The sequence below is a fragment of the Terriglobia bacterium genome, from assembly GCA_020073085.1.
Lineage (GTDB): Bacteria > Acidobacteriota > Terriglobia > JAIQFV01 > JAIQFV01 > JAIQFV01.
Map to the genome: position 1 here is coordinate 403,701 of JAIQFV010000001.1, position 57,671 is coordinate 461,371.

Genomic DNA, 57,671 nt, shown 5'->3' on the forward strand with positions numbered 1-57,671 from the left:
TTCCGCAGGGGCCGATGGCTTCCTTCCTTGAAGATCGAGTTTCAACAGGTCCACAAACCTTCTCCTTGTCCGAGCGAAGCTCCATGAGGAGATGCACGCCGAAGAGGTCGACTCCGCAGCGAGCGAAGCCCTCTTTGCGGGCGGGGCACACCGCCTTCCCTGGACACTGTTTCTCCGAAGAATTCAGCCTACTCCAAGCGAAGACAGACTTCAACCAAAAGTCCGGAGGAAGGCGAAGACACGCGTGCAACCTAACCTGGAGTCAGAGCGGTCGACGACAATTCGCTCTTCCATGTTTCGGAGGCCTCAACCGGGAGATTCAAGCTGCCTTGACTTTTTCCTACCAGCGTTTATAGTTCTTTTGGACCATTCATCCGGCACCGGTTCCTCGCCTGGCCCGTCCACTGATTTCGTGCCGTGCGGTTGGAAGGGGGGGTTGCTTCCAAGGAACTGGCACGAACTGAATTCCAGTTTCGCTTCCTGTAGATCGATAAGCATGATCGGAAAAACCATTTCTCATTACCGGATTGTGGAAAGACTGGGTGGCGGCGGCATGGGCGTTGTGTATAAAGCGGAGGACCGCCGCCTCGGCCGGTTCGTTGCACTCAAGTTTCTTCCTGAAGAATTCTCACAGGACCCCCAAGCCCTGGATCGTTTCCAGCGAGAGGCCCGTGCGGCCTCCGCGCTGAGCCATCCGAACATCTGCACCATTTATGATATTGGGGAAGACTCGGCCGGGGACGGGATTCAGCGTTTCATTGCTATGGAGTACCTTGATGGGAGCAGTCTCAATCATCTTATCGAGGGAAAACCGCTTCCGTTGGACCGCCTGCTGGAACTGGCCATCCAAACCGCGGATGCCCTGGACGCAGCACACGGGCAGGGCCTTGTCCATCGCGATATCAAGCCCGCCAACATCTTTGTCACCTCTCGCGGGCAGGCCAAGATCCTGGATTTCGGCCTGGTCAAAATGACCAATCCGCCCCACGCGAGAATTTCCAGCAGCCCGCAAGAGCCCACTGTCGTGGTCCCACCGACGGAGGCCCATCTTACCAGTCCAGGCAGCACCGTGGGGACCATCGCTTATATGTCTCCCGAACAGGCCCGAGGCCAGGAGTTGGATGCCCGCACCGATCTGTTTTCATTCGGGGCCGTCCTTTACGAAATGGCGACCGGGCTGCAGCCGTTTCGCGGGGAGACCTCCGCTGTCATCTTTGATGCGATTCTCAATCGCGCGCCCGTGACTCCCGTCCGGTTGAATCCTGGCCTTCCATTGCCGCTCGAGGAGATTATTAACAAAGCGCTTGAGAAGGACCGGGAACTTCGTTATCAAAACGCATCCGATCTGCGCGCGGATCTCAAACGGTTAAAGCGCGATACGGACTCGGGCCGCTCCGCTGTGGTCGGCGCGTTCGTTGCGTCCGAACCGGAGATGCCTTCCTATGGCCGCACCGTCGAGCCTGCCCTTCCGGCCGCGGGTTCCGGGAAACCCGCGGCCTCGTCCGGAAGCGTCGCCAAGGTCGAGGCGGGGAGCGAGACCCGCAAGGGCAGACGGCTCTGGCAATATGGCGCTCTCGCAGCCGCCGCCGTGATCGTGGTGGTGGCAGTCGCTTCCTTCTATGGTCATCGCGCCCGAGCGCTGACGGAAAAGGATTTCATTTTACTCACTGATTTCATCAACACTACAGGGGACTCGATGTTCGACGGAACCCTGAAGAAGGCCCTGGCGGTGGATTTGGAGCAGTCCCCGTTCCTGAATGTTTTTCCCGAGGAGAAGATCCGGCAGACGCTGAAGTTCATGGGGCGCTCGCCCGAGGATCGGGTGACCACCGAGGTCGGTCGGGAAATCTGCCAGCGCAACGGAATTAGAGTCATCCTGACCGGTTCGATTTCGAATCTCGGCTCGCAGTACATCGTCGGCCTGGAAGCAACTGACGCCAGCACCGGCGACTCCCTGGCCAAGGAGGAGTCGCGGGCCGCCTCCAAGGAAAAGGTGCTCGGTGCCCTCGATAAGGCCAGCGCCGGGGTCCGTGAGAAGTTGGGGGAGTCGTTGAGTTCTATTCAGCGATTTGATAAGCCTTTGCAGGAGGCGACGACATCTTCACTCGAGGCCCTCAAGGCGTTCACCCTCGGAGACGCGAAACGGAACCAGTTCGAAGAGCTGGCGGCAATCCCCTTCTACCAGCATGCCATCGAACTGGATCCGAATTTTGCCCTGGCCTATGCGCGGCTCGGCACGGCCTACCACAACATCGGCCTCAGCGAGTTGTCCGAGGAATACCAGCAGAAGGCCTTTGATCGCAAGGACCGCGCCAGTGAGCGTGAACGACTCTATATCACCGCACATTATTACGCCGATCGGCATCAGATCGAAAAAGGGATCGCGGCCTATGAAGTCTTCAAGCAGACCTACCCGCGGGACTCTGTCCCATACAATAACTTGGCCCTTCAATACGTCGCTCTGGGACAATTTGAAAAGGGGCTGGAAAACGCCCAAGAAGCTATCCGCCTTGCCCCGGACTCGGTTTTCGGATACGGCGTGGTTGCCGAGGCGTTCTGCGCCCTTAACCGTCTGGATGAGGCCAAGGCGGTGGTGGAAAGCGGGCTGCAACGCGGAGTCGGCGGCAACCAGCTCCATGGAAACCTCGCGATGATCGCTCTTGCACAAGGGGATAGGGCCGCCATGGAACGGGAATTCGCGAGCTTGAAGGGCACCCCCCAGGGGGAGCTCACGATTCTCTTTACCGAGATGGGCTTGGCCGCATCGCACGGACAGATGCGCCGCACTCGTGAAGTTGCGAGGCGAATCACGGATACTGTGCATCGTTTGGGCCTGAAGGAGGGTGAGGCGGGCGTGTATGCCCAGGAGGCCGTTCTGGAAGCGGCGTTTCTGAATCATTCACAAGCGGCTGAGGGCGCCGCAAAAGCCCTGGCGATCTCGCCAAGTCCCGATGTGACGATGACAGCGGCTTTAGCCCTGGCCCTGGCGGGCGCCGACAACAAGGCCCGGGAATTGGCTGCAGACTTGGCTAAGCGCCGCCCTGAAGATACCATCGTCCAGTACGTGTTAGTCCCAGCCATTCAGGCGATCCTGGAGATGAACCACGCCAACTATGCAAGGGCTCTTGAGTTGCTAAATACCGCCTTGCCTTACGATCGCGCCAATTCCGGGTCCCGTTATACACGGGCCGAGGCACTTCGATTGTCCGGCCGCCCCAAAGAGGCTGTCCTGGAGTACGAGCAGATTCTAAGCCTTCGCAATTTCAATCCCAGCGATTCCATCTTATCCCTGGCGCATCTCGGTCTGGCCCGCGCTTATGCCGCACAGGGGGACAAACCCAAAAGCCGGATCGCCTATCAGGATTTTCTTGCCCTATGGAAGGACGCAGACCCGGATCTTCCACTCTTAAGAGAAGCCCAAGCCGAATACGCCAAACTCCAATAGAAAGCCGCTCCGCTCGCCTTGACTTTTTTCGAATGCCGTTTATAGTTCCTGTGAAACCCTGAATTACACAGAACTCGATAGAGCCTCTCTTGACCCGGTTCTTGTCGGAGGCAATCTGAATGACCTTTCATCGCAAGGGAGAGAAGCATGAAACTTGTTGGAATGATTTTACTAGTCCTCGCCCTTCCGGGCGGAGTGATGTTGGCCCAGCTCGCTGCAAACTCGAAGGCCCAGCCTATGGCGGCCAAGAACATGGAAACCAGGGCGGCAGGCTCATCGCTTGCCTACCCGACAGCCCAGCGCGATAACGTGGTGGACAATCTTTTTGGTGTCAAGGTACCGGCACCGTATCGATGGATGGAAGACTTGAACAGTCCGGCCGTAAAAAGCTGGGTCGACGACGAAAACAAGCTGACCTTCTCCTATCTGAACGGGATTCCGGCGAGAAGCTGGATCCGCGAGCACCTGACCAAGCTGTGGAACTATGAAAAGGTGGGGGTGCCGCGCCGGGAAGGGGGCAAGCTGTTTTTAAGCAAGAACACCGGGCTTCAAAACCAGTCCGTGGTGTATGTGCAAGATTCACTGGGCGCCCAGCCTCGTCTCCTCATCGATCCCAACAACCTCTCCCCCGACGGCTCGGTGGCCCTGGCCGACTACTCGCCCTCGCCTGACGCGCGCTACCTCGCGTACGGCCTCTCGCAGGGAGGCTCCGACTGGATTGTCTTCCACATCAAGGAAATACCCTCGGGCAAGGATTTGTCCGACCAGGTCCAGTGGGTCAAATTTTCTGGAGTCTCTTGGACCAAAGATGGGAAGGGTTTTTTCTACTCGCGTTACCCGGCGCCTCCTGCCGGCCAGGCAATCAGTGACCAGGTTAAGAACCAGGCCCTCTACTATCACCAGGTGGGGACGGACCAGGCGAAGGACCGACTCATCTACGCGCGGCCGGATCTGCCCAGTTGGATCATTGAGGGCTCTGTGTCTGAAGACGGTCATTACCTGGCGATCGCACTGGTCAACGGGACGGCCCCGACCAACGAATTGTTCCTTGTCGATCTCGGTGATCCCGCCCATCCGAATGTGGCCGCTCCCGTGAAGCCGCTTTACACCCGGAATGATGCCGAATACGCCCCCATCGGAAATATAGGGGATACCCTCTTTCTTCAAACCACCCTCGCCGCACCCAAAAGGAAGATTGTCGCGGTCAAGCTGACCGACCCCGCCCCTGAACACTGGCGTACCGTCATCCCGGAAGGCGAGAGCGTCATTCAAAGCTCCCTGATGGCCGGCGGCCAGGTGGTCGTCCAGTATCTTGTGGACGCAAAGAGCGAGGTTAAGATTTTCTCGACCAACGGCGCTCCAGGCGGGACACTTCCCTTGCCAGGCATCGGTTCGGTAGAGGGATTAAGCGCCCGCAATGACACCCCGGAAATATTTTACGGCTTCACCTCTTACCTCTATCCGACCACAATTTATTTCTTCGACATGCATGCGGGCCGGAGCGCCGTGTTTGCCAAACCCCAGGTCGCCTTCGATCCCTCTCCGTATGAGACCCGGCAAGTCTTTTACCAGTCCAAGGACGGGACTCGGATTCCCATGTTCATTACTGCCCGGAAGGACTTGAAGCAGGATGGACAAAACCCGACCGTCCTTTACAGTTACGGCGGGTTCGACATCAGTATCACCCCGGGCTTCTCGCCCATGCTGCCGATCTGGCTCGAATTAGGGGGGGTGTACGCGGTGGCAAATCTGCGGGGCGGGGGTGAATATGGGGAAGTATGGCATGAGGCGGGAATGCTCAGTCACAAACAGAATGTGTTTGATGATTTCATTTCCGCGGCTGAATACTTAATTCACGAAAAATACACATCGCCTTCCCGGCTGGCGATTGAGGGCTATTCCAACGGCGGCTTGTTGGTGGGTGCCACCATCACGCAGCGACCCGACCTGTTTGGGGCAGCTTATGCCGGGGCGGGAGTGCTGGACATGTTGCGCTATCACAAGTTTTCAGGAGGCGACTTATGGGCGCCGGAGTATGGCTCGCCCGAAGATCCCCAGGCCTTCCAATGGCTGCGGGCTTATTCGCCGCTCCAGAATTTGAAACAGGGCGCCTGCTATCCGCCCACCATCATCACGACGGCCGATCACGATGACCGCGTTGTGCCCAGCCACTCCTATAAATTCACCGCCGCGCTGCAGCGCGACCAAGGATGCGGAAAACCGGTGATCATCCGTGTCGAAACTCAGACGAGCCATGGTTACATGCCCACCGACAAGCGGATCGCCCAGACCGCCGATGTGTGGGCCTTCCTGGCACACAACCTCGGTGTAAAAGAGCCATCTGTCGATAAGGGGTCTGGCGGGCCGAAGCCATGAGCGACCGCATTACCAGCCGGTCTTAGATAAATCCACCTGTCGTGGTTTTGGAGGCGGACCCGAGGGGCTGGGGGCTCACACTCCTGGTAGTTTTTGTCCGACCGGCAGTTCCGATATAAAGCAGGACAAGCGCGACATTCGCCATGATGCGCGCGACCTCAAGCACGACCGCCATGATGTCTACAACGACAAGAAAGATATCCGGTCAGACCGCAAGGACCTCAAGCAGGCAGACAGCAAGGCGGATATCAAAGCCGACCGAAAGGACCTCTATCGCGATCGCAAAGACCTGCGTCAGGACACCAAGGATGTTCACCGGGATGCACGCGACCTGCACCGTGATCGCAAAGATCTCCGTCAAGATCAGCACGGACACTGATTCAACGCCTTCGGATACCCACTCCGGGTCGATCTGCCCTTGCGGGTCGACCCTTTTTCATTCCAAACCACCTCCTCGCCCCGCCCCGAGCCCCGCTCTTCGGATGGAGCAATTTTCGTACCTAATCCTCCTCCCCCGGCTTGAAATCTCCTCCCGGTCAGGCGAAAGATTTCCCATTCAGCCCGCAGATTTTTTATTCGCATGATGGCTTGAATTTTTTCGGGTCTTGGCATATAAAGATTGCGAAATCCAGCTATTTCCAATCGGAAAGTCCCAAGACTCATGGAGGCAGCTTCTTCCGCTTGCAGCACGAATTTGTGAGGGGATGTGACAGGCAGCCATATGTCTGAGTAGCACGGGCACGCGTCTGGACAATATACCCTTTTCAGAGAGCCCAGGACGATGGAGGCAGATCGGATTCAGACCTTCTCTTGGCTCTGCGCGGGAGACTTTTGACCCAACGAGCTGGGCACTTGGCGATGCACAAGTTCGAGAAACAAGAAAATGGAAGATCAAACTAGGGGAGGAAACCATGCGCACCAATTTGTCACATGCCATGCCTGCATGGCTTAGGGGCAGCATCTGTTGTCTACTGATCACTCTGGGCGTTACATCTGGCCTGTACGCCCAATCGTCCATCATTACGGGGACCATTCAGGGAACGGTGACGGACCCGTCAGGGGCCGTTGTGCCGGGAACGAGCGTTGAAGTCAAAAACCTGGACACCAACCTGACCCGCACGATTGTGACCGACAGTGATGGCCGCTTTGTCTTCCTTCAGTTGCCGTCAGGTCGATATTCTCTGACAGTTTCGAAACAGGGATTTGCCACCCTCGTGCAGGAAAGTGTCAGTCTGACGGTAGGTCAGACAATCACGCTCGACCTGGCCATGAAGGTTTCCCAACGGCAGGAGCGCATCACCGTCACGGCAACGCCCACGATTGAAACCACGGAGACGGTTTCTGCCAGCACCTTGAATGAGCTCTCGGTGGAGAAGACCCCGGTTCTCGGGAGAAAGTTTGAAGATCTTCTGACTTTGACGCCGGGGGTCAGCATCGTTCAGGGCCCGGATGGCGATGAGATCAACTTCAACGGTCAACGCGGGATCTTCAATAATATCAGCCTTGATGGAACCGACTACAACAATGGTTTTTTCGGAGAACAGTTGGGAGGCCAGCGTGCCGCGATTGATATCACTCTCGAGGCCGTCAAGGAATTTCAGGTGGTCGCAGCGGGCGCCAACGCGGAGTTTGGAAGGACTGCGGGTGGAGTCGTCAATGTCATCACCAAGTCCGGGGGCAACCAGTTCCATGGAAGCCTGTTCCACTTTCAACGTCTCGAAGCCTTGACCGCTGACACCTCCGATGGCAAAGGGCTGGACGGTTTCAAGCGCGAACAATTCGGGGGCACCATCGGCGGGCCCATCAAGAAGGACAAGGTGTTTTTCTTTGGGGCTTTCGAACAAATTTTCGAAGACTTCACACGAGCGAATCTGAGCCAACCGATCGGCTCCACGCCGTGCCCAGTGGCCGCACCGATCGTCGGGACCAATGATTCCCAGATCAACAGCAACCCCGACTGCCAGCGGCTCGCCCTTATCAATTTTTTCCAGACCCGATTCAACCAGGCCGAAGGGAATCCCATCCCGCATCCCACTCGCAACTCCTCTGCTCTGGGAAAGCTTGACTGGAACATTAACCCATCGAACCAGTTCTCCGCCTCGTACACCTTTGATTATTCGAAGAATACGAACCAGACCTTCGACGTTCCCACGTATGGAAACTCCGCCAACGGCATCGAAGGACCTTCCAAGATACAAACCGTCAACGCGAGCCTGTTTACGACGCTTTCTCAGACCAAGCTGAATGAATTCCATTTCGGCTATTCACGCGAAAATCGCCCGCGGAGTGCAGTGCCCTCCGCCGTACCGGACACGGCCATGGGGTTCGCGACAACCTTCCGATTTGGACAGCCGTTCTTCCTGGAGCCGAACGTTGATGAGCTGTTTTATCGGACCGACCTGAGGGATAACCTGTCCATCGTCTCCGGGAAGCACAATATCAAGTTTGGCGGCGAGTGGCTTCACAGCCGGAATGTCCAGGTCTTCCGTGGATTCTTTACCGGTCGCTACATTTTTGACAGCGTGACCGGCTTCCTCCATTACGCTTCGCCGGCATCGCTGGGACCGGGTTTCGGACCGACGGCCGTGGAATGTTCCAACGGCGCATTTGTGGGACCCACCGGAACCTGCCCGGCCGGCTCCACCCCCACAGGTGGACCACTCCTTCTCTACTTGCAAAACGCCTCCCCGAGCGGACCCACCACGGATGCGGCGGGAAAGGCCGATCAGACCAACCAGAATTATGCCCTGTTCATCCAGGACAAATGGCAGATCCGGCCCGGCTTTACCTTCAATTACGGCCTGCGCTGGGAAGCGCAAATTCTCGCCCAGCCAGTCATCCCCGGGTCACAGACCGCTTATGGAGTCAATCTGAGCAATCCGAGTTTCCCCGGGGACGGCACTCTGCCCAACCAAAAGAAGATGTTCCAACCGCGCGTCGGGATCGCATGGGATCTCTTCAACAACAGTAAATCCGTGCTGAGGGCTAGCTGGGGGATTTACAACGGAAATCAGAATATGTTGACCCAGGTGGGACCGATCACCACCAACGGTGTTCAGCTTCAGGGAATTACCGCCGGGACTGGATTTAATACGGCGGGTGGGAATCCCCCCACTTATCCAGGCGTCGTGGTCGCCCCGGTGATCCCCCCTGGAACCTTCCCCTCTACGCCCGGCGTGACCGTCTTCAGCAAGGACTACGCAAACCCTAGGATTTACACCGCCAACTTCGCGTTTGAGCAGGAGTTGATGGGAGGCATGGCAGCGTATGTTGATTTTACGTGGTCAAAGGGTGTTCACCTCACCCGCTTCACCAATCCCAACGTCGGGCCAGTCTCGATCATCCCTCAAAATGCTGACACGGTGACATACTCGGGTCCAACACCCTTCCCGAATCTGGGTGCCATCACCGACACGGTCAGCTCGGCAAAATCGCTCTACCGAGGCATCACATTTGGTCTCCGCAAGCGATTCAGTCAGCACTACCAGATGGATGCGAACTACACTTATTCGAGAGACTACGACGACGATTCCAACGAACGCGACCCATTCACCTTCCGTTATGCCGATCTGCACAACCTGGCGGCGGAGTATGGCCCTTCGGACCGCGAAGAACGCAACAAGTTTAATTTTTACATTTACGGCGAATTACCCAAAGGTTTTCAAGGAAGCATTCGGATGCAGGCCCATTCCGCACAACCGATCACAGACAACCCAGCGGGGACTGGGACTGGGCCGGCTTGCAGTCTCAACAATTCGGTCACCCGGTTCGTTAACGGGGTCGACTGCGGCCGCAATCACTTGCGCAAGGACAACGCGTTCTTCACTCTCGACTGGCGGATGGAGCGCCCTTTCAAGTTTAAGGAACGGTATGCGGTGACACCGATCATTGAGATGTTTAACACCTTCAACAACGTCAACAATGTCAACCCGCTCATTACACCCGGTCTGTTCAACTTCGACGGGTTCTTGCGACAGGGCGTGGGAGATCCGCTGCAAGTTCAGCTTGCAGTCAAGTTCACGTTCTGATCTCAGCAGCTGAGCGACTTCCGGGGTCCCGAAGTTCTCGGAAGTCGCACCTCAATGATCAACTTCAGGGGCCGATCCGGCTGAGGATCGGCTTTTTTTTGCCAATTCTTTCAGGCAGTAAGCACGCCCCAAGAGGGATGGGGCATGCAAGTGGCTCGGGCTGGATTCGATTGATCTCAAAAGATTTCTTTTGGTCATTCGAAAATGGAACCGGTTCCAAGCAGAATCTCACCTCGGACCTCCACGAAGCCCTCGTGCCGAAGTCGACCGCCAGGTCAAGCTCACCTCTCCCTGTACCTTCAGTTCAGATGTCGCCCCTGCCGGTTTCCCCAAATCACAAGCAGCATATTGACAGCCGATTTGAATTGGCAGTAGCATTCAAGCGGGACAAACACCCATTCTTCATAATAACTACTTCCTCCAGGCAGGAGCAGCTCACTGACGTGGTTCTGGCGAAATCCGGCGGGGGCAGGATTTCACGCGCAAAGAAACAAATACGTCGCTCTCAATCTCTACCAACCCGAGCCCGGGTGATTCGATATGGCTGAGAAGAAAAGTGCGCTCATCATCGCCAACTTTCAATACGAAGACCAAGTCTTGCAGCAGCTGATCGCGCCGGCCCAGGACGCTGAAGCCCTGGCTGCCGTGCTGGGAAACCCTGACATCGGCGGATTTGAGGTTCAGACCCTATTAAACGAACCTTCCCACGTGGTCAGCGAACGGATCGAGGCCTTTTATGCAGATCGGAAGCGGGATGACCTGCTGCTGCTCTATTTTTCCGGTCACGGGGTCAAGGACGAAGATGGGCAGCTCTACTTTGCCACCCGCAACACCCAGCACAAGCTGCTTCGTTCCACGGCAGTGTGGGCGAATTTTGTGAATGACGTCATGTTCCGAAGCCGCTCCCGACGGCAAGTCCTGTTGCTGGACTGTTGCTACAGTGGGGCCTTCGCTCGCGGGATGGTAGCCAAGGGGAGCAAGGACGTCGGGACGAGAGACCACTTCGAGGGGCGCGGCCGGGTTGTTCTAACCGCCTCGGACGCAATGCAATATTCCTTTGAAGGCGGTGAGGTCAAGGGAGAAGGCGTCCGTTCCATATTTACTCAGTCCCTGGTGCGAGGCCTGGAGACCGGTGAGGCCGATCTGGACGGCGACGGCTTGGTCACGCTCGATGATCTATACGATTACATCCACGATCGCGTTACCGACGAAATGCCCCAGCAGAGTCCGGGAAAGTGGGCGTTCGACGTCCAGGGTGAAATCATCATCGCCCGGAACCCCCGCCCTCCCATCGTGAAGGTGGGCAACCTGCCGCCGGAGCTGAGAGAAGCGATCGAGAGTCCACTAGTTGGAGTGCGAGTCGGTGCGGTCCAGGAATTGGAACGCCTGCTCCGGGGCAAGAACAAAGCCCTGGTCATGGCGGCGAAAGAAGCTTTGGTGTCGCTGAAAGAGGACGACAGCCGCCAGGTTTCAACCGCCGCCGAAAAGTGCCTGGCGGCCTATTTCAAAGTCGAACAACCCGAACCGGCGACTGTAGAACATTCCCGTCCTCCGGAACCTGCCGAGGTCCACAAGACGGATCGGGCGGTCCTTCCCTCCACTGAAACGGCCGCTCAACAACGGTTGCTGGAGGCGGCGCTGCCAAACAAGATTTCCGTTGGAAGATCCACTCAACTCCTTGCCCTCATCCGACGCACGGATTCAGAGGGTCTCCGTGCAGTGCTCGCCCAAGAGAATATTCAGTCATTGACCGCCGAGGACGTGACTTCGCGGACGTTTCAACTGGAATTTCCGACGGATCAAAATGGAGGGATACAGTCCGCCGAAATCTTTCTCAGGGTTGACGCTCCGGATTTTGAGCCGAAGTCACAAACCAAGAAACTTCTTGTTCCTCCCCGGGGCGACTCTGCAACCTGCACTTTTCTACTCACTCCCCAAAAACCCGGTGATCTCCTGGTAAATTTAGAGGTGTTCAAAGGAGATCTTCATGTCGCCTCGCGCGTCATCACCACGTTGGCAGAATTTTCAACCCGCGACCTGATCGGCGTCACTACGACTTTAGTTTCGCTCCCCCTTGTAGTTGTGGTCCAGCCCATTCAAGCGGAAGGCGCTCGAATCGACCCCAGAGAAGTGTCGGGAACCCTTCCTCTGTCGGGGGGACCGGCCAAGCCCGCAGCCATCCCGCGGGCGCCGGCAGAGCCAGTGCCACAAACAACACGGATGACGCCAGTCCCCCAAGTGAAGGAGAAGAAACCCTCTCAATCTATTCCGCCGCCGAATCCTGCGCCGGTGATAAGACAACCCGTTCTTGTTGAACCGCCGAGCAGGCCGCGGGTTGAGCCCGTGGCGGCACCCGGAAGAACTTCTGTTTCCACGCCCGTGGCGCGGGAGGTTCCGCGCGGTCCCAGCCTCAAAATCTGGGCGTCCGCAGCAACGGTCGTTATCGCCCTGGGCATCGGTGTCGGATACTTGAACCACCGATCGCCGCCCATCCGCGAGAGCCCCGCACCCATCGTTACTCCTGCGCCCACTGATTCAAAGGGGCACGCCGGTGAAGCGGGTCCGCTTCAACCTTCAAAACCTCCGGTGGCCACAACGACACTGCCGGAGGTGTCCTCTGCACGCTCCCAAGGAGACGCGTTATATGAACGGGGTATGTACGGGAAGGCCATCCATGAGTACCAAAAAGGCTTAAGCGTGGATCCAGGGAATGTCGAACTCCGAAACAAGGTCGAGCAGGCTCGGCTGGCCCAAGCCAAACTGGAAGAAGAGGTGTCCTCTGCCGGTTCCCAGGGAGACGCCTTGTATGAAAGAGGGGCATACGAGAGGGCCATCAAAGAATACCAAAGAGCCCTGAGCGTGGACCCGTCGAACGAAGTGCTCCAAAAGAAGATCGATCGAGCCCGGCGCGCACAAGCCGCCGAAAAGAAATTCGGACGGTGATTTCCTCTCGCGTCCCGGATTGAGGTTTCTATTATGGGAAAAGTGGTCGGCGTCCACGGCCGGATGGGCAACGCATATCGAGCTCCTATGGCATTGGCACTCCTTACCGCCACAATATTCCTTGGGGCTGTGCTCCCCCTGATGGCCGCCGCGAAGGGCGCTTCACAGAATTCATTCAGTAAAGCCGACATCCTTGGATTGCTGCAAGGCGAGGTCTCACCCAAACGGATCGCGGCATTGGTGCGCGAACGGGGCATTTCGTTTCAACTCACCCAGGAAGCAGAGAACGAGTTGCGCCAGGCGGGTGCTGACTCTGACCTTTTGGAAACTCTCCGGGAATTGGCTGCCCGGCTCCCAAAACCAAAACCCTTACCCCCCAAGCCGCCCCCACAATCACCGGAGACCTTAATGCGGCAGCACACGGCGCAGGGCGCGGCTTTTGTTGACGCGAAAAAATGGGACGAAGCGATCAGCGAATTTCGTGAAGTGATCAAACTCGGTCCGGCAGATTTCGGTGGGCATTACAACCTCGGCTATGCACTCCTCCAAAAAGGGGACCTGGACGGAGCGGTCACGGAACTTCGCGAGGCGATTCGGCTGAAACCGGTTGACGCCTCCGCGCATTTCAACCTCGGCCTGGCGCTGGAATTCAAGCACGACTTGGATGGAGCGATCGCGGAATATCGCGAGGCGGTTCGACTCCAACCGGAGGATTTTGGCTGGCACACCCTGCTTGGCTACCGGCTGCTTGGTCGAAAGGACTGGGGCGGGGCCATTACCGAATTTCGTGAAGCCGTCCGGCGGAGTCCGGGATACGCCCTGGCCCATTACGGGCTGGGCCAGGCACTCGATGGTCAACAGAATCCGGACCAGGCGATTGCCGAATACCGCAAGGCGGCCATCCTGAAACCTGAAGACGCCGCAATTCATTACAGTCTGGGGAATGCCCTCTACAACAAATTCGACTGGGATGGAGCCCTTACCGAATTCCAGGAGGTCGTTCGTCTGAATCCTGCCGACCCCGTCGCCCTCACCAAGCTGGGAAACACCCTGTTTGAGAAGCGGGACTGGGATGGCGCTATTCTCGTATATCGCAAGGCGTTGGGATTGAAACCCGACAACGCCACCGCGCGCAACAACCTTGGCGTCGCCCTTTACAACAAACACGACCTGGAGGGTGCCATCACTGAATTGCGAGAGGCGATCCGAATCCGGTCAACGGATGCCACTGCCCACAACAGCCTTTGCCACGCCCTCCTCGAGAAAAAGGATAGACCGGCCGCCCTGCAGGAATGTCGCATCGCCTGTGACCTACAACCCAATAGTAACCTCTGCACCGAATACCAGAAGCTGACCAGCAGGAAAACCCTCAAGCCTTAGGAGCGTTTCGTTCGGTAACGGCTTGCCAAGCCACATGCGTGCTATCGTGAGGGCGCCCCCATGTCAAAGCAGTGGACAAGAGAAGAGGTTTTGGAGCTGGCGAGGAGTTTCCAGCCAGCTTGTGTGCTCGCTGCGGCTGCGGACCTGGATATATTCAGCCGGCTCACCACGAGGCCGTTGACTGCGGAAGAAACCGCAAAGGCCGTAGCCGGTGATATCCGGGCGACCACCATTCTGCTCGACGCCCTGGCCGCACTGAAGCTTCTGGACAAGCAGGGAGCTCGTTATTCCGTCCCTCCGGGTCTCGTATCTATTTTGACTGAGCAGGGCACGAGTAGTGTCCTGGCGATGGCACAACACCAGTCCAACTGTCTTCGCCGTTGGGCACAGCTGGCGTGGGTTGTCAAAAACGGCAGGCCGGCAGAACGCTCGCCCAGCATCCGGGGAGAGGAAGCAGATGCGGCGTCTTTCATTGGAGGGATGAGAAACCTTTCCACACCCCTGGCCGGGAAGGTCATACGAGAAATACGGCCCCTGGTCTTCCGACACCTCCTGGATGTCGGCGGTGCTTCGGGCACGTGGACCCTCGCCTTCCTCGATGCTTGTCCGGAAGGAAAGGCCACCCTCTTCGATCTGCCTCATGTCCTCCCCATGGCAAAGCAGTTTCTCACCGAGGAAGGCGTGATTGACCGTGTCAGACTGGTTGGCGGGGATTACCAGGTCGACCGGTTGCCTCGAGGAACTGACCTCGCTTGGGTCAGCGCCATCGTGCACCAGAACTCCCGGGCACAAAATCAAGCGCTCTTTGCTCAAGTCTTCCAGTCTCTGGAACCGGACGGCAGACTTGCGATCCGGGATATTTTAATGGAGCCATCTCGAATTCTCCCTGTCGCAGGGGCGCTTTTTGCGGTCAATATGCTGGTCGGAACAGAATCGGGAGGGACCTTCACCTTTGAAGAGCTGAAGGCAGATTTAGAGGGCATGGGATTTCAGGAGGTCGCTGTCGCCCGGCGGGATGAGGGGATGAATTCAATTGTCACTGCAAAAAAGCCATCCCATTCATAACCCCTTGGCACGGGACCGAACATGAGCATATCCATCCGCAATTGTGCCTCCCAAACCGATTGAGTCAACTCGACCTCCCATGTCTATCAAACCTCACTCGAGAGAACGCGGCGCAAATCCGAGCAACAAACCGATCGCGCCAGTAAATTTCGACCTCAGGGCTGCCGCTACGACAATTTGCAGTCTAGGCTCCTTTCACGAATTTCAGAGAGGCAGAATTCATGCAATATCGAAGGCCGGTGGGCTTTGGACCGTCGTCGAACACGTGACCTAAATGAGCGTCGCACCGGCTGCACAGCACCTCCACTCGCTGCATGAAGAGGCTGTCATCGGTCCTGGTCTCGATGTTCTCCTTGGCGATGGGCGTCCAGAAGCTGGGCCACCCGGTTCCGGACTCGAATTTGGTGGCTGAACTGAATAAATCATTGTCACAACAGACGCACTGATAAATCCCTTTCTCATGATTGTCCCAATATTCTCCAGTGAACGCCCTTTCAGTCCCCTGTTTTCGGGCCACCTCAAACTGTTCCGGGGTTAAAAGTTTCTTCCATTCGGCTTCCGACTTGACCACCTTTTCAGTCATAATCAATCTCCCCTGCTTTACTGAATACACCTTCAGGATCGTTGCCCTTCCGGCCGGTCTTCCCTTTGCAGTATTTTGGTCCTCCACACTTGCCGCGGCTTCACCCACGGCATTTGATCTGGAACAGGCTGTTGAAGCTGCTGCCACTACAACCCAGAGCATCAGTTGACGACGGCCCAGCAGGGGGTGCGAACGAATTGAGGACAGCATGTCGATAATCATAACTCTTGTACAATCTCCTTTGCGTTCCAGTTCCAACGAAGCCTTGGGTCAGTTCCAATGTTATATCCCCTTCGCCCCCAAAAATATTCCCTCACAAACGATCTCGGCGTCCCCGGTCAGGAATACAGGTTCCCCTTCACCCTTCCATTCCACCTGGAGCACCCCGCCCTCAGTGATGACCCGGACGGGACTGGTCGCGCGGCCGTTGAGGAGGGCCCCCAGTGCGGAAGCAATCGAGCCGGTCCCGGAGGATTCGGTGTGTCCTGCCCCCCTCTCCCAAATCCGGATCTCGACTGTGTGTTCATCGATGACGCGCACAAACTCCACGTTGGTCTTCTTAGGAAACCTCGGATGGGATTCGAGGGCACGGCCATACCGTTTCCAATCGAACGATTCAAACTCCTCGACCAACGTAATACACTGGGGATTCCCGACCGACATCACGGTAATCTCGAAGGTTCGATCCTCCACATCTAATGGAACGCCGACAAGGCGGGGATTCCCTGGAGAGGGACGAACCTTCCTCCCCATCCCCTCCACCGCAAATGGAATGTCCTCGGGATTAAATCCTGGGACTCCCATTTCAGCGACATAGGTAAATTTTGCACCCTGGCGATCAATTAGACGCAGGACACGGCGGCCGACGACCGATCCCAGCACTACCTCTCTCGAAGCCTCTGGATTTTTCCAATGATGGACCGCCGCGGCGCACCGTATGCCGTTGCCGCTCATCTCCGCTTCGCTACCGTCACTGTTGAACAGACGGATGGAAAAATCATATTGGGGATAGTCCATACCTGGAAAGATGTAGACCACCCCGTCCGCCCCGATACCGCGGTGTCGATCGCATCCCTGCTGCGCCAGCAGGGCCAGAGACTCCTCGGAGGCGTCCGGCAAAGCCTCCCGGTCAACGATCAGGAAATCATTCCCCAGCCCATGCGCTTTGTAGAAAGGGATCATCCGGAGCTGCCCGCCTCAATTCATTTTTCACTGAAGATGGACGATTTAATATCATTCAACTCCCTGACCTGCAAGAGGCGGCGCATCAATTCCGTATGGAGATCGGGGGACAGGGAGGTGCTGAAGCGAAGGAAATGGCCTTCACCCTCGCGGGACCAGCTGACCTCTTCGGACTGGATCTTCAATTCATCAAGCAACGCTTTTACTTTCGTCGAAGCCTCCGCCATTTCATCCGTGGACATTGAAAACTGGTAATGGACGAACTTAGTCCCGAGTTTTCGCTCGACATAGCGGAGGAGAAAGAGGGCTGCCAGGATCATGCCGGTGGCGATGCTCGAGGAGCCAAAATAGCCATAGCCAATGCCCATCCCGATGGCCGCCACCACGAACATGGTGGCAGCGGTCGTCAGGCCGACCACGCTCAACCCCTCCCGCAAAATAGCTCCCGCCCCGATGAACCCGATGCCCGGAATAATCTGGGCCGCGATGCGCTCAGGGTCGCTGTGGAATTTCTCGGCCACTTCAAGTGAGAGCATCGTAAACATCGTCGACCCGAGACAAATGAACATATTGGTGCGCAGACCGGCAGGCTTGTGGTGCAGCTCGCGCTCCAGACCGACCAGGCCCCCCAGCGCCGCGGAAGCACCCATTTTGAGGATTGTCTCGATTTCGATGTGCATGAACGGTCTCCTTCGTCTCCCCTCTACCCGGGGGGCTCTCCAACCGGCGCATGATGTGCGTACACGTGGATTACATGGCCCCGGATTCCGCGCACCGTCTTCTCTTCACGATAGTAACGCCGATAGGCCGGGACCGTGGTGACCATTTTCCAAACATCATCCCCTTCTTCAGCCAGGACCCACTGGACACGAGGAAAGGGGAATCGCAAGGCCAATTGCCAAGCGTCCAGATTATCTTCGAACAGGATTTTTCGAAAGGGAATTTCGTCGAGTTGTGCAATCCGCCCCAGGTACCCCGAATTCATCAGGATCATTTCCCCGTGCCAGCGAGGTTTCAGGTAGTCGGCCAGGTCCCTAAGAATGCGGCGGTCGTCGCCATTGTTGAAGTACGGCTCTTCGTGTGCCGGCAGTGAATGGAGATGGGTCTTGACGGCAATTCCAAGGGGCACGAGCAAAACTCCGAGAAAAACAGTGACGAGCACTCGCCGCAACCAGCGGGTACGAATCCATCCCGAGACGAAGCCAAAAAGCACAGTGCCCAGGGTAACGACCGCCGGGATGGGGGTATGGCCGTATCGGACTCCAAAGTTCGTGTAGGGATAATATTCCGCAACGTATGTGGGTGCACGCCCTTTGGCCAGGGAAAGGACATAGAAGACGAACGGCACCAGAAACAAAATTGGGGTGTAGGACCATGACCCCTCAGGGTCCCTCGGTTGTGGCGTTCCCACTCGGCGCTTTGAAATCACCCATAGGATCACCACCAGCAGCCCGATCACTGCCAACCAGAAGGGCACTTCCCCGGCACAGTGGCGGACCGACTTCGTAAAGTAGAGGAGAGAGAGCCACCAGTGTCCTTCAGTCGGATAGCGAAAGTGGTAAGTGGCGATTTGCTTCCAGTAAAGAGCCCTTGCCGAGTAGGGACCCCGAATGAACTCCCACACGTCTCCGTATTCAAACCAGTTATGTGCAAACCAGTAAACCGGGGCGAGCGACGCGATGAGTCCGTAGATCATGGCGTCTCCACAACGGGATAGCCAAGCTCGGTCTTGCTTTCTCCCCACGGCGGCGAATAATACCCAGAGTGTGCTCCAGGGGATGAAGAACCACGCTTCGTATCGATTCAGCGCCGCCAGAAGATTCATGGCCGCCGCAAGCAACAGGTACCGTCTTGTTCCCCGCTGCTGCCACAACACCAGAAACAAAACATTGAGCACGAGGAGCGCCATGGAGAGCGGTTCCTGCATCGGCGTGGTCTGATAGTACAGCCAGCTCGGGTTGAGGACGAATAGGCCCACCCCCAACCACACGACGGCACGTTCTTCAATCATCAGCCGCAAGATCAGGAAGAGCCCAAGGCCCGCTCCCACAAAGCTGGCCATCGAGACCACACTGCCGGCCAATCCCGTCCGCCACAGAAAATTATTCATCGCCAGGGGGGCCGCCAGCAGGTGAAACAGCGGCAGCCACACCGTGCCTATCTGGGGATACCCCGGATTCACGGAATCGGTAAGCACGCGGGCCCGCTTGATGTGCGACCACCCGTCTCCATCCAGATCGGTGGAGCCCTGGGCGTAAACATAGGCCAAGCTCAGTATGCTGAAAACGAGGAGAACCACGAGTGCGAGGGCACATTGACGATCCAGGAGGCGAGAGGGATGGGGGGATGGCTCGGATCGCATCACATGGGTGAGAGATGACAAAGAATGAGCCCTTTCAAGGCGGTGATCCAGCCCCGCGCGGGCTGGGCACTCACTTCTTGATTTCCTGCTGAACAACTCCCGCGGCCTCGCCGGGTGTTCATTCTCCTTGCGGACTGCGCCTTGTCGGAAACAAGGGCGGCGATGCATGTGCCCCTGGTCTGGACACCGACTGCACTCAATGCCTCCTGCCGCGGGCCGCCTCAAAGCGCATCAGTCTTTGAAATGCCCTGAAGCGGGTTTCGATCTCCGACCGGCGCAGGCGCGTCAACCGCCTCAGGCTGAAATCCTCCACATTAAATGAGGCGACCACTGAACCGTAAACCACGGCGCGACGAATGTTTGCTTCGCTCAATGACGGACACGAGGCGAGGTAACCCATGAATCCTCCCGCAAAGCTGTCGCCGGCCCCTGTAGGATCAAACACCCTTTTCAAAGGAAAGGCGGGGGCTGCGAAGATGGATCCCCGCCGAAACATCGCGACGCCATATTCTCCCCGCTTCACCACAAGCGTTTTGGGCCCCATGGAAAGAATCTTTTCTGCACCTCTCACCAGGTTGTGCTCTCCCGTAATCATCCGGGTTTCGTTGTCGTTGATAATCAGCATGTCCACCAGCTTCAGGGTTTGGCGCAACTCTTCGGGCGTGTTATTGATCCAGTAGTTCATGGTGTCCATGGCAATCAACCGTGGTCGCCGCACTTGTTTGAGCACTTCGCGCTGGAGGCGCGGATGGATATTGCCGAGAAATACAAATTCGCTGGATTGATACTCGCGGGGAATCCGAGGGGAAAAATCGGCGAATACATTCAATTGCGTGTCCACGGTACGGCATTCGTTCATGTTGTCGTTGTACTCTCCCCACCAGAAAAACGATTTGCCCGGTTTCCGCTGGAGGCCCCGCAGATCGACTTGGTGCTTCCTGAAGATCCTCTCATCCTGTCTCGAGAAGTCCTCTCCCACCACGGCGACGAGATTCACGGCCGAAAAAAAACTGGCGGCCACCGAGAAATAGGTCGCCGAGCCGCCCAACACATTGTCCGCCTTGCCAAACGGGGTTTTCACGTTGTCAAAGGCCACAGAACCCACCACGAGGGTCGCCATGAAGTAATGGTTATTCCTTTCAGGTCAATGAATGTTTCTGCTTGAATTAAGTGAGGGGGCTGACCGGCTTAGTAATTGCCGGTGCCTCCAGCACTCATGATTGGGGAAAAGCTAAGCGATCGCCCCGGCGCTACTCTTTCACAAACTTCGAGGTGACCAGAAGATTCTTGTCGTCTTTGCGATCGCGATCAATCTGAACACGCAGCCGCCGTTGGGCCTCCTCGAGGCTGACGGGAGGTGACTCCACCACCAAATCATAATATTCGCGGCCCGTGGCGCTTCCCAGGATCTGGCTCACAATGCCCGCGATGTCGGATACCTTCCTCGGGTAGAAGGCGCGACCGCCGGTTGCGACGGTCAGTTTTTCAAAAATCTCGCTGGTCCCTCCTGCGAAAAACCCTCGTCCTCCCAACGACACGCCATAGAGGGTGATCTTCTCCCGCTGGAGCACGGGCGCCACATCCTTCAGCCTGACCCGGGAACCGGTGTCAATTCCTGTGGACAACAGAACCATCACACGGCGGCCGGTTGAATTGGCATAACCGCCATCCGCCGTCGCATAGATGGCATCGAGCAAGGCGGCCCCGTTCCCATATTTCATCCCGCGCAAGGCGTCGGTCAGCAGTTTCTTGGAGGGGGTGAAGTCCTGGATCAGGTTCGCGGAAGAATCATATGCAATAATCGCCATCTGATCGCTGGCACCGAGGGCCTTAATGAAGGACTGCGTGATGTCAGTCAGCGGATTGGCCACCTGGCCCGCAATCACACTCGTGTCAATCAGCAGGGAGATATCACTCGGCCCGGCATCCGATTTGACTTTGGCCTCCCGCACGGCGAGTTTCGACTTGTCAAGTGAAACCACGAAGTTGACCGCGGACAGGTCGCGAACGAAAATCCCGGTCTCATCGGTGACCGTGACCTGGAGATGGACCTCGCTTCCGCTCTGCGACAGGACGTTGTGGGGAGCGCAAATCATCGCCAGGACGAAAACGGCTGATCGCACCCGCCGGTTGGAAGGTCTATAGGTCTTCTGCAAAGCAACAGGGTCCATCACTACTCTAAAGATATTTGTTTACCAGCAAGTCGAGTTTACGCCGGGTCGCCGGATGGATCCGGCTCCGTTCAGTGATCAAGGCGTGGGAAAGGGCTGAACCACACTTGCAGGTCCGTTGTGCCGGCATGGCGGCAACTGCCGCCGCGATTACCTTCTGCGCATTGACCGCGTTGCGATTCAGGTTGTCAATAATCTGCGTGACGGTGACGGCGTCATGGTCGGGATGCCAGCAGTCGTAATCCGTGACCAGCGCCATCGTGGCGTAACAGATCTCGGCTTCCCGGGCCAGCTTGGCTTCCTGCAGGTTGGTCATCCCAATGACATCCATTCCCAGCCCTCGATACACCTTGGACTCGGCCTTCGTCGAAAACGCCGGGCCCTCCATGCAGAGATATGTTCCCCCCCGATGGATCGGAATCGATTCGACACGGCCAGACATTTCGAGGAGGTCACTGAGTTGGGGACAGACCGGATCGGCAAATGAGATGTGCGCCACCAGGCCGTTTCCAAAGAAGGTCTCGCCTTCGCGGTAACGCGTGCGGTCGAAGAATTGATCCGGCAACAGGATATCGAGGGGTTTGTGCTCTTCCTTCAGAGAGCCCACAGCACTGGCCGAAATAATGCGTTCCACTCCCAGCTTTTTCATCGCAAAGATGTTCGCACGAAAATTAATCTCCGTCGGCATGAGCCGATGACCCTTGCCATGCCGGGCCAGAAAGGCCACTCTCCGGCCTCGCAGAGTGCCGATGACAAGCGGATCGGAAGGCCTGCCGAAGGGGGTGGAGACGGCCACTTCCTTCCTATCGGTCAGTTCGGCCATTTCGTAGAGACCGCTCCCTCCGATCACCCCAATTTCGATTTCTGTTGCGCGTCCCCTTTGTATCCGCGATTTCGATTTTGGTCTATGGGCAGTCATATGGTGTCATGGGTTGCAAACATTTAAGTCAAATCAAGCTCCCGCCGCAGGGGGCGGATGCACCAGGCGGTCTCAGGCGGGGGGTTCGGCGACAATCTTTCCCCTTTGCTCCGCCAGGAATCCCATGGGGCATTGCATATCGTGATAAAACACGCACAGCCAGTGTTCACGCAACGCGTCCTCGATCAACGGTCTCTTGTTCTCGATCACTTCCAGAGGAAACAGATCAAACGATGTGATCCATTGCGGGTTCAGGTGGAATTGGGTCGAAACCAGATCCGAAAACACGATGCCCTTCTCCCCTTGAGATTCAATTTCCACAATTTGCATAAAGCGGTTATGGCCCGGCTTGACGGCCACTCGTATCCCTGGAACGACCTCCTGATCGCCTTGCAACAACTCGTACTCGCAATAAGGGGGCATGAATTTGGCACGATCGAGGGCATAACTTGGACGGTCCCGATCGAACGGGGCCAAGGCATGGTCAAATTCCCCCTGCTGGGCATAACAACAGGCATTCGGGAAGGTCCGGACGATCCGTCCATCTGAAAGTTGTGTAGTGTTCCCCCCGGCGTGATCAAAGTGGAGGTGGGTATGGATGATTGTATCAATGTCCTCCGGCCTGACGCCGAGGCGGGCCAGGGAGCCGACCAGCGTTTGCGACCGGTCCACGTCGTAAATTACATTCCATTTCGCATCAAACTTGTTGCCGATGCCTGTGTCGATCAGGACCTGGTGGCCGGGGGTGCGAACATACAAGCAATTCAACGCCAACCTGACCCGGTTCTTTTCATCGACGTCGACATGCCTTTCCCAGAGGGTCCTGGGCACAATACCAAACATCGCTCCGCCGTCCAGCCGGAATGATCCATCCGAAACGATATGGAGTTCGAATTCTCCCAATTTCATGGTGTCGTTCGCTTCTCCCTACTTCGATGCTTTCACTTTTGAAAACGAGACTGAGACGCGTGCAGTCACTTCTTCTTTTCTTTCGCTGGAACTGTGGGTGGAGTCGAAGTGGAGTTGGAGACGGGTTTCCCGTTTTTTTCCACTTGCACCGTGATCGACTTGTACCCCGAAAGGGTCTCACCCTCTCGAGCGAAGTATTGTTCATTCACCGAAGGCTGCACTTCATGGATCAAGCTCGACAGTGATGCCTGCAGCAACTTGGTTTTAAGGATTTCAGCGATCGCCGGCTTTGCCTCGGAGAAAGGCTGCGGCCGGTCTTCAAGCGCTTTGAAGAGATGGATGGAACCAGGAGCATCAAATACCGCGCTAATCTCCCCGGGTTTCAACCGGAAAACAACGGAATCCACCGTTTCCCCTAAATCCCCTCTCGCCAGAAAGCCCAAATCCCCACCCTTCTGGGCATCACTGTCTTTGGAAAACTCTCGTGCCAGCGCCCTGAAATCCTCCCCCTTCAGCGCACGCTGCCGTGCCTCCTCCAGGCCTTTCCGCATCTGGGCATCCTGTTCCGCATCTGACCCTGTCAGGCGGAGAGAGATATGCAGCAAATGCAACTGGACGAATCGATTCTGATCCTGGTCATAGTATTTCCGAAGGTCCTCATCACTGATCCACAAGCGATCTGCAATGGCCTGTTGCTCCGCAAGGGCGAGCACCTGGGCGCGGGCAAATTTGAGTCGGGCGGCTACTCCCGGATTCCGGTCGAGACTCTCCTTTTCCGCCCCCTGACTGAGCACGAGGAGTTGGGCCAGGTATTCGGCAAAGGCTTTGGTCCCCCCCGGGCCTGAATATTGGCGGCGCTGCTGCGCCGGGAGATGCGAGAGGATTTCTCTGAATTCACTTGCCCTGATCTTCTGATCATTGAGAGAGACCACAACCGGATCGGGCTCCATCTCGACCTTTTTGGAGGGCTGACTTGTCGTTGCGGGGGGAGCGCCAGCGGCGGGCTCTTGCGCCCGCAATAACGTTCCCAGCCCCGGGAAAAGCAAACCGGTCAAGAGTAAAAAACCACCGCGTCGAATAAAAATTGAAGGTTTCATTTACTTCACTTCCTCGTTGAGTTCGATTAACACACCCTGAGTCGATTCCGGATGAATGAAAGCGACCCGACAGCCTCCTGCGCCCGTTCGCGGGACCTCGTCGATTAAACGAACCCCGCGAGCCTTGAGCTCCCGGAGCGAGGCCTCCAAATCCTCCACCTCAAGGCACAGATGATGGACTCCCTGCCCACGCTTATTGAGGAATTTGGCGATCGGGGACAGCGGGTCGGTGGGTTCCAGCAATTCAATGCGGCATTCTCCCAGCGGGTGCATCGCGACAGCCACTTTCTGCTCCTCAACATTCTCCCGAGACGCCACTGGGATCCCCAGGGTCTCTCCATAAAATCTGCTCGCTTGATCCAGCGAGTGGACGGCAATCCCCACATGACTGATCCGCAGGATCTTCATAACTCAGGCCCCCCTCCGGTTCCTTGAGGTTTCTCCGCAAAAGCCTGAGATGATTTCATCCACCACCGAGTAAGGGTCGCTCTGCCGCGATGCCACCAGTTCCACGTACCGATCGAGCGTGCCATTCTCCAGATGCTCATGAACTACCCTGCCCACCAATTGCTCGCTCAAGAGTTCGAGCACTCGCTCGCGTGCATGCGTGCGCCTCTTCTGGGTGAAAAGGGCCGAGTCTTTTGCAAACCGGGCGTATGACTCAATCGCCGTCGCCAAAGGGTTGATTCCCTCGTTTTGAGTGGCCACCGTGCGGACCAACGGCGGCACCCAACCATCCGGGCGAGGAGAGATGGAGAGCATCGCCTGCAGTTGGGTCTCGATCCTTTCCACGCCCTCGCGGTCGGCTTTGTTGATCACAAACACGTCGGCAATCTCCATGATTCCTGCCTTGATGGCCTGGATGTCATCGCCCATCCCGGGAACCAGCAAAACCAGGTTAACGTGTGCCACCTTGATGACGTCGATTTCATCCTGTCCCACCCCCACCGTTTCGACAAGGATGACCTCTTTGTGAGCGGCATCGAGCACCGAGACCGCGTCATGGGTCGCCCGCGAGAGGCCGCCGAGAAACCCCCGCGTCGCCATGCTGCGAATGAAAATACCCTCCTCAAGGGCGACATTTTGCATGCGAATCCGGTCGCCCAGGATGGCGCCGCCAGTAAATGGACTGGTGGGATCCACCGCCACAATCCCCACCGATTTCTTCTGCCCATCCAAATAAAAGCGCGCCAGGCGATCAACCAGGGTGCTTTTTCCGGACCCAGGCGCTCCCGTGACCCCCACCACAAAAGCGTGCCCCGTATGCGGAAAAATCCGCTTGAGGATCTTAGCCGATCCCTCACGATCATTCTCGATGCAGGTGATCGCCCGCGCAATGGCCCTGGGATCGCCTCGAAGCAGCTTGTCGATGTCGATGGGCATGGTGAAGTTATCAGTTCTCAGTTGTCAGTTCTCAGTTGGAAGAACAGGTGCCAGCTCTCAGTTGTCAGTTATCAGTTTTCAGTGATTGTGAAACCTGCTCTGTTTGTGCTCGCGAATGGTGGATGCATAAAATCTTTGATTCAATCGACAAAGGTTGTGGTTGAACCACGGTATTAACCGAGAACTGACAACTGAGAACCGGCAACTGCTTTTAGAACTTCTTCAACAGCTCCCTGGCAATCACCATGCGTTGAATCTCGCTGGTTCCTTCCCCGATGGTACAGAGTTTGGCGTCCCGATAAAACTTCTCAGCGGGATAGTCTTTGATAAATCCGTAGCCGCCGTGAATCTGCACGGCTTCATTTGCCGCACGGACTGCCACCTCGCTGGCGTAGAGCTTTGCCATCGACGATTCCAGCGTGGTCTTTTTCTTATGGTCGTACATCCAGGCGGCCCGATGCGTCAAACACCGGGCGGCATCAATCTCGGTCGCCATGTCGGCGAGTTTCCATTGGATTGCCTGAAATTCGCTGATCGGCCTTCCAAATTGCTGCCGCTGCTTCGAGTATTTGAGCGAAGCATCCATCGCGCCCTGCGCCATCCCGAGAGCCAGGGCCGCAATGGAGATGCGTCCCCCGTCCAAAACCCGCAAACTTCCCGTAAACCCTTCGCCCTCCGCACCCAGCCGGTTCTCTGCCGGCACCCGGCAATCCTCAAAGATGACTTCCGACGTATCGCTGGCCCGCATCCCGAGTTTGTTTTCATGCTTCCCCGCGCGAAACCCGGGAGTTCCTTTCTCGACTACAAACGCCGAAATGCCCTTGTGGCCCTTCGAGGAGTCGGTCACCGCCATAGCCACACAAATGTCGCCTACTCTCCCATGCGTGATGAAGGTCTTCGCCCCGTTGAGGACATAGAATTTGCCGTCCCTTACTGCAGTGGTCTTTGTCCCGCCGGCATCACTGCCCGCTTCAGATTCTGTAAGCCCCCATGCCCCGATTTTCTCCCCGCGGGCCAGGGGCACCAGGAACCTCTTCTTTTGCTCCTCGGTTCCCATCAGGTAGACGTGGCCGCAACACAGCGAGTTGTGAGCTGCAACACTCAAGCCGATGGACCCGTCCACACGACCCAACTCCTCGATGAGGATGACATATTCCTGGTAGCCCATGCCTGCGCCCCCGTACTCCCCGGGAAAAATAGTTCCCAGGAACCCGAGTTCACCGAGTTTCCGCAAGATCTCCCGCGGAAACTCCTGGGCCTCATCCCACACCATGACATGAGGGGCAATTTCAGTTCGCGCAAATTCCCTTACCGTCTTTTGGACTTGACGTTGCTCATCAGTCAGCTCGAAATTCATAAGTTTAAGGTCCTGTGGAGTTCAAGGATGCCCGTGCCGTAACGCCTCTACGCCGGATCTCCCCGGCGTTTGCATCATAAACATTCCTGACCCGAGGGAATCAACCGTGACGTGCGACCCTGAGATGTTCGGAGCCAGGGAATTAGGGAGTTCATCGCATTGGAGGCGCGGATCCAGGTCCGGGCAAACGCATGTTTATAACACAGCCATTTTAACAACGTCAACGCGGGTTGCCGTGGTGGGACGATGTCGAGAAACATCGCGCATTCGATGGAGCGCCGTTAAGAACTTCCCGCCTCGAATCGCCCCTTTGCCGGTGTAAGGTCGCCCTTTATTTTCACAAGCGATCTCTTCGCACCCGGTCGACCTCACCCCGGCTTCAGAGGGGCTGCCATCCGCACTCACCGGACTCGCCGCCACCGGGAGCCGCCGAAGTCGTCGCCGGTGTTTTGCTCGCGATGAAATTCGTCGCGGGAGTCCAGGCGCAATCGCATCGCGCCATTGTTGCGATCGCGGCCTTTGGGAACATCTAACCAGAAGCCCTCCAGCCAGTCGCCGTCCAGGGCCCCATGAAAAATATTTGACCATTGGCCATTGGAGGCTTCGCCGTACCACCACACGTTGCCCCCGAGCTGCCGCAGGTAATAGGTTCCCCCGTCATTGCAACTCCAGATACCGGTGAGGTCAAAGCGCCAATTGCCATGTTCCTGGCTGTATCGGGGGACAATGGGGCCCTCCCTCCTGCCGCCCGGCCCATACCCCGGACTTAACACCTCCCGGTGGTCTTGAATTGAGTCCCCCTGTTTGTAAATGGTGGCATTCCAGTTCGCACGGGGCCCGTTGTTGCAGCTCACCCATCCTTGGGCCGATCGCCAATCCTTGGAAATCTGGCCCTGGTATTCGCATCGTTGGTTGGTGTACTGGTCAACCCGGTTCATGCGGATGTTGCGGTCATCCAGACGCATATCGACGACGCCGCGAATTTCGGATTGACCGGGCATCGTCCATCGGGCGTCAAAGGTGTTCGAATTGCCGCGCCGGACCCAAATCCCGGTCCAACCTTCCTCGACCACTTGCCACTGGACCCCCAGCCGGGTGTCCAGGTTATCGGCGTCCGTCCTGGCAGGACGGGACACCAGCATGATGGATGCCATCGCACACAACAGTAAAACGCCTGCGAATGAAATATAGAAACCTCGTACCCCTTTTGTTGTCATAGCGCCCCCATCTTGGGTCATGAAGTCACTCTGTGTTAGTCTTTCAGACGATTGATAATGCTGGCGACGTACCCTGCGCCAAACCCGTTGTCAATGTTCACGACCGTGACATTGGAAGCGCAAGAATTCAGCATCCCCAGCAAGGCCGCAATCCCTCCAAATGACGCTCCGTAGCCCACCGAGGTAGGGACCGCGATGACCGGGGCAGCCACCAGGCCGCCGACCACGCTGGGCAGGGCCCCTTCCATCCCAGCCACACAAACGATCACACGAGCCTGCCGCAATCGCTGATTTTCCTGCAGCAATCGATGAATGCCAGCGACCCCGCAATCATAGATAGCATCCACATCATTCCCCATCACGCGGGCGGTCACCAGGGCTTCTTCAGCAACGGGCATATCCGCAGTGCCCGCGGAAATGACAAGGATTCTCCCGGTCCCATAGAGGTGCTTGTCTCTGACAACCGTCAGCGCGCCACTGGCTTTGTGAAACTGCGCCAGGCGCGTGATCTTCCGGATGGCTCGAAAGGTCGCTTCATCCGACCGCGTGACGAGAATGTTGTGCCGATTTTTCAACATCCTCCGGACGATTCCCACGACTTGCTCCGTCGATTTTCCGCGGCCTAACACCACCTCGGGAAACCCCACTCGCAGGGAGCGGTGATGGTCGATCCGGGCAAAACCCAGATCCTCGAAGGGAAGCCTTCGCAAAATCTCCATGGCTTCGTCAACGCCGAGTCTTCCCTCTTTAACCTTTTCCAGTAAGCGCTTAATCTCAGCCGCGGTCATAGTCGTCAGGCGATTTTTCCAGAATCCCCTCGGGAGCGAGTATACCAAATGCCTTGCGAATCTCCATCACGGCAGAACCTGTCCCGGGGTCAAGCGGACCCTCCCAGGCCCGGGCGAAGGTGACCGAATCGTCCACGGAACCGGCGGATCAAAGATGGAGGAATCATTAAACCACTTGACAATTCCGCGTGGCTATATAAATCTAAAAATTCTCTCGAGGGAACCGCCAGGGGGAGACCTCTTATCTCCCCGAAGGGTAATCGCAATTCACATTATCGACAGCTCAAATCCGAACCAGAAGACATTGATGGACCCTGAACACGACTTGCCCCCCCTTAGAAAGATCCCGCAAAATGGTACCCGGGGGTTCTGGGGCAACCTGCATTCCTGGGTGCGCGACCTAGTCATCGCAGTCGGGCTTGCGCTGGTCATTGTCGTGTACCTCTATCAGCCCGTGCGGGTGGAGGGGGTCTCCATGCTGCCCCGCATCGAGGATCAGGAGCGCATCTTCGTCAACAAGTTTATTTACCGGTTCAAACCGATTGAACGCGGAGATGTCATTGTCTTTTCCTATCCGCTCGATCCTCAGCGTTTTTTCATCAAGCGGGTCATCGGCCTGCCGGGCGATACCGTTCAAATCCGGGACGGGAAGGTAGTCATCAACGGCCAGGAACTGAAGGAGTCCTACATACCGAGGAAGTTCCAGACCCCTGAGAACGAACCCCCGGTTGCGATCGACGCCGGCCACTTTTATGTGTTGGGAGACCATCGTAGCTCATCCAACGACAGCCGCGCCTGGGGGCAGGTCCCCCGTCAGAACATCTATGGGAAGGCGGTCTTTTGTTACTGGCCGCTGGAGAAGCTCAGCTTCATCCGTTGAAAAATCTTGATGAATTCCCAGACAGCCGTCCTTGCCCTTGAAGATGGTCGTTGTTTCCGGGGACACGCCTTCGGTGCGCCCGTTGAGAAAACCGGAGAAGTGATTTTCAATACCTCGCTATCCGGCTATCAAGAGATTTTTACAGACCCTTCCTACTGCGGCCAGATTGTCGTTCTGACCAACCCTGAAGTCGGAAATTACGGATTGAATCGTTTCGATGAAGAATCGCGGCAGCCATTCATTGAAGGGCTGGTCGTGCGCGAGCACTCGCCGATTGCCTCCAACTGGAGGTCAGAGTGGGTGTTGGGAGATTATTTGAGGCAGCGTGGGGTTCCCGCCGTTTCCGAGATTGATACTCGCGCCCTGGTTCGACATCTGCGGGACCGCGGTTCCATGCGCGCGGTGATTTCATCCCTTGACACTGATGAGCAAAGCTTGGTGAAGAAAGCCTGCCAGGCTCCCTCCATGGTTGGCCTGGATCTGGCGCAGAGGGTGACCTGCGGGGAAAAATACGGCTGGAAGCAGCAAAGCATTGACATCTTCGCAGGCAAGACGGGTAGTTCTCCTTCCTGTGGCATCCATGGCCCACAAATCTCTTCATCAACGGGGCCATCGCGACGATTCCAGGTCGTCGCTTACGATTTCGGGATTAAGTACAACATCCTCCGAAGGCTGACCGATGCAGGATGCGATGTCACGGTCGTCCCCGCGCAAACTTCGGCTGAAGAGGCGTTGGCGCTTCAACCGGATGGCATCTTTCTATCCAATGGGCCGGGCGACCCGGAGCCAGTCACCTATGCCGTCAGCGCCATCCGGGGATTGATGGGCCGGAAGCCCATCTTTGGCATCTGCCTGGGACACCAACTGCTGGGCCTCGCCCTGGGCGGAAAAACTTACAAACTGAAGTTCGGCCATCATGGCGGCAATCAGCCCGTAAAGAATCTTAGGACGGGCAAGGTGGAAATAACGGCGCAGAACCACGGCTTTGCAGTGAGTCCGGATTCTTTGAAAGACAGCGAGGTGGAGGTCACCCATTTAAACTTGAACGATCATACCTGCGAGGGATTACGGCACCGATCCCTGCCTGCTTTCTCGGTTCAGTATCATCCCGAGGCCTCGCCGGGTCCCCATGACGCCGGTTATCTCTTCAGTGATTTCATCAGGCTTATGTCCGAACACTGAACAAGGCTCCCGCATGAATGCTCCGGCCATTCCCTCCCCCGTCGCCCAGTTCAGGGCCGAATACCGCACGGCCGAGATTTCCCCTTATTACTCCGGCATCCTCCATTTCCTCTTCACGAGCGTTACCTCACTGGTCGTCATTGGTTTTTCGATCAAGGAACTCCACGGCATAACCCCTTTCGAATGGTCTACAGTCCTGCTGACCTTTCTTTATGCCAACCTCGTGGAGTACCTGGGCCACAAGGGCCCGATGCACCACCCCGTGCGTCTTCTGAGGACCCTGTTCGTGCGGCATACATTGCAGCACCATCGCTTTTTCACGCACGAGGCCATGGCCTATGAGGGCACGCAAGACTACAAAATGGTCCTCTTCCCACCGGTCATGATCCTCTTCTTCGTGGGACTGCACGCCGTGCCGGTTGGTGTCCTGCTTTATTACCTGACCAGCCGAAATGTTGCATACCTTTTTGTGGCGACGGCCATCGGATATTTTCTCACGTACGAATGGCTGCATTTTATGTACCACCTTCGTGCAGACTCCCTACCCGGTCGATTCCCTTTCATGAAAACCCTTCGTCGGCTCCACACCGAACATCACGACCCCGCCTTGATGTCGAACTACAACTTCAACATCACGTTTCCGATCTGCGATTACTTGTTCGGAACCCGCTACAAGACCTAGATAGGGCCGGATCCCGCTCCTCCCATTCTGAATTTCTAATGGCGATCTTCGCGTCTCAGCGGTGATACTCGATCGTTATCATGCAAACACTCTTCCCTCCAAAAATCCCTCTTTGCAAAGATGGCCTTCGCAATTATGATGGAACGCGATCCATTGACCTTGAAATCGCAACCTCATCTCTTTGCACGCTGCATAAGGGGTCCTTCAAAAAATGCACAGCAGCTCATCGGAAATGGCCGGGAACTCGATCCGACCCATGGAAGTATCGATTCCCGTCATTGTCCGCTCGTATGACATCGACTTCGCGGGGATCGTCAGCAACATTGTTTACGTGCGATGGATGGAAGACCTCCGCATGAAATTCCTCGAGGTCCATTCCCCGCTTGACGCGCAGATGGCGGCCGGTTTTGCCCCCGCGTTGACCCACACAGAAATCTTCTACCGCAGGATTACGAAGCTGTTTGATCCGGTGATTGGCAAATGTTGGGTGGAGGATCTGACCCGCGCCACCTGGACACTGGCGGGGGAGTTTACGGTGAAGGGTGAGGTCGTCGCCACGGCTCGCCAGTCGGGGGCTTTTATCCGCCTGGATACCGGCAGGCCGGTGCGAACCCCGCTCGAGTTACGGGAGAAGTACGCGCGGGCCCTGGCTGAAGCCAGGGCACTCGATGGTTAGGCAGCGCGTTCCAAGCTCTTGGAGGCTTTGAAAAGGTCGAGCGCGACCTGAAGGTTCATCCAAAATTCCGATGAGGTCTTCAAAGTGCGCGCCAGCAGAATGGCGGTCTCCGCAGTCATGTCGCGCTTGCCCTTAATCAGGGTATTGACCCGCTGGACAGGCACACCCATGCGCCTTGCCAGCTCGACCTGGCTCAAACCCATGGGGGTGAGAAACTCATGGAGGAGCACCTCACCGGGATGGGTAGGCATACGGTTTTTAGGGATCATCGCTTAGCTCCATTTAATGATAGTCCACGATCACAACATCGTTCGCGTTGCCAGCGACCCATTTGAACACAATTCGATACTGGTTGTTAATCCGAATGCTGTGGTGTCCAGCCCAGGACTCTTTCAGCAACTCCAAATGGTTTCCAGGAGCCGCCTGCAAATCGTGAAGATCCTTCGCCGCATTGAGCATATCAAGTTTGCGTCCAGCCGTCTTCCAGATCGAGCGGGGGATGGTCCGGGCATATCTGGAATTCACCCCGTTGTAGACATCCTCACTGGCCCGATCTCGAAAGTTCAGGATCATGTCAGAACTTAACAGTTTAACGGATTATATGCAAGCGGGAAAGTCCGGTCACTGACCCGACCTTCACGCCAATAAAGCCTCCTCTTGATTTCCTTTTCGATTTACGAAATCATCTGCGCCTCTTATACTCCTCCCCAACGCGCCAGCAGACGCGATTCAAACGTGAATAAGCAAACTTCTTGATGCCCAAGAGAAACGACATCCACAGGATTCTGATCATCGGCAGCGGCCCGATTGTCATCGGCCAGGCGTGCGAGTTCGACTATTCCGGCACTCAGGCCTGCAAGGCCCTGCGGGCCGAAGGCTTTGAGGTGGTGTTGGTGAATTCGAATCCGGCCACCATCATGACCGATCCTGAGATGGCCGAACGGACTTACGTCGAGCCGCTTACCCGGGAGTACCTCGAAGCGATCATCGAGCGGGAGCGGCCGGACGCGTTGCTGCCCACGGTGGGCGGACAGACCGCTCTCAATCTGGCGATGCAGCTTTTCGAAGGCGGCGTCCTTGATCGACACCGGGTCCTGATGATCGGGGCCTCGCCCCAGGCCATTCAAATTGCCGAGGACCGTCTCCTGTTCAAAGATGCCATGCGCGACATCGAACTGGAGACGCCTCGCAGCGGGATCGCCTCCAACGCCATCGAGGCCGCCCAAATCGCCGAGCGCATCGGCTTTCCGGTCATTCTCCGCCCCTCTTTCACGCTCGGGGGAACCGGGGGTGGCACGGCCTACAACACCGAAGAGTTCCACGAGCTCATCACCCGGGGACTGATGCTGAGCCCCGTTCGCAGCGTGCTCATCGAGGAGAGCCTGATCGGGTGGAAGGAATATGAACTCGAGGTGATGCGCGACCTTGCGGATAACGTCGTCATCATCTGCTCCATCGAGAACCTCGACCCCATGGGCGTCCATACCGGCGACTCCATCACCGTGGCCCCGGCCCAGACCCTCACCGACAAGGAATACCAACGCATGCGCGACGCGGCCATCGCCATCATCCGCAAGGTCGGCGTCGAAACGGGTGGGTCAAATATTCAGTTCGCGATCAATCCGGGAAACGGACGAATGGTGGTGATTGAAATGAACCCGCGCGTCTCGCGCTCTTCGGCGCTCGCTTCCAAGGCCACCGGCTTCCCCATCGCCAAGATCGCCGCCAAGCTCGCCGTGGGCTACACGCTCGACGAGATTCCCAATGATATTACTCAGAAAACCCCGGCGAGCTTTGAGCCCTCGATCGATTACGTCGTCGCGAAAATTCCGAAATGGGCCTTTGAAAAGTTTCCCGGCAGTGATCCCACCCTCGGCACCCAGATGAAATCGGTGGGCGAGGTGATGGCCATCGGCCGTACTTTCAAAGAGGCCTTGTTCAAAGGGCTGCGCTCGCTGGAAGCCGTCAAACCGCTTCGCATCACTTACCTGCCGGACGATGAGTTGCGCCGGTTGTTGAGCGTACCTTCCCAGCATCGCCTCCGTTATGTCATTCACGCACTACAAATCGGCTGGTCGATCGAAGAGCTTTTCCGGATCACGATGATCGATCCCTGGTTCCTCCACCAGATCCGCGACTTCGCGATGATGCAGAATCGAATGAGCGCCATGGAATCATTTGACGATGTGTCCGCGGAAATGCTGCGGGACTCCAAGCGCATGGGATTTTCGGACCGCCGCATCGCCCATACTTTCAAAATCGATGAATTCATCGTCCGCCATCGACGGAAGCAGGAAGGGATCGTGCCGGTTTTTAAACGCGTGGACACTTGCGCGGCGGAATTTGAGTCTTACACGCCCTATCTCTACTCCACCTACGAAACCGAGGACGAATCCGCCCCCACTTCCAACCCCAAGATCATGATCCTCGGCAGCGGGCCCAACCGCATCGGCCAGGGGATCGAATTTGACTACTGCTGCTGTCACGCCGCGTTTGCGCTTAAGGAATTAGGTTACGAAACGCTTATGGTCAACTGCAACCCGGAAACGGTGTCGACCGACTACGACACCAGCGACCGCCTCTATTTCGAACCCCTGACGCTGGAGGATGTCTTAAGTGTTGTGGAAAATGAAAAACCGGCTGGGGTGATCGTACAGTTTGGCGGGCAAACACCACTCAATCTGGCCTTGCCCCTCAAGCAGGCTGGCGTCCCAATTATTGGAACCGATCCGGAAAATATTGATCTTGCTGAGGACCGCAAGCGGTTTGGCGCTCTACTTCGCGACCTCAACATTCCGCAGCCGGAGAATGGAACCGCCACTTCGATCGAAGAAGCCCGCGTGGAGGCCAAGCGGATCGGCTATCCCGTTCTGGTGCGCCCCTCCTATGTGCTGGGCGGCCGTGCCATGGTGATTGCCTATGACGAGCCGACGCTCGATCGATACATGCGTGAGGCGGTGGATGTGTCACAGCAGCGGCCGATCCTGATCGACCGCTTCCTCGAAGATGCCTTTGAGTTCGACGTGGACGCTCTGGCCGATGCGGGGGGCGATGTCGTTATAGCCGGCATCATGGAACACATCGAGGAAGCCGGGATTCATTCGGGCGATTCTTCTTGCGTGCTTCCTGCGTATCTCATCAAACCCGCTCATCTCGCCACAATTCGAACGCACACACGAGCCCTCGCCAGGGCGCTTCATGTGGTCGGGCTGATGAACGTCCAGTTTGCGATGAAAGATGACCTCGTGCATGTCCTGGAAGTGAATCCACGGGCCAGCCGAACGGTCCCCTACGTGAGTAAAGCCACCGGCGTTCCTCTGGCAAAAATTGCGGCCCAGTTGATGGTGGGGCGGTCTCTGAAGGAGTTCAACCTCCCGGAGGAGTTACCGGTGGACAGTTATTTTGTGAAGTCGCCCGTGTTTCCCTTCAGCAAATTCCCCGGGGTGGATACGCTGCTGGGCCCTGAGATGAAATCGACGGGTGAAGTGATGGGCTGTTCCGATCACTTTGGGATGGCGTTTGCAAAGGCCCAGTTGAGCGCCGGCGTGAAGCTGCCCACCGAAGGGACGGCCTTCATCAGCGTGAACGATCATGACAAGAAGGCGGTCATCAGGATTGCCCAGGAAATTCTGCAGATTGGTTTTGCTCTTCTGGCGACCCGTGGAACCGCCGAGGCGCTGAGAGGTAATGGGCTTGAAGTTCAGGTGGTCAACAAGGTAAATGAAGGCCGGCCCAATATCGCCGACCTGATCAAAAGCGGCAAAGTCCAGCTCGTCATCAACACCCCGCTCGGGCGGGAGTCGTTCTACGACGAAAAGGCCATCCGTAGTGTCGCGCTGAATCACGCCGTGCCCTGCATTACTACGCTTTCCGCCGCTGCCGCGTGCGTGGAAGGGATCCGGGCACTTCAACAGCGTCAGATTTCGGTCAAAAGCCTGCAGGAGTACCATGGGATGAAAAGCTCTCGGACATCAGCGGTCAGCCGTCAGCCATCAGCCGTCAGCAAAAAGTAAGAGCCTCTGGGCACTTGCTCGTAGGTCAGGGTGTCCACGCAATGGATGGATGAGAATTTCTGCGCCATCTCATCTCACTTCATTTCCTTCCGTTTGAAAAAATACAATGTGGCCAGATAAAACGCCACGCTGACAAGCAACAAAGCGAGGAGGGGAAGGGGCTTCACCAAGAGATTCGGCTGTTCCATTGCCCAAGCCGCCGAAGCGACCTTCCTCTGTTCCAGGCTGAGGTCTTTCCAGTGGCCGAACTTCCTTTCGACTTCAACAAAACGGAGGACCCATTCGAGAAGGCGGTAACCGGTGAATTTAAAAAATAGGGCCAAGGCGATCCAGCTCGCGGCCACCGTCACCCACCATTTCTCAAACACAACCGAAAGAAGGAAAGTAAAGGAGAAGACCACCAACCCCGCACCGCCGGTGATGAGGGTCGCTCGAAAAGCCTCACCCAGCAAATGGAAATACGGCCGCCAGGAAAGGCTCCAGGTGACGTCGTCCGACAGCAGAAGGACCGCGGCATAAGCAAAACTAATCGTTATAAGCAGAGAAAGGCCCAGGGCGATGATTGTTTCGAATCCCCCGGCGCAGAATTTGAGCAAGAGTAGGTGAGAGCGCTGCACCGGCCGTTCGAAGAGAAGAAACATCCGGCGACTTTCCAGTTCGGGAACGGAGATGGCTGAGGCGAAGAAGGCGACCAGGAACAACCCTCCAGTGAGAATAAACCCCGCTTGACCCGCAAAATGGGAATCCACGATTTCACGAAAGAGGAAGTAGTTGGCGCCTCTGAACGACATCCAGGGCCCCTTTAGAGCGCCCCAAAAGAACAAGATCGGAATATGAAGGGAAAACAGCAAGACCGCCCACTTCCAGCGGGTTTCTCGCCATTCCTTCCATAGCAGTGCGGTGATAATTTTCCATTTCATGCGCTCACCTTCCTCTCTCTCGTACCTCCTGCCAGTTCGACAAAGATCTCTTCCAGCGACATCGGCAAAACCTCTGGATCAACAACGCCACGTTGGCGGAGCCAATGAAGGGTCTCCTCACTCCAGCCCTGCAGCGTCGCAATTTGGTCATGGTCAGCATTGTCAACCCGAAGAACCCCAGGAATCCCCGTGAGATCAGGACGGGAGGCGTTAGTCGCAAATCGAATGCGCTTAAGTGATGATTTCAGCGCGTCGATTTCCGAGGAGACAATCAAACGGCCTTCATGGATGATCCCGACGTGATCGGCAATCCGCTCGATTTCCTCGACAATATGGGAAGAGAACAGGACGGTTCTCTCCCGGCTCGCAATCTCGGAAATAATGTTTTCGATAAAGTCGCGGCGGACGATGGGGTCTAACCCGGAGGTCGGCTCGTCGAGAAGAATGAGTTCCGGGTTATATGAGAGCGCCAAAACCAGAGAGAGTCGGGCGCGATTTCCACGGGACAATTGTTTAACCCGCTGGTTCAGGGTTAAATCGAATCGCTCAATCAAGGCCGCGGCCTTCTGCTCATCCCAATTCTCATAAAAGGCCCGGGTAAACCGAAGACTTTCCGCCACTGTCATCCAATCGTAGAGGTAACGGTCTTCGGAAACGTATCCCACGCGCTTGCGGATTTCCACCAACTCCTGCTTCAGCGAGCGGCCCAGGATCGTGAACTTCCCGGCGGTCGGGCGCAAATGCCCCATTAACATTTTAATCAGGGTGGTCTTGCCGGCGCCGTTGACCCCCAGCAGTCCGAAGATGGAGCCTCTTTCCACCTTCAGATCGATCGCGTCCACGGTGAGTAGTTTCCCGAATCGCCGTGACAGATGCTCCGTTTCGATCGCCCAATCGCCCTTTTCGAGATAATTGTCTAACTTCATAAAGAAACCTCATCAACCCCTGCTGAATTCCGGTTCAGAGCTTCTCGGCGCCCCTTGCAAGCAAGATCTTCCCGAGACGCTGGTTAACGATCTCCCTCAATTCTGCTTCTTTCATCCCCAGCTGAATCCCCTCCACAATCGCTTTTTCCACCAATTCGCTGAAGATTCTTCGTCTTTCCCTCTTCGACATCTCCACGCCCTGGTGCGACACAAAGGTCCCTTGCCCCTGCCTTTTATAAATGACCCCCTCGTGTTCCAGATCCAGGTAGGCCCGGGCGACGGTGTTGGGATTGATCGACAGGTCCACGGCCAGCTTGCGGACTGAGGGCAATGGATCCTCGGGCAGCAGACGTCCCATCGCAATATGGGTTTTCATCTGTTGGACGATTTGCAGGTAGATGGGGACACCGTTGGAAGGATCGATTTTAAAATACATAACCTATGCGTCCTACTGTACTAAGTAACTGATACAGTACAACCCGAGACCGGGAATGTCAAGAGAAATCAGCTATCAGCGGTCAGCCGTCGGCTATCAACTTTCAGCAAGCTACCATTTATATTCGCTGTGGATGGGTCAGCTCGTAATTCGCATTCTTCTTTGTCTGCCCCTCTCTCTCCTCGCCCTGAACCCGTTTGCCTTTCAAGGTTAATCCAAACTGAAAACTGACGACTGATCGCTGACGGCTGATCGCTGTTCCCCACAGTTCTCTTTGACAATTTCCCCTTCCTCGATTAGATTACGGGCATATTTTCTGCTACGGGAATCCGCTGGGGCCGGGGTTGCGGGTCGCATTCTCTCGGCAAGCGGATAGAGATTCACGCTCTCAAATTGACCTCCAGGATTTAGTAGTCAAGCGAGTAAAAGGCTAGCGCAGATCCAGAAGGGATACACACTATCCGATCTGAACTCTAAAGGAGGGCTTCATGGCAAGGTATTGCACCAACTGCGGAGCAGCATTAGACGACACAGCGAGATTCTGCACGAATTGCGGGGCCACCATCGCTCCCCCACAACCCCCTCAAGCAGCTCCGCCACCCCCGCCACCACCCCAATATCAGCCGCCTCCACCCCAGTACCAGGCGCCGCCGCCCCAGTATCCACAACCTCCACAGCCACAATATCAACAGCCGCCGTACCAGCAACCCCCATCTCAGCCTCAACAACCGCAATACCAGCAGCCGTATCAACAACAACCCGGATATCAGCAGCCCCCTTACCAGGCGCCTCCCCAATATCAGCCGCAGGCTGCAGGGAGCGTCAACCTTGTTGAACGCGCCAAATCGATATTGCTGTCACCGAAGACCGAATGGGTCCGGATCCGAGATGAAGGCGCCACGACGCAGAGTCTGATCACGGGATATGCGGCGGTGTTGGCTGCCATCCCGGCTGTCTGCAACTTTATCGGGGGCAGCCTGATCGGGCATACGATTCTCGGGATATCCTGGCGTGTTCCGCTGGCTGCGGGCATTGTGGGAATGGTGCTTCAGTATGTCCTGGCGCTTGTGGGTGTCTTCGTCCTCGGGATAATTATCAATGCCCTGGCTCCCACCTTCAATTCCACCCCGAATTCCATCCAGGCACTCAAGGTGGCGGTCTATGCCGCAACTCCCTCATGGATCGCGGGCGTGTTAGGGATCATACCCACCCTGGCTCTCCTGGCGATTCTGGGCGGACTCTATGGAATTTACTTGTTTTACCTCGGCTTGCCCGTTCTCATGAACACCCCGGAGAACCAAGCCGTTGCGTACACCGTCGTTGTGATTATCATCGCGATTGTCGTGTTCGCAGTCGTGGGGTTGATCTCCGCAGGCATTATCGGCGCGATCGGCGGGTTCGGGCCCCGGATGTTTTGATTGCCCGATTAAAACTCTCGAACACGCAAGGGCCGAGGAGTCGTCTCGCTCCCTGAGATTATTTTTTGGGAGGAGGATTTCCTCAGGACAAACTCATCCCGGGAAGCCTTCCTTGAATCGCGTCCCCGGTGCCGCTATAATGACGCGTGCGATGGGGCGTTCCGCTTCAAAGGAGTCCCGTCACATCATCCAAATCGGCCTGCACTTCTATTAAAAATTTACAGGCTCATATTTTTGAGGAGTGTTATTTATGACAACGATCACCACGCAAGAGACCTCGAGCACCCTTTCCACCATCGAAAAACAACTCGGGGACAAGGCGAGCTATTTCCTGGAGCACCGTTGTAAGACCGTGTCCAGGGATCAACTGCATCTGCCCGGGCCGGATTTCATCGACCGGGTGTGGGTCGGCAGCGATCGACCGCCGGCCGTCCTGCGCAACCTGCAATCCTTGTTCAATCACGGCCGGCTGCGAGGCACCGGCTATCTTTCCATCCTGCCCGTCGACCAGGGGATCGAACATTCCGCCGGGGCGTCCTTTGCTCCCAATCCGATGTACTTCGACGGAGAAAACATCGTCAAGCTGGCCATTGAGGGCGGCTGTAATGCCGTGGCTTCAACGCTGGGCGTGCTGGGCTCGGTGTGTCGCAAATATGCGCACAAGATCCCCTTCATCATGAAGGTCAATCACAACGAATTCCTCTCCTACCCGAATTCGTTCGACCAGATCCTGTTTGCCAATGTCAAGCAGGCGTTTGAGATGGGCGCCGTGGCCGTGGGCGCGACGATTTATTTTGGGTCGGAGGAATCGAAGCGGCAGATCCAGGAGGTCTCGGCGGCCTTCCATGCCGCCCACGAGCTGGGCATGACCACCATCCTGTGGTGCTACATGCGAAATGCAGCGTTTAACAAAACCAAGGAAGGCGGCCCCGACTACCACGTGGCAGCCGACCTGACGGGGCAGGCAAACCATCTTGGAGTCACTTTGGAAGCCGACATCATCAAGCAGAAACTGCCCGAAAATAACGGCGGTTTCGAAGCACTGAAGTTCGGTAAGACCAACAAGAAGGTATACAGTGAGCTGACCACTGACCATCCCATCGATCTCACGCGATACCAGGTGGTCAACTGCTACTTGGGCCGGTCGGCTTTAATCAACTCCGGAGGCGCCAGTTCGGGCGCGAGCGATCTCTCCGAAGCCGTGAAGACTGCCGTGATCAACAAACGCGCCGGCGGGACGGGATTGATCTCCGGCCGCAAAGCTTTCCAACGCCCGATGAAAGACGGCATCGGCATCCTGAACGCGATCCAGGACGTGTATTTGTGCAAGGATGTGACGGTGGCGTGAGGGAACCCGAAAAGGCAATAGGTGATAGGTAATAGGTGGTAGGGGGCCGGCGGTAGATGGAAGGTCAGGGGTTTCCGCACTGCACTTCATGGCAAAGGAATCTCGACGATATGTAAGTCCTCAAAATCCTCGTCCCCTATCTGCCTCTCTGACGATGGATTTACAATTCTGAAAAATGCACGTATTCGAGAGCGTGGAATGACCACAAAGACCACAACCCATCGCCTAGCCCCTACCGCCTATTACCTATCACCTACCACCTCCTCCCCTCAAATCACCCTCCATCCCATTGCCGTATCCCGTCGCGCATTGAGGCGCTCTTTGTCGTACATCAAATCAACATCGACAGAGCGGACCGTGCCGCTGACTGCAGAGAGCGGTTTCGAGGTGATCTTGCCGTTTTCAACGGCGACCATCTGACCGAACTGCTGGTTGACCAGAAGGTTGACCGCCGTGATCCCGAACATGAAACCCATCTTCACATCAAACGCCGAGGGTGCGCCGCCGCGCTGCAGGTAGCCGAGCTTTTCGCTAAAGCTGTCGAGCCCGGTGCGCTTCTTGATTTCGTCCGCCAGGTGCTCCCCAATCCCACCGAGATGGACGTGACCGAAGTTATCAACTTCCTGCCGCCGTGCCACAATCTGACCGCCACTTTCCTTGGCGCCCTCCGCCACGACGACCAGCGTGTAGCGGGATTTCAGGTTCTTGCGCCGGTTGATCAAATCACTGAGGAGGTTCACGTCAAACTCGTATTCCGGGATCAGAATAAAATGCGCACTGGAGACGATGCCGCCCGAGAGCGCAAGGAATCCGGCATGCCGTCCCATCACCTCGATAACCGCGACCTTACGGTGGGAGCCCGCCACACTCCGCGCATGATCGATCAGCGACTTGATATTGTTCACCGCGCTGTCAAACCCCAGCGAGTAGTCGGTCCCGGGGAGATCCAAGTCAATCGTTTTGGGAATCCCGACGCAGGGGACTCCTTTCTGCGACAGACGATTTGCCACCCCGAGCGTGTCTTCGCCGCCCATGGCGACCAAGGCATCCAGCCCCAGGGCTTGAAAATTCTTCACGGCAATATCCGAGCGATCCACTTTCTCACCCTTTTCATTCTTCATCGAAAAGGGATTCGTGCGGGAGGTGCCGATGTAAGTCCCGCCGTCGCGATCGATCCTCCGGACCACCGGGGCGGTCAGCAGGGCCACGTAACGGTCATCCTGCAGTCCCTTCTGAGCATCGAGGGACATCAAGCTCTCCCATCCTTCCTTTAGACCGTAGACCTCCAGTTCCGCGCCGAACCTCGCGCGCACATAGCGCGAGATGGCCCCATACACGACCCATTTGATGGCAGCATTCAGACCGGCGGCGTCCCCACCCCCGGTAACCACTCCAATTCGCTTCATACGAGCTCCTTCCAGAAAATAATCACGCGGATTATAACGGGAGAACCTACGTGTAAGAAGCAAAAACAGTATCGCATTTTCGATCCCGCCGATCTGTGCTAATTTGTCATTCCATCATGGAACCCATCGGCGTGTATTTCCATATCCCCTTCTGTGCCGCCCATTGCTCCTACTGCCACTTTGTCATTGACCTGGCGCGCGGCGAAGTGCAAGGGCGTTATGTGGACGCCTTGGAGATGGAAATTGAACATTGGGGGAGCCGCCTGTCTCATCCTGACCGTCAAAGAGTCGACACCCTCTATATCGGCGGCGGAACGCCTTCGTGGATTCCGGGTTCCGCCATCGAGAAGATCATTCAAACGGTACGCAATTGCTTTGCGGTCGATGAAGGATCCGAAATCACTGTTGAGGTGAATCCTGATTCCATCGATGCGGTGAAGATCCGGCATTATCAGCAGGCGGGGATCAACCGTGTCAGCTTGGGGGTTCAATCGTTCCACGACGACGAGTTAAAACGCTTGGGACGCACTCACCATGCCGCCCAGGCCGAATCGGCCATTCGGCAGCTGCGCCAGGGGGGATTTGACAATATCTCGGTCGATCTCCTTGCAGGCCTTCCGGGACAAACCGTGTCCCATTGGAAAAAGAACTTCGAGCATCTTGCCGCTCTCCGACCCGAACATGTGTCGCTTTACTTATTCGACGAGGATGAGGAGAGCGCCTTGGGCCGCAAGGTCCTGCGACGGGCACCTGGGCCGGGGGGGACGATGACCCCGCATCCCGGCTGGGACCTTCCCGATGAAGAGGAATTGAGACGGATCTATGATTTCGCGCTCGCCGAACTCGACCAACTGGGTTACGAACAGTACGAGATCTCGAATTTCGCGCGCCGGACCGACCAAACGATCACCCCGCGAAGCTCCCTCCGCTCCCGACACAACCTGAAATACTGGAATATGCAGCCGTATCTGGGGCTGGGGTGCGCCGCGCATTCGTTCCTCTTCCCGCACCGTTGGCACAATGAAAATTCCACGGAAGGATATATTCAGGCCCTGAATTCGGGAACGGATCCACGGTGCGAAATCGATGAGATCACCCCGGCGCGTCTCGCCGAGGATGCCTTCATTTTCGGTCTTCGGCAGACTGAAGGAATTCGATACCGGTCGCTCTCGAATCTCCTGGGCCTGCAGGCGGGCACGCTGTTTCGCGCGATCATCAATCCTCTTCTCGCGGAGGGCTGGCTGGTCGAACAGGGAGACACCCTGCATCTGGCTCCCAAGGCGGTCCTGGTCTCCAACGAAATTTTTGGACGTTTCCTTGATGCCGTGCCCTTGGAGATTTAGGCCCTCGACGTCTCCCGGCCCAGTATCAATTTCCTCGTCTTCTCTTGAATTCCCTTTGCCTTTTTGTCAGAATGCAACCTTCTCCTCCTGGCCAAAATTCTCGTGGCGGTGAACCCTTATGAATCCTTGGATTGATTTGAGAAGTGATACGGTCACCCGGCCGACCCGCGAGATGCGGGAGGCCATGCTGAACGCCGAAGTGGGCGATGATGTCTACATGGAAGACCCCACGGTGAACCGTCTCCAGGCAAGGGCCGCGGAGATATTCGAACGGGAGGCTGCCCTGTTCGTGCCTACAGGAACCATGGGGAACCAGATTGCCGTGAAGATTCACAGCCAACCCGGCAGTGAGGTCATCGTCGAGGAATCCAGCCACATTTTTAATTATGAGATGGCGACCATGTCCTCTTTCTCGGGTTCACTCGCCCGGCCCATCCACGGTGAGGATGGCGCCATTACCTGGAACCAGATCAAAAAACATATCCGCCCGAATATTTATTATGTGGCCCCCACCAGCCTGATCACCCTGGAAAATACACACAACATGGCGGGAGGAACGATTTATCCGCAAGCCGAGGCAGAGGACATCTGTGACCATGCCCACGAGGCGCGCCTGCCGGTTCATCTCGATGGGGCGCGAATCTTTAACGCCTCCGTGGCCACTGGAAAGTCCGTTGCCGACCTCAGCCGGAAATTCGACAGCATCATGTTCTGCCTGTCCAAGGGATTGGGCTCGCCGGTCGGTTCGATGCTGGTGGGCAGCCAGACCTTCATTGAGAAGGCCCGGGTCTATCGCAAGGCGCTGGGAGGGGGGATGCGACAAGTCGGGGTTCTCGCGGCAGCAGGTCTGATCTCCCTGGAAAAGCATCCTGCGAAACTTGCTGAAGATCACGCCAATGCCAAACGATTGGCGGCAGCGCTTGCGGCGTTTCCCTGGGTCAAGATCAATCCCGCCAAGGTCCAAACCAATATTCTGGTGTTTGATATCTCCTCCACCGGCCTGGACACCTCCGAATTCTCAAGACGACTGAAGGACCAGGGTGTCCTGGCGAATGGCATCAACCCCACTCACATGCGAATGGTGACACACTACGATGTCTCGAGGGACGACATCGAAAAAACAATTCAGACCGTTGGATCCATACTTGGCCAATAGACGCCGGCGTGAATTCCCATCGCCCGGATCCTCCTGCCCCACTCCCTCCTGATTCCAGGAAGACCCCGTCCAAACACTGAACGTTCACAAGGTCAGCTGAGAAGGCTCGCCAAGATCAGTCCCCCCGGCCTTCTTTTCACAACGACCTCCCGCCCTCCGATTTTACTTGACAAATAATATAGCTTAATGCTATATATAAATCGCAATTAGTTATATAACCAACACTACTATGAAACTGGGAAACAAAATTCGCTATCTGCGGTCGGTTGAGGGGACGCTCCGGGGGCTGGGAAGGCCGATGACCCAGATGGAGACGGTGCGGGCCATCAAGAAGCAACAGGGCAGGACGCTTAGCCAGGCCTACCTCTCTCAGATTGAAGGAGGGGTTCGTCCGCATTTGACCAACAAGACCCGCATGTTGCTGGCGCAATTCTTCAAGGTTCATCCCGGCTACCTGGTGGATGACCCGGCCGGCTATCACACCGAGCTCACCTCCGACTTGAGAGTCGAGGAGGATCAGTTGGATCTTTGGCTCATTGATGGGGCGGAGCGGTTTCACGAAGATGGGGATTTGAGCCAGGTGCTGCTCCAAATTGCCCAACGGGATGACTCGCGCAGGCTGTTGCTCCTGCTGGGTGCCATCATGGAGACACCCCAACTTCCCGACCGGCTTCTGGAGGTCTTGAAGCCCCGGGCAGAGGGAAAACGATAACCGAAGGATCGGAAGTCAGGGAGGATTTATGCTGCACCGCCTTTGGATTCTTATCCTGGTGATTTTCTATTTGCTTGCCCAGCTGGTCCGGCTGCTGGCTTGATCCGGCGGCCGCATCCCCGGCCCTCGTCGAAGATCGAAAGGATGGATCTGCATGGTCCGGACGAACAGAGGATGCAGGCCGAGGAAACGCGGTCTGGAGGGAACGAGAGGAAAATTCTTTCTCTCATGATGGGGGGATTTTCATGACAACGTTTTATCTGATTTGTTTTGTGGTGGGATTTGCGCTGACGATTGTCTCGCTGGTGATGGGCCACCTGAACCTTCACCTGCATCTCCATTCTTTCGATGCCTCGGCCCACGGGCTGAATCATGGCCTGGGTCATTTGCATCACGGGTTGTCCACGGGGGGCGAATTTGATATCTCGCCGGTCAATTTTTCAACCGTCATGGCCTTTCTGACCTGGTTTGGCGGGATGGGATACCTGCTGAGTCACTATTACCGCTTCTGGCTCCTGTTGGGACTCACGGTCGCGACGCTCAGCGGGCTGGCGGGAGGGGCGGTGGTGTTTGTGTTTATGGCGAAATTTCTGGCGCCTCGTCAGACTCAACTCGATCCGGCTGACTTTGACTTGATCGGCACCCTTGCCCGGATCTCGAGCCCCATCCGTCCCCAGGGTACGGGAGAGATTATTTTTTCGCAGGCAGGGGCGCGGAAGACCTCCGGGGCTCGAAGCGTGGACGGGACCGGCCTCGAGAAAGGCACGGAGGTGGTGATCACCCGGTACGAAAAAGGGATCGCCTATGTTCAGCGCTGGGAGGAGTTCACGAAGTGAAAGGAGGCCAAAGGCAACGACGCGGCTCCCTGAGGCTCAGGCCGGGAGAGGCGGCGGGGGTTGAAGTCAAAGGATGTTTCCGGGCGTCCCGGCGGGCGGTTCAGCGCGGCGGGGGGCCGACCGTGAAACATGAATCTCAACGGTTCTCAAAAAGTCCAAAGGAGGAAAGTTTATGGACGGCTCAGTAGGGATGTGGGTCATGGTGGGGATGATGATCATGGGTCTGGTCATCCTCATGGGACTCCTGGCATCCATGTTTCGAAAGGTAGGACCCAACCAAGCGCTCATCGTCTATGGCTTTCGGGGAACGAGGATCGTGCAGGGCGGCGGCACCATCATCTTCCCGATGGTGGAGAATTGCCGGGATCTTTCGCTGGAGCTGATGTCCTTCGACGTGGCGCCGCAGCAGGACCTTTATACGAGGCAGGGGGTGGCGGTGACCGTCGAAGCGGTGGCGCAGATCAAGGTCAAATCCGACCCCGAATCCGTGCGCACGGCAGCCGAACAATTTCTGACGAAAACCCCCACCGAGCGAGAGAGCCTTATTCGGCTCGTCATGGAAGGCCATCTGCGGGGCATCATCGGCCAGCTTACCGTTGAGGAAATCGTCAAGCAACCCGAGATGGTGGCCGACCGCATGCGATCCACGTGCGCGGACGACATGAACAAAATGGGATTGGAAGTCATCTCCTTCACGATCAAGGAAGTGCGCGACAAGAACGAGTACATCGCCAACATGGGAAAGCCGGATGTGGCGCGGATTCGCCGGGATGCGGACGTGGCCGCTGCAGAGGCCGATCGCGACACCACCATCCGGCGGGCCCTGGCACAAAGGGAAGCGGCCATTGCGCGCGCCCAGGCCGACCAGGAACGGGTGCTGGCGGAGACCCTATCGCTCGCCAAACAGGCTGAAGCTCAGCGCGATCTCGAGGTGAAGAAGGCCTCGTATCTGGAATCGGTCAAGAAACAGCAGGCGCAGGCGGACAAGGCGTACGAGATTCAAACCAACGTCATGCAACAACAGGTGACGACCGAGTCGGTCAAGATTCAACAGGTGGAAAAAGAACAACAGATCAAGGTCCAGGAAGCCGAAATCCTGCGCATGGAGAAGCAACTGATCGCCACGGTACTGAAGCAGGCGGAAGTCGATCGTCAACGCATCGAGACCCTCGCGGCCGCGGAAAGGCAGAAGCTTATTTCCGAAGCCGATGGTCATGCCAATGCCATCCGGGCCCAGGGTGAAGCCGAGGCCGACATCATTTTCAAGAAGGGCGAAGCCGAGGCAAAGGCCATGAACGTCAAGGCCGAGGCGTTCCAGGAGTATAACCAGGCCGCGGTGTTCGACAAATTGCTGACAGGCCTGCCGGATGTCGTCCGGGCGCTGGCAGAGCCGCTCTCCAAGGTTGACAGGATCACCATCGTCTCGACCGGTAATGGCGACACGGCAGGAATCAATAAGGTAACCGGCGACATGACAAAAATGGTCGCCCAGGTGCCTGCCCTCTTTGAAACCCTCACGGGGATGAAGCTCTCTGAATTGATGTCGAAGGTACGCACGATTGGCGAGAAGAGCGAAAAGCCCGAGCGCTCCTGAATTGTGCTAAAGGGAGCTTGAGATTTGGAACTCAGCATTTCGGATGGATGGAGGCAGACCGGCGGAAGAAGGATCTTTAAGAAGAGCCGATCTGCTTCCCTCCCGTCCGAGGCGGGACCGAGGCAGGATTTGGATTCTTTAGTTTTGACGAAGAAAGGAGCAAGACCATGGCATTACTGGACCGTGTTTCAACATTGATTCGTGCGAATCTGAACGACCTGATTGACAAGGCCGAAGATCCCGAAAAGATGATCAAGCAAGTGATCCTCGACATGCAAAACCAACTGATCCAGGTGAAGACGCAGGTGGCCGTGTCTATCGCTGATCTGCACCTGCTCGAGAAGAAGCAGCTCGAGCACGAGGAGAAAATCGGGGAGTGGATGCGCAAGGCCGAGCTGGCTGTGGACAAGAATCAAGACGACCTGGCGCGGGCGGCGCTCGCCCGGCACCAAAGCTTTCAGGAATTATCCGAGAGCTTCAAGCTGCAGGTGGCGAACCAGAAAAGTCAGGTGGAAAACCTCAAGAGCGCCTTCCACAAGCTGGAGCAGAAGCTTTCCGAGGCGGAATCAAAGAAAGATCTCCTGATCGCGCGTCATCGTCGCGCTCGGGCGGCCTCCAAGGCCATGGATGCTCAGGCGTCGATGGGAGACCAGTCCAAAGGGGCCACCTTTGAACGGATGAAGGACAAGGTGGCCCATGGCGAGGCGGTCAGCGAGGCGAAGGCGGAACTGCTCGGAGATAACATCGACGATCAGTTTGCCAAATTGGAGAAGGAGAACGAGATTGAGCGTCTGCTGCAGGACCTCAAGGATCGCCGCAAACTCAAGACCGCTTAAGCCAATCTTGGGCCGGCATTCATTGGGGTAGGTTCAGGGGAAGATCTGAGGCCGCTCACTTGGGAGGGGGTCCATCGACGGCATCTTCGCCGTTGACGACCGGGACCCTGACACATTCAGGAATGAATTTTTCCTTGATGGCCGTGAGGACTTCTCCCGGGGTGTCCACAACCTTGAAGAGTTCAAGGTCATGGGGCGAGATTTTCCCCTCGGCGACCATGGTGCTTCGCAGCCACTCCATGAGTCCTTTCCAATAGACGCGCCCTACCAGGATGACCGGGAATGGTTTAATCTTCTTCGTCTGGATCAAAGTGAGGGATTCAAACAGCTCATCCATGGTTCCGAACCCGCCCGGAAGGATCACGAAGGCCTGGGAGTATTTCACGAACATCACCTTGCGGACGAAGAAGTAACGGAAATTCAGCAACGTGGTGATAAAGAAATTCGATTTCTGCTCGAACGGCAGCTCAATGTTCAATCCGATCGACTCCCCTTTCGCCTCGAAGGCGCCGCGGTTTGCTCCCTCCATGACCCCGGGCCCCCCGCCTGTAATCACCGCGTACCCGTTCTGGGCCAGCAGGGAGGCGATGGCGCGTGCGGTCTCGTACTCATGCGACCCGGGCTTCGCTCGCGCGGATCCAAACATCGTGACCGCCTGGCTGACCTGCGCCAGGGTTTCAAACCCTTCAACGAATTCAGCCATGATGCGGAACAGCCGCCAGGATTCCTTGGGCGCAAAATCGTCAATCAGATACTGCCTTTCGAGAATTTTCTTGGTCATCGTCTTCTAACATCCTCTTCGTGAAATGATCAATCCACCCTGACAGCTCGCTCAGGCATGTTGAAAACCCATCGTGAGCCGTAGTTGGTGACTAACAGGCCTCCCCCAATCCGAGGTTCATAATCACATGCGTGCCCGGGCAAAAGCGCGTCAAAGTCTAAATTTGCATTGTTTCACAATTGTTGCTGCTCCAAAAATACCATATCTCGCATTCATTTAAGCAAATAAGTCGTCATCGGGAGATCGTTCATTCGTCCCGTTTTAGCCTCGCCACGTTGTGAAAACGTGTTCAGTTAACAACAGCCTCAATCTGCTCTCTCGCCCCGAGAATCGACAACCGACTTTAAATCAAAAGGATAGACGTTCTGCGATCGGATGGCCAGAGAGTTGCTCTCCCTTTACATGATTGGGAGTGTCACCACCAGACAAGGGCACGGCCCATCTCATATCTGAACGTCAGGAGAATTCGTTTTGTTGCAGTTACAAACGACGTTGCGTTCTTCTTCAGAGCTTTCAGGGATAGGCTTACATACCGGTCAAAAAGTTACCCTTCGCCTTCTGCCGGCTCCGGTGGACACGGGTATTGTCTTCCAGCGTACCGATCTTGACAATTTTATTATAGAGGCCTCAGCGACCAATGTGGCTAAGGTGAGCTATGCGACCACCCTCATGAAGAAAGGTGTATTGATTTACACGGTCGAGCATGTGCTCTCCGCTTTGCATGGTTGCGGCGTTACAAACGCCATAGTGGCGATTGACAACCTGGAAACCCCGATCCTGGACGGGAGCGCGCGCCTGTATATGGAAGCGATCGATTCCGCCGGGATCACATTTCAAGACCGGCCACAGCGGTTTCTTAAGATCAGGCGGGAATTTCAATTAAGAGACGGCCAGAAGATGATTTCGATCGCTCCCGCCAACGAATTTCACCTCTGCTATGACATCGATTTCACTCATCCCCTGATTGGCCGGCAGCACTTTGAGTGTACGATGAACCCTCGGAGCTACCGCACTGAGGTCGGCATTGCGCGGACCTTTGGTTTCTATGATGAGGTGGAAATGCTGCGACGCAATGGATTGATCCGCGGAGGGTCTCTCGAGAATGCGATCGTGCTGACGCGCGACGGGATGATGAACGAAGCGATTCTGCAGTTTAAGGACGAATTTGTCCGGCACAAGGTACTCGACCTGATTGGCGACCTGGCTCTGCTGGGTTCCCCCATGCTGGCTCGCGTAAACGCCCAACGGGCGGGCCACGCCCTGCACACCGCCCTGGTGTCAAGGATCCTTAAAGATCGCGCCCTGTGGGAGCTGGTAGAGCGCGGAGCCAGCGACGTAGCCGCTGCTGCCGGCACAATGTGGAAGAACCGGGATCAAGGCGACCCAGCCCCTGCTCTTTTCTGAAACGAACGTATTCCACCCTCCCTTTTCCCTTCCTGTTGGGAATTGTGTCACCCCCCGCGTGGAGGTGGGACATTGGTCCCGCCCAGGGCCGATTCCCCTTGATAACGCAGGTGCATTTCAATATACTTTTTGAACACTTAATGTCTCAAATTTCATGGTGGGGGCTGAAATGACAGCAATCCTGCAAGATAAAGAGACGAACCCGTTTGAATCCATGATGTCGCGGTTCGACATCGCCGCTGAAAAACTGCAATTGGATCCGGGCCTTTATCAGATTCTCCGAACTCCCGACCGGGAGATCACGGTGTCCATTCCCATTATGATGGACAATGGCAAATTAAAGGTATTTACGGGGTATCGCGTGCAGCACAACATTGCGCGCGGGCCGTGCAAGGGAGGCATCCGGTACGCCCCGAACGTTTCGCTGGATGAAGTTCGGGCCCTGGCCGCCTGGATGACTTGGAAGTGTGCTGTGGTGAACATTCCCTTTGGTGGAGCCAAGGGAGGCATTATCTGCGATCCTGCGCACATGAGCATGGGCGAGAAGGAAAAGATGACCCGCCGGTATACGGCCATGTTGATTGATGTCCTCGGTCCCGAGCGCGACGTCCCGGCACCGGATATGAATACCAACGAACAAGTCATGGCTTGGGTGATGGATACCTATTCCATGCATCAACGCCACACCGTCACGGGTGTCGTCACCGGCAAACCCATTGAATTGGGAGGATCCCAGGGCCGCCACGACGCGACAGGGCGCGGCGTCATGATCTGTTGCGACCAGGCCATCAAGCGGATCGGGATGAAGCGCGAAGACACCCGCGTGGCAGTTCAGGGATTTGGAAATGTGGGTTCCATTGGGGCCCGACTCCTGTTTGAGGCAGGATATCGAATCGTCGGTCTGTCCGATATCAATGGCGGGATTTTGAATGATAAAGGGATCGATGTACATGAGGCCATAAGGCACTACAAGGAAAGGCGGACGCTCGAGGCCCTGCCTGGAACGACCCCATGCACGAACGAGGCCCTGCTGGAAGCCAAGTGCGACATCCTGGTTCCGGCAGCCACCGAAAACCAAATCACCAGCCAGAACGCCGAAAAGCTCCATTGCAAGATCATCTGTGAGGGCGCCAATGGTCCAACCACGGCAGCCGCCGATGACATCCTCGAATCCAAGAAGATCTTTGTAATCCCCGACATCCTCGCGAACGCCGGGGGAGTCACCGTTTCCTATTTTGAGTGGGTGCAGGACCGGCAGGGCTACTTCTGGACCGAGGCAGTGGTGAATTCCGAATTAGAGCGGATCATGGTGGACAGCTTCAATGCGGTGGCCGCTTACGCAGACAAGCACAGGGTGAACATGCGGATTGCCTCTTATATGCTGGCAATCGACCGGGTTGCCTACACCACGAAGCTGCGCGGCATTTACGCATAGCCCCGGCTGCCCAGGGACATCCGAAGATTCAAAAAAAGGCGCTCCGTGAGACCAGCCTGATCTCACGGGGCGCCTTTATTATGCCGAGGGAAATGCTCCAAATGAAAGCCGGTGCCGCTTCCCTTTCAACCTTATAATTGAGCCCGTGAACAGCCCCGGGACGGTTGTTCAAATTTCTTCGTCCCCTGTAGCGAAGGCTCGAAGACCCGCTTGAATCTAAACCGCGACGTCGTGGCTCTCCTCCGCAATCCCGTTCGAGCAGACCGACTTTGAACAAGAACCTACACGGTGCTCCGAAGCAGCCGGACTTCAACGCGGCGATTGCGGGCGCGTCCTTCTTTCGTCTTATTGTCGTCCGCCGGCTTGGCTTCACCAATCCCAATAACGGATATCCGGAACAGTGGGATGTTGTGTTGGGTTGCCAGGTAACGCTTGACGTTCTCGGCGCGCTTTTCACTCAATTGCAGGTTGAATGAGTCACTCCCGCGGTCGTCGGTGAACCCTTCAATTTCGAGGATGTAACCCTTTTGGTCCTTGACCTTGGCGGCCATTGAATCCAATTTCTCTCTTGCTTCGTCGCTGAGCTCGAATTGACCGCTCTTGAAGGTGACCTCGGTTGATTCGGCAAGCTTGTAAGAGTCGATGTTGCCCAGTTTTGACTCGACATCTTTCACATTCTTTGCAATCTGGTCTGTTGCTGACTGGGCTGCCTCCGCCTTCTGGTTCGCCGTCGCTGCCTTGGAATCGGCGGCATCGGCTTTTGCAGTGGCTGCCTGAATGCCCGCTTGGGCACGGCTATCGACGTCGCGAATATCCTCAGTATTCTTCTTGGTGATGGATTCAATCTCTGCCACCTTGCCTGTCAACGGATCAATTTGTTGCTTAACGTATTTCTTGGTGGCACATCCGGTGACCGCCAAAACACCGACAGATGTGAGCAGCAGGATCGTGACACATCGCAACACCAACTTTGCACTCGACATAGAGTCTCCTTCTTCGTCCCTCTCAAGGTGATGATAAATAAGCACACAAAGGCTAACACAGGCCTCATGCGAATTGCAATAGGCATGGCTCCCCACGCGGGTTGCCGGCTTATCCTTCGTGGCGTAAATGCCCCCGTACCTTCCATCGAGAATCATTCCGGTACGACACTTGGTTTATGGAGGCGGGGTTCGAAACGGAAAACTCAAGCGAAGGATTGACGGCGAGCCATCCGATTTCCTCACCCACGGTGCTTTTCCCTTATAATAGCTCTCGTCCAGTCACGAGAAACACATATCCAGATCTGAAACCCGGATAGTTCAGGTATTCAAGCGATGATCCTCTCAGAAGAAATTCTCAGCAGTCTTCCCACGGAGCCGGGCGTGTACCTGTTTTTGAGCACAGCCGGTGAAATCATCTATGTGGGGAAGGCGAAATCGTTGCGCCAACGTGTCCGAAGTTACTTTCAGGAGTCGCGGGGCCGCGACGACAAGATCAGCCGTCTGGTCCAGGAGATTGCTGACCTTCGTACAGTTGTGGTCGACAACGAACATGAGGCCCTCGCCCTGGAGAACAACTTCATCAAGCAGAACAAGCCGCGCTACAACATTCTCCTGAGAGACGACAAGACCTATCCTTATCTTAAGCTGACGGTCCAAGAAAAATTCCCCCGGCTCATTTACACCCGCCGCCTCCGCCAGGATGGGGCTCAATATTTCGGGCCCTATTTCCCGGCCAGTCTGGGCATCCGTTCCAAGAGACTGGCCCATCAGTACTTCGGAATGCGATCCTGTTCCATCAACATCGACGAGGGCCTGCCGCGTCCCTGCCTTCAATACCACATCAAACGTTGTCTCGGCCCTTGTGTCGCCGAGCTCTGCTCCAAAGAGCGTTACGATGTTGCAGTCAATGACGTCAAAATGCTCCTGGAGGGACGCACTTCCAATCTCACGGAGCAGCTTCAATTGCGCATGGAGGAGGCGGCCCAGGAGGAGCGATTCGAGGCGGCGGCCAAGTACCGGGACCTGGCAGGGACGGTGGCGGAATTAGGGGAACGACAGAAGCTGGCCTCCACGCGGAGTGACGATCTTGATATTGTCGCCGTCCACGCGGAGCCGCCGCTGGCTGCGCTGAATCTTTTTCATATGCGGAGCGGGCGGGTCGTTGAACGACGCGAGTATTTTTGGGAAGAAGTCAGCCTCTATGACCCGGCCGAATTTCTAGGGGCGTTTCTCAAGCAGTTCTACCTGAACGAATCGTTCACGCCCGCCCAGATCTTTGTTCCCCTCGATTTTGAGGACCGCCCCGTACTTGAGGAGATCCTGAGCGAGAAACGCGGACGGAGGGTCGAAATCATCACCCCGCAGCGGGGCGCCAAGCGACAGTTCGTGGAGCTGGTCGAGCGCAATGCCAAGATCTCATTTGACCAGCGCTTTCGAACCCTGACGCCCTCCTCAAAAACCATCAGCACGGCATTGCAGGATGCCCTGGATTTGGAGACTTCCCCCCGGCGCATCGAGTGCTTTGACATTTCCAATATTCAAGGGACCGACAGTGTGGCTTCCTGCGTAGTCTGGGAAGATGGCCGGATGAAGAAAAGCGACTACCGGAAATTTCTCATCAAGACCGTCGTCGGCGCCGATGACTTCGCCTCCATGCGGGAAGTGGTGATGCGGCGTTACCGGCGCCTGCTGGATGAAAAGAAGAAACTGCCCGACCTGGTCCTTGTCGACGGCGGGCTGGGCCAGCTTCATGCCGCGGCAGCCGCATTGGATTCGCTGGACCTGGTCGCCCAGCCGCTGGCGGCCCTTGCCAAACGCGAGGAAATCATTTTCATTCGTGGCCGCGAGAACGAACCCGTGGCCCTGGAGAAAAGCAGTCCCGTCCTGCACCTGATCCAGCATATCCGGGACGAATCGCACCGGTTCGCCGTGTCGTTCCACCGGAAACGCCGGGCCGGGCGGACATTGTCGACGGAGCTGGTTGCCATCCCGGGAGTGGGGGCGAAGACCGCACAGCGGCTCTTGCGTGATTTCGGGAGTGTGGCCGAGATCAAGCAGTCGTCCTTTGAGGCGCTGAGCGGAGCGGTTGGACCCAAGCTCGCGAAGAAAGTTGTTGAGCATTTCCGGGGCCGGTGAGATTATTCCCCGAAATTCAGAAGGCCCAATCGCGCGGACTCGTGCGAGAACCTCGAAGGAGAGTTCAATTCATCCTATGGACATTCAGATCAAAAAGTGGACAGATATCGAAGTCGAGCAGCTGACTCCCCTGCTTACCCGGCAGATGATTTCGAGTGAACATCAGACCGTGGCCATCGTCCGACTCAGGAAGGGGTGCGTCGTGCCGCCGCATTCCCACGAGAGCGAACAAATCACGTCAATTCTCGAAGGAGCGCTGGAATTTGAGATCAACAACCAGACCATTGTGCTCCGGAAAGGGGAGTCGATGGTCATCCCTTCCAATGTCCCGCATGCCGCCAAGGCCCTGGAGGATACCGTTGACCTCGATATCTTCAGCCCGGTTCGATGGGACTGGGTGAACGGCACGGATGACTACATCCGGTCGGGAAACCGGTAAACCCGTCATCCGGAGCCGTTTTCTTTCTCCTGGATTGCCCATCCAGACAGACCAGGAATGAATGACCGGCCCGTGGACAAGATCATCTCCCATCCACTTTCGTTGGATGAATCAACGATTTCCTTCTGGCGAATTAGAGTTTTAGGTTTATGTTCAGGCAAGAAATTTGATATAGTTCACAGCCTTGATTTTCGAGGTTCGCCGTCTGAAATGCCAGAGAGGAAACTCCGGACGAAACGATTAACTGATCACCGACAACACGTCACCCTGGACAGAGCATTTGCCGACGAGTCATAAATCTGCCAGGGCCGCATTCCTCGCGTCTTTCATCGAACCGTAGCGCACAAGTCGGCATACCCTACGATCAGCAGTTAATCCGAACGGCAATCTCCTTCAATTTTCGCCCCTGCCCTGCGTTTGTCCAGGGGGCGAATGCTTTGAGCTCGGCGATCGTGCTCACCGGTAAGCAGCCGCTGCCTTGGATGGCACGGGGGCCGGGCGAATGAAGGTGTGAAAATGATAGTACCATTCTAATAGATAAATTCATCTTGGAGACTACCTATGTCGCAGATCATCCACAAACTCAATCCATCCGTCATTAAGAAAACAGCCGCCCGGTGCCGGGAGCGGAATGTCGTCATTCCCACCTTCGCGCAGATGAGAGATCCAAGCCTGATCCCCCAGGCGGTGCTGAAGAAACTTTCGAAAGTCGGACTGTGGGATGTCAATCCCCTCAACCTCTTCCGCATCACTTGGAAGAATGACATCAAATCCGGATTGTACGGCGGTGTAAATTCTCTTGAGATACCACGGGCGATCACAGGGGTGAAGGCGCGCATCATCGGACTGGTCGGCAAGTACTTTCCGACCGGTGCACACAAAGTGGGCGCGTCCTTTGGATGCCTGGTGCCGCGGCTGGTGAGC

48 protein-coding genes (2 of these 48 cut by a window edge) are annotated in these 57,671 nt (G+C 56.4%); 24 read left to right on the forward strand and 24 right to left on the reverse strand.

Features of this window, described 5'->3' with window-relative positions:
• Positions 1 to 54 carry the beginning of a molybdopterin-dependent oxidoreductase gene (locus LAO21_01595; protein MBZ5551383.1) on the reverse strand. The gene continues 1,524 nt to the left of window position 1, outside the view, so the window shows 54 of its 1,578 coding nt (coding positions 1-54); the start codon lies at positions 52 to 54; its stop codon lies beyond the left edge, outside the window.
• Between the two features lie 442 nt (positions 55 to 496).
• Here LAO21_01595 and LAO21_01600 point away from each other — a divergent pair, with 442 nt between their 5' ends.
• Both LAO21_01600 and LAO21_01605 read left to right on the forward strand, forming a co-directional pair.
• Positions 497 to 3,445: a protein kinase gene (locus LAO21_01600; GenBank protein ID MBZ5551384.1), complete on the forward strand. Its 2,949-nt coding sequence runs from the start codon at positions 497 to 499 to the stop codon at positions 3,443 to 3,445.
• Positions 3,446 to 3,643: 198 nt separating this feature from the next.
• A complete protein-coding gene (locus LAO21_01605; protein ID MBZ5551385.1) occupies positions 3,644 to 5,821 on the forward strand; it encodes a prolyl oligopeptidase family serine peptidase in 2,178 nt (725 codons plus the stop codon).
• Between the two features lie 205 nt (positions 5,822 to 6,026).
• Here the strand turns inward: LAO21_01605 and LAO21_01610 are convergent, their stop codons facing one another.
• Complete coding sequence (locus LAO21_01610; protein MBZ5551386.1) at positions 6,027 to 6,197, reverse strand: hypothetical protein; 171 nt, start codon at positions 6,195 to 6,197, stop codon at positions 6,027 to 6,029.
• A 559-nt stretch (positions 6,198 to 6,756) separates the two neighbouring features.
• Here LAO21_01610 and LAO21_01615 point away from each other — a divergent pair.
• The 4 genes from LAO21_01615 (at position 6,757) to LAO21_01630 (ending at position 15,237) form a co-directional block, all read left to right on the forward strand.
• Positions 6,757 to 9,849, forward strand: a complete 3,093-nt coding sequence (locus tag LAO21_01615; protein MBZ5551387.1) for a TonB-dependent receptor — start codon at positions 6,757 to 6,759, stop codon at positions 9,847 to 9,849.
• 540 nt (positions 9,850 to 10,389) lie between these two features.
• Complete coding sequence (locus LAO21_01620) at positions 10,390 to 12,792, forward strand: caspase family protein (GenBank protein MBZ5551388.1); 2,403 nt, start codon at positions 10,390 to 10,392, stop codon at positions 12,790 to 12,792.
• Positions 12,793 to 12,825: 33 nt separating this feature from the next.
• On the forward strand, positions 12,826 to 14,172 hold the full coding sequence (locus LAO21_01625) for a tetratricopeptide repeat protein (GenBank protein ID MBZ5551389.1): 1,347 nt from the start codon (positions 12,826 to 12,828) through the stop codon (positions 14,170 to 14,172).
• A gap of 60 nt (positions 14,173 to 14,232) precedes the next feature.
• Positions 14,233 to 15,237, forward strand: a complete 1,005-nt coding sequence (locus tag LAO21_01630; GenBank protein MBZ5551390.1) for a hypothetical protein — start codon at positions 14,233 to 14,235, stop codon at positions 15,235 to 15,237.
• A 184-nt stretch (positions 15,238 to 15,421) separates the two neighbouring features.
• Here the strand turns inward: LAO21_01630 and msrB are convergent, their stop codons facing one another.
• The 14 genes from msrB to larB form a co-directional block, all read right to left on the reverse strand.
• Complete coding sequence (gene msrB, locus LAO21_01635) at positions 15,422 to 15,820, reverse strand: peptide-methionine (R)-S-oxide reductase MsrB (protein MBZ5551391.1); 399 nt, start codon at positions 15,818 to 15,820, stop codon at positions 15,422 to 15,424.
• A gap of 282 nt (positions 15,821 to 16,102) precedes the next feature.
• Positions 16,103 to 17,002, reverse strand: coding sequence for a diaminopimelate epimerase (gene dapF / locus LAO21_01640; GenBank protein MBZ5551392.1), 900 nt, complete (start codon positions 17,000 to 17,002; stop codon positions 16,103 to 16,105).
• A gap of 20 nt (positions 17,003 to 17,022) precedes the next feature.
• Positions 17,023 to 17,682 (reverse strand): MgtC/SapB family protein, encoded by a 660-nt coding sequence (locus LAO21_01645; protein ID MBZ5551393.1) that lies wholly within the window; start codon positions 17,680 to 17,682, stop codon positions 17,023 to 17,025.
• A 23-nt stretch (positions 17,683 to 17,705) separates the two neighbouring features.
• Positions 17,706 to 19,367, reverse strand: coding sequence for a hypothetical protein (locus tag LAO21_01650; GenBank protein MBZ5551394.1), 1,662 nt, complete (start codon positions 19,365 to 19,367; stop codon positions 17,706 to 17,708).
• Positions 19,368 to 19,560: 193 nt separating this feature from the next.
• On the reverse strand, positions 19,561 to 20,484 hold the full coding sequence (locus tag LAO21_01655; GenBank protein ID MBZ5551395.1) for a sugar kinase: 924 nt from the start codon (positions 20,482 to 20,484) through the stop codon (positions 19,561 to 19,563).
• A gap of 130 nt (positions 20,485 to 20,614) precedes the next feature.
• On the reverse strand, positions 20,615 to 21,535 hold the full coding sequence (locus LAO21_01660) for a VWA domain-containing protein (GenBank protein ID MBZ5551396.1): 921 nt from the start codon (positions 21,533 to 21,535) through the stop codon (positions 20,615 to 20,617).
• Between the two features lie 7 nt (positions 21,536 to 21,542).
• Entirely contained in the window at positions 21,543 to 22,454 is a 912-nt protein-coding gene (gene mtnP, locus LAO21_01665) for an S-methyl-5'-thioadenosine phosphorylase (GenBank protein ID MBZ5551397.1), read from the reverse strand.
• A gap of 72 nt (positions 22,455 to 22,526) precedes the next feature.
• A complete protein-coding gene (locus LAO21_01670; protein ID MBZ5551398.1) occupies positions 22,527 to 23,363 on the reverse strand; it encodes an MBL fold metallo-hydrolase in 837 nt (278 codons plus the stop codon).
• Between the two features lie 65 nt (positions 23,364 to 23,428).
• Entirely contained in the window at positions 23,429 to 24,460 is a 1,032-nt protein-coding gene (locus tag LAO21_01675; protein MBZ5551399.1) for a peptidylprolyl isomerase, read from the reverse strand.
• The gene (gene mce, locus LAO21_01680; protein MBZ5551400.1) at positions 24,461 to 24,868 is read right to left on the reverse strand and encodes a methylmalonyl-CoA epimerase; all 408 of its coding nucleotides are present in this window, start codon (positions 24,866 to 24,868) and stop codon (positions 24,461 to 24,463) included.
• 3 nt (positions 24,869 to 24,871) lie between these two features.
• A complete protein-coding gene (gene meaB / locus LAO21_01685; protein ID MBZ5551401.1) occupies positions 24,872 to 25,843 on the reverse strand; it encodes a methylmalonyl Co-A mutase-associated GTPase MeaB in 972 nt (323 codons plus the stop codon).
• Between the two features lie 211 nt (positions 25,844 to 26,054).
• Positions 26,055 to 27,200 carry an acyl-CoA dehydrogenase gene (locus tag LAO21_01690; GenBank protein ID MBZ5551402.1) on the reverse strand — a complete coding sequence of 382 codons (1,146 nt, stop codon included), beginning with the start codon at positions 27,198 to 27,200 and terminating at the stop codon, positions 26,055 to 26,057.
• Positions 27,201 to 27,601: 401 nt separating this feature from the next.
• Entirely contained in the window at positions 27,602 to 28,438 is an 837-nt protein-coding gene (locus LAO21_01695) for a hypothetical protein (GenBank protein ID MBZ5551403.1), read from the reverse strand.
• A 14-nt stretch (positions 28,439 to 28,452) separates the two neighbouring features.
• Positions 28,453 to 29,205, reverse strand: a complete 753-nt coding sequence (larB, locus tag LAO21_01700; GenBank protein ID MBZ5551404.1) for a nickel pincer cofactor biosynthesis protein LarB — start codon at positions 29,203 to 29,205, stop codon at positions 28,453 to 28,455.
• Positions 29,206 to 29,512: 307 nt separating this feature from the next.
• On the opposite strand from larB, the gene lepB reads away from it, so the two are divergent.
• From lepB to LAO21_01720, 4 genes are all read left to right on the forward strand, one after another.
• On the forward strand, positions 29,513 to 30,085 hold the full coding sequence (gene lepB / locus LAO21_01705; GenBank protein ID MBZ5551405.1) for a signal peptidase I: 573 nt from the start codon (positions 29,513 to 29,515) through the stop codon (positions 30,083 to 30,085).
• A gap of 9 nt (positions 30,086 to 30,094) precedes the next feature.
• A complete protein-coding gene (gene carA, locus LAO21_01710; protein MBZ5551406.1) occupies positions 30,095 to 31,267 on the forward strand; it encodes a glutamine-hydrolyzing carbamoyl-phosphate synthase small subunit in 1,173 nt (390 codons plus the stop codon).
• A gap of 13 nt (positions 31,268 to 31,280) precedes the next feature.
• A complete protein-coding gene (locus LAO21_01715) occupies positions 31,281 to 31,949 on the forward strand; it encodes a sterol desaturase family protein (protein MBZ5551407.1) in 669 nt (222 codons plus the stop codon).
• 232 nt (positions 31,950 to 32,181) lie between these two features.
• Entirely contained in the window at positions 32,182 to 32,625 is a 444-nt protein-coding gene (locus LAO21_01720) for an acyl-CoA thioesterase (GenBank protein MBZ5551408.1), read from the forward strand.
• Here the strand turns inward: LAO21_01720 and LAO21_01725 are convergent.
• Positions 32,622 to 32,894, reverse strand: coding sequence for a HigA family addiction module antidote protein (locus tag LAO21_01725; GenBank protein ID MBZ5551409.1), 273 nt, complete (start codon positions 32,892 to 32,894; stop codon positions 32,622 to 32,624). The two genes, LAO21_01720 and LAO21_01725, sit on opposite strands and share 4 nt — an antisense overlap.
• Positions 32,895 to 32,907: 13 nt before the next feature.
• On the reverse strand, positions 32,908 to 33,198 hold the full coding sequence (locus LAO21_01730) for a type II toxin-antitoxin system RelE/ParE family toxin (GenBank protein ID MBZ5551410.1): 291 nt from the start codon (positions 33,196 to 33,198) through the stop codon (positions 32,908 to 32,910).
• Positions 33,199 to 33,380: 182 nt separating this feature from the next.
• Here LAO21_01730 and carB point away from each other — a divergent pair, with 182 nt between their 5' ends.
• Positions 33,381 to 36,638: a carbamoyl-phosphate synthase large subunit gene (carB, locus tag LAO21_01735; GenBank protein MBZ5551411.1), complete on the forward strand. Its 3,258-nt coding sequence runs from the start codon at positions 33,381 to 33,383 to the stop codon at positions 36,636 to 36,638.
• Positions 36,639 to 36,712: 74 nt separating this feature from the next.
• On the opposite strand, the gene LAO21_01740 is transcribed toward carB, so the two are convergent.
• From LAO21_01740 to LAO21_01750, 3 genes are read right to left on the reverse strand one after another with little or no spacing between them, the layout of a single operon-like run.
• Positions 36,713 to 37,558: an ABC transporter permease gene (locus tag LAO21_01740; GenBank protein MBZ5551412.1), complete on the reverse strand. Its 846-nt coding sequence runs from the start codon at positions 37,556 to 37,558 to the stop codon at positions 36,713 to 36,715.
• Entirely contained in the window at positions 37,555 to 38,484 is a 930-nt protein-coding gene (locus LAO21_01745; protein MBZ5551413.1) for an ABC transporter ATP-binding protein, read from the reverse strand. Before LAO21_01745 ends, LAO21_01740 begins: the two co-directional genes overlap by 4 nt.
• A gap of 34 nt (positions 38,485 to 38,518) precedes the next feature.
• Positions 38,519 to 38,920: a GntR family transcriptional regulator gene (locus tag LAO21_01750; GenBank protein MBZ5551414.1), complete on the reverse strand. Its 402-nt coding sequence runs from the start codon at positions 38,918 to 38,920 to the stop codon at positions 38,519 to 38,521.
• A 488-nt stretch (positions 38,921 to 39,408) separates the two neighbouring features.
• On the opposite strand from LAO21_01750, the gene LAO21_01755 reads away from it, so the two are divergent.
• Both LAO21_01755 and LAO21_01760 read left to right on the forward strand, forming a co-directional pair.
• Positions 39,409 to 40,338, forward strand: a complete 930-nt coding sequence (locus tag LAO21_01755) for a YIP1 family protein (protein MBZ5551415.1) — start codon at positions 39,409 to 39,411, stop codon at positions 40,336 to 40,338.
• 250 nt (positions 40,339 to 40,588) lie between these two features.
• Complete coding sequence (locus LAO21_01760; GenBank protein ID MBZ5551416.1) at positions 40,589 to 41,686, forward strand: class I fructose-bisphosphate aldolase; 1,098 nt, start codon at positions 40,589 to 40,591, stop codon at positions 41,684 to 41,686.
• A gap of 269 nt (positions 41,687 to 41,955) precedes the next feature.
• Here the strand turns inward: LAO21_01760 and LAO21_01765 are convergent, their stop codons facing one another.
• A complete protein-coding gene (locus LAO21_01765) occupies positions 41,956 to 43,092 on the reverse strand; it encodes an ATP-dependent 6-phosphofructokinase (GenBank protein MBZ5551417.1) in 1,137 nt (378 codons plus the stop codon).
• Between the two features lie 116 nt (positions 43,093 to 43,208).
• Here LAO21_01765 and hemW point away from each other — a divergent pair, with 116 nt between their 5' ends.
• From hemW to LAO21_01795, 6 genes are all read left to right on the forward strand, one after another.
• Positions 43,209 to 44,435, forward strand: coding sequence for a radical SAM family heme chaperone HemW (gene hemW, locus LAO21_01770; protein ID MBZ5551418.1), 1,227 nt, complete (start codon positions 43,209 to 43,211; stop codon positions 44,433 to 44,435).
• Positions 44,436 to 44,553: 118 nt separating this feature from the next.
• Positions 44,554 to 45,591, forward strand: a complete 1,038-nt coding sequence (locus LAO21_01775; protein ID MBZ5551419.1) for an aminotransferase class I/II-fold pyridoxal phosphate-dependent enzyme — start codon at positions 44,554 to 44,556, stop codon at positions 45,589 to 45,591.
• 229 nt (positions 45,592 to 45,820) lie between these two features.
• Positions 45,821 to 46,303 (forward strand): transcriptional regulator, encoded by a 483-nt coding sequence (locus LAO21_01780; protein MBZ5551420.1) that lies wholly within the window; start codon positions 45,821 to 45,823, stop codon positions 46,301 to 46,303.
• A gap of 245 nt (positions 46,304 to 46,548) precedes the next feature.
• The gene (locus LAO21_01785; protein ID MBZ5551421.1) at positions 46,549 to 47,139 is read left to right on the forward strand and encodes an NfeD family protein; all 591 of its coding nucleotides are present in this window, start codon (positions 46,549 to 46,551) and stop codon (positions 47,137 to 47,139) included.
• Positions 47,140 to 47,311: 172 nt separating this feature from the next.
• The gene (locus LAO21_01790) at positions 47,312 to 48,733 is read left to right on the forward strand and encodes a flotillin family protein (GenBank protein MBZ5551422.1); all 1,422 of its coding nucleotides are present in this window, start codon (positions 47,312 to 47,314) and stop codon (positions 48,731 to 48,733) included.
• A gap of 167 nt (positions 48,734 to 48,900) precedes the next feature.
• The gene (locus LAO21_01795; GenBank protein MBZ5551423.1) at positions 48,901 to 49,569 is read left to right on the forward strand and encodes a PspA/IM30 family protein; all 669 of its coding nucleotides are present in this window, start codon (positions 48,901 to 48,903) and stop codon (positions 49,567 to 49,569) included.
• Between the two features lie 55 nt (positions 49,570 to 49,624).
• On the opposite strand, the gene LAO21_01800 is transcribed toward LAO21_01795, so the two are convergent.
• Positions 49,625 to 50,350: a TIGR00730 family Rossman fold protein gene (locus LAO21_01800; protein MBZ5551424.1), complete on the reverse strand. Its 726-nt coding sequence runs from the start codon at positions 50,348 to 50,350 to the stop codon at positions 49,625 to 49,627.
• 474 nt (positions 50,351 to 50,824) lie between these two features.
• Here LAO21_01800 and lpxC point away from each other — a divergent pair, with 474 nt between their 5' ends.
• Together lpxC and LAO21_01810 are read left to right on the forward strand one after the other, a co-directional pair.
• Positions 50,825 to 51,754 carry a UDP-3-O-acyl-N-acetylglucosamine deacetylase gene (gene lpxC, locus LAO21_01805; protein ID MBZ5551425.1) on the forward strand — a complete coding sequence of 310 codons (930 nt, stop codon included), beginning with the start codon at positions 50,825 to 50,827 and terminating at the stop codon, positions 51,752 to 51,754.
• 169 nt (positions 51,755 to 51,923) lie between these two features.
• Positions 51,924 to 53,189 carry a Glu/Leu/Phe/Val dehydrogenase gene (locus tag LAO21_01810; GenBank protein ID MBZ5551426.1) on the forward strand — a complete coding sequence of 422 codons (1,266 nt, stop codon included), beginning with the start codon at positions 51,924 to 51,926 and terminating at the stop codon, positions 53,187 to 53,189.
• Between the two features lie 281 nt (positions 53,190 to 53,470).
• On the opposite strand, the gene LAO21_01815 is transcribed toward LAO21_01810, so the two are convergent.
• Entirely contained in the window at positions 53,471 to 54,172 is a 702-nt protein-coding gene (locus tag LAO21_01815; protein ID MBZ5551427.1) for an OmpA family protein, read from the reverse strand.
• A 333-nt stretch (positions 54,173 to 54,505) separates the two neighbouring features.
• Here LAO21_01815 and uvrC point away from each other — a divergent pair, with 333 nt between their 5' ends.
• The 3 genes from uvrC to LAO21_01830 all read left to right on the forward strand — a co-directional run.
• Positions 54,506 to 56,308 (forward strand): excinuclease ABC subunit UvrC, encoded by a 1,803-nt coding sequence (gene uvrC, locus LAO21_01820; protein MBZ5551428.1) that lies wholly within the window; start codon positions 54,506 to 54,508, stop codon positions 56,306 to 56,308.
• Positions 56,309 to 56,384: 76 nt separating this feature from the next.
• The gene (locus LAO21_01825) at positions 56,385 to 56,747 is read left to right on the forward strand and encodes a cupin domain-containing protein (GenBank protein MBZ5551429.1); all 363 of its coding nucleotides are present in this window, start codon (positions 56,385 to 56,387) and stop codon (positions 56,745 to 56,747) included.
• Positions 56,748 to 57,308: 561 nt separating this feature from the next.
• Positions 57,309 to 57,671: the 5' portion of a pyridoxal-phosphate dependent enzyme gene (locus tag LAO21_01830; GenBank protein MBZ5551430.1), read on the forward strand. The gene runs 1,095 nt beyond the window's last position; 363 of the gene's 1,458 nt are visible here — the first part of the coding sequence; it begins with the start codon at positions 57,309 to 57,311; its stop codon lies beyond the right edge, outside the window.

Coding starts and splice junctions, on each gene's coding strand:
- LAO21_01600 (MBZ5551384.1), top strand. CDS start 497: ATGATCGGAAAAACCATTTCTCATTACCGGATTGTGGAAAGACTGGGT.
- LAO21_01605 (MBZ5551385.1), top strand. CDS start 3,644: ATGTTGGCCCAGCTCGCTGCAAACTCGAAGGCCCAGCCTATGGCGGCC.
- LAO21_01615 (MBZ5551387.1), top strand. CDS start 6,757: ATGCCTGCATGGCTTAGGGGCAGCATCTGTTGTCTACTGATCACTCTG.
- LAO21_01620 (MBZ5551388.1), top strand. CDS start 10,390: ATGGCTGAGAAGAAAAGTGCGCTCATCATCGCCAACTTTCAATACGAA.
- LAO21_01625 (MBZ5551389.1), top strand. CDS start 12,826: ATGGGAAAAGTGGTCGGCGTCCACGGCCGGATGGGCAACGCATATCGA.
- LAO21_01630 (MBZ5551390.1), top strand. CDS start 14,233: ATGTCAAAGCAGTGGACAAGAGAAGAGGTTTTGGAGCTGGCGAGGAGT.
- msrB (MBZ5551391.1), bottom strand. CDS start 15,820: ATGACTGAAAAGGTGGTCAAGTCGGAAGCCGAATGGAAGAAACTTTTA.
- dapF (MBZ5551392.1), bottom strand. CDS start 17,002: ATGATCCCTTTCTACAAAGCGCATGGGCTGGGGAATGATTTCCTGATC.
- LAO21_01645 (MBZ5551393.1), bottom strand. CDS start 17,682: ATGCACATCGAAATCGAGACAATCCTCAAAATGGGTGCTTCCGCGGCG.
- LAO21_01655 (MBZ5551395.1), bottom strand. CDS start 20,484: ATGGCGACCCTCGTGGTGGGTTCTGTGGCCTTTGACAACGTGAAAACC.
- LAO21_01660 (MBZ5551396.1), bottom strand. CDS start 21,535: ATGGACCCTGTTGCTTTGCAGAAGACCTATAGACCTTCCAACCGGCGG.
- mtnP (MBZ5551397.1), bottom strand. CDS start 22,454: ATGACTGCCCATAGACCAAAATCGAAATCGCGGATACAAAGGGGACGC.
- LAO21_01670 (MBZ5551398.1), bottom strand. CDS start 23,363: ATGAAATTGGGAGAATTCGAACTCCATATCGTTTCGGATGGATCATTC.
- LAO21_01675 (MBZ5551399.1), bottom strand. CDS start 24,460: ATGAAACCTTCAATTTTTATTCGACGCGGTGGTTTTTTACTCTTGACC.
- mce (MBZ5551400.1), bottom strand. CDS start 24,868: ATGAAGATCCTGCGGATCAGTCATGTGGGGATTGCCGTCCACTCGCTG.
- meaB (MBZ5551401.1), bottom strand. CDS start 25,843: ATGCCCATCGACATCGACAAGCTGCTTCGAGGCGATCCCAGGGCCATT.
- LAO21_01690 (MBZ5551402.1), bottom strand. CDS start 27,200: ATGAATTTCGAGCTGACTGATGAGCAACGTCAAGTCCAAAAGACGGTA.
- LAO21_01695 (MBZ5551403.1), bottom strand. CDS start 28,438: ATGACCCAAGATGGGGGCGCTATGACAACAAAAGGGGTACGAGGTTTC.
- larB (MBZ5551404.1), bottom strand. CDS start 29,205: ATGACCGCGGCTGAGATTAAGCGCTTACTGGAAAAGGTTAAAGAGGGA.
- lepB (MBZ5551405.1), top strand. CDS start 29,513: ATGGACCCTGAACACGACTTGCCCCCCCTTAGAAAGATCCCGCAAAAT.
- carA (MBZ5551406.1), top strand. CDS start 30,095: ATGAATTCCCAGACAGCCGTCCTTGCCCTTGAAGATGGTCGTTGTTTC.
- LAO21_01715 (MBZ5551407.1), top strand. CDS start 31,281: ATGAATGCTCCGGCCATTCCCTCCCCCGTCGCCCAGTTCAGGGCCGAA.
- LAO21_01720 (MBZ5551408.1), top strand. CDS start 32,182: ATGGCCGGGAACTCGATCCGACCCATGGAAGTATCGATTCCCGTCATT.
- LAO21_01725 (MBZ5551409.1), bottom strand. CDS start 32,894: ATGATCCCTAAAAACCGTATGCCTACCCATCCCGGTGAGGTGCTCCTC.
- LAO21_01730 (MBZ5551410.1), bottom strand. CDS start 33,198: ATGATCCTGAACTTTCGAGATCGGGCCAGTGAGGATGTCTACAACGGG.
- carB (MBZ5551411.1), top strand. CDS start 33,381: ATGCCCAAGAGAAACGACATCCACAGGATTCTGATCATCGGCAGCGGC.
- LAO21_01740 (MBZ5551412.1), bottom strand. CDS start 37,558: ATGAAATGGAAAATTATCACCGCACTGCTATGGAAGGAATGGCGAGAA.
- LAO21_01745 (MBZ5551413.1), bottom strand. CDS start 38,484: ATGAAGTTAGACAATTATCTCGAAAAGGGCGATTGGGCGATCGAAACG.
- LAO21_01750 (MBZ5551414.1), bottom strand. CDS start 38,920: ATGTATTTTAAAATCGATCCTTCCAACGGTGTCCCCATCTACCTGCAA.
- LAO21_01755 (MBZ5551415.1), top strand. CDS start 39,409: ATGGCAAGGTATTGCACCAACTGCGGAGCAGCATTAGACGACACAGCG.
- LAO21_01760 (MBZ5551416.1), top strand. CDS start 40,589: ATGACAACGATCACCACGCAAGAGACCTCGAGCACCCTTTCCACCATC.
- LAO21_01765 (MBZ5551417.1), bottom strand. CDS start 43,092: ATGAAGCGAATTGGAGTGGTTACCGGGGGTGGGGACGCCGCCGGTCTG.
- hemW (MBZ5551418.1), top strand. CDS start 43,209: ATGGAACCCATCGGCGTGTATTTCCATATCCCCTTCTGTGCCGCCCAT.
- LAO21_01775 (MBZ5551419.1), top strand. CDS start 44,554: ATGAATCCTTGGATTGATTTGAGAAGTGATACGGTCACCCGGCCGACC.
- LAO21_01780 (MBZ5551420.1), top strand. CDS start 45,821: ATGAAACTGGGAAACAAAATTCGCTATCTGCGGTCGGTTGAGGGGACG.
- LAO21_01785 (MBZ5551421.1), top strand. CDS start 46,549: ATGACAACGTTTTATCTGATTTGTTTTGTGGTGGGATTTGCGCTGACG.
- LAO21_01790 (MBZ5551422.1), top strand. CDS start 47,312: ATGGACGGCTCAGTAGGGATGTGGGTCATGGTGGGGATGATGATCATG.
- LAO21_01795 (MBZ5551423.1), top strand. CDS start 48,901: ATGGCATTACTGGACCGTGTTTCAACATTGATTCGTGCGAATCTGAAC.
- LAO21_01800 (MBZ5551424.1), bottom strand. CDS start 50,350: ATGACCAAGAAAATTCTCGAAAGGCAGTATCTGATTGACGATTTTGCG.
- LAO21_01810 (MBZ5551426.1), top strand. CDS start 51,924: ATGACAGCAATCCTGCAAGATAAAGAGACGAACCCGTTTGAATCCATG.
- LAO21_01815 (MBZ5551427.1), bottom strand. CDS start 54,172: ATGTCGAGTGCAAAGTTGGTGTTGCGATGTGTCACGATCCTGCTGCTC.
- uvrC (MBZ5551428.1), top strand. CDS start 54,506: ATGATCCTCTCAGAAGAAATTCTCAGCAGTCTTCCCACGGAGCCGGGC.
- LAO21_01825 (MBZ5551429.1), top strand. CDS start 56,385: ATGGACATTCAGATCAAAAAGTGGACAGATATCGAAGTCGAGCAGCTG.